This window comes from Ensifer sp. 22460 (assembly GCF_052044935.1).
Lineage (GTDB): Bacteria > Pseudomonadota > Alphaproteobacteria > Rhizobiales > Rhizobiaceae > Ensifer.
Genome location: NZ_JBQENZ010000028.1, coordinates 1 through 57,671, shown reverse-complemented (window position 1 = coordinate 57,671; position 57,671 = coordinate 1). Strand labels below are relative to the sequence as shown.

The 57,671-nt window shown below is 61.7% G+C and carries 51 protein-coding genes (1 of these 51 running past the window's edge); 32 read left to right on the top strand and 19 right to left on the bottom strand.

Features of this window, described 5'->3' with window-relative positions:
- The 5 genes from ACTJKM_RS28325 to ACTJKM_RS28305 all read left to right on the top strand — a co-directional run.
- Positions 1-234 carry the 3' portion of an ABC transporter permease gene (locus ACTJKM_RS28325; protein ID WP_440638460.1) on the top strand. Its footprint begins 804 nt before the window's first position, so only the last 234 of its 1,038 coding nucleotides appear in the window; its start codon lies off the left edge, out of view; its stop codon occupies positions 232-234.
- Positions 231-1,103: an ABC transporter permease gene (locus ACTJKM_RS28320; RefSeq protein ID WP_058327195.1), complete on the top strand. Its 873-nt coding sequence runs from the start codon at positions 231-233 to the stop codon at positions 1,101-1,103. The genes ACTJKM_RS28325 and ACTJKM_RS28320 overlap by 4 nt, the downstream gene beginning before the upstream one ends.
- 54 nt (positions 1,104-1,157) lie before the next feature.
- Complete coding sequence (locus tag ACTJKM_RS28315) at positions 1,158-2,834, top strand: serine hydrolase domain-containing protein (protein WP_440661433.1); 1,677 nt, start codon at positions 1,158-1,160, stop codon at positions 2,832-2,834.
- Positions 2,831-3,937: an aminotransferase class I/II-fold pyridoxal phosphate-dependent enzyme gene (locus ACTJKM_RS28310; RefSeq protein WP_440661432.1), complete on the top strand. Its 1,107-nt coding sequence runs from the start codon at positions 2,831-2,833 to the stop codon at positions 3,935-3,937. Before ACTJKM_RS28315 ends, ACTJKM_RS28310 begins: the two co-directional genes overlap by 4 nt.
- Positions 3,938-4,262: 325 nt before the next feature.
- Positions 4,263-4,967 carry a gamma-glutamyl-gamma-aminobutyrate hydrolase family protein gene (locus ACTJKM_RS28305; RefSeq protein ID WP_113133036.1) on the top strand — a complete coding sequence of 235 codons (705 nt, stop codon included), beginning with the start codon at positions 4,263-4,265 and terminating at the stop codon, positions 4,965-4,967.
- Positions 4,968-5,015: 48 nt separating this feature from the next.
- Here ACTJKM_RS28305 and ACTJKM_RS28300 read toward each other — a convergent pair whose 3' ends face one another.
- Positions 5,016-6,323, bottom strand: a complete 1,308-nt coding sequence (locus tag ACTJKM_RS28300) for an MFS transporter (RefSeq protein WP_113133037.1) — start codon at positions 6,321-6,323, stop codon at positions 5,016-5,018.
- A gap of 513 nt (positions 6,324-6,836) precedes the next feature.
- Here ACTJKM_RS28300 and ACTJKM_RS28295 point away from each other — a divergent pair.
- Positions 6,837-7,694 carry a LysR family transcriptional regulator gene (locus tag ACTJKM_RS28295; protein WP_440638454.1) on the top strand — a complete coding sequence of 286 codons (858 nt, stop codon included), beginning with the start codon at positions 6,837-6,839 and terminating at the stop codon, positions 7,692-7,694.
- Between the two features lie 165 nt (positions 7,695-7,859).
- Positions 7,860-9,257 carry an amidohydrolase family protein gene (locus ACTJKM_RS28290; RefSeq protein ID WP_440638452.1) on the top strand — a complete coding sequence of 466 codons (1,398 nt, stop codon included), beginning with the start codon at positions 7,860-7,862 and terminating at the stop codon, positions 9,255-9,257.
- A 163-nt stretch (positions 9,258-9,420) separates the two neighbouring features.
- Here ACTJKM_RS28290 and ACTJKM_RS28285 read toward each other — a convergent pair whose 3' ends face one another.
- From ACTJKM_RS28285 to ACTJKM_RS28260, 6 genes are all read right to left on the bottom strand, one after another.
- Positions 9,421-10,125, bottom strand: a complete 705-nt coding sequence (locus ACTJKM_RS28285) for a GntR family transcriptional regulator (RefSeq protein ID WP_058327190.1) — start codon at positions 10,123-10,125, stop codon at positions 9,421-9,423.
- 225 nt (positions 10,126-10,350) lie between these two features.
- Complete coding sequence (locus tag ACTJKM_RS28280) at positions 10,351-11,547, bottom strand: cyanate transporter (protein WP_058327189.1); 1,197 nt, start codon at positions 11,545-11,547, stop codon at positions 10,351-10,353.
- Positions 11,548-11,755: 208 nt separating this feature from the next.
- A complete protein-coding gene (locus ACTJKM_RS28275) occupies positions 11,756-13,468 on the bottom strand; it encodes a dipeptide ABC transporter ATP-binding protein (protein WP_440638449.1) in 1,713 nt (570 codons plus the stop codon).
- Position 13,469: 1 nt separating this feature from the next.
- Positions 13,470-14,366 carry an ABC transporter permease gene (locus ACTJKM_RS28270; RefSeq protein WP_058327187.1) on the bottom strand — a complete coding sequence of 299 codons (897 nt, stop codon included), beginning with the start codon at positions 14,364-14,366 and terminating at the stop codon, positions 13,470-13,472.
- Positions 14,366-15,331 carry an ABC transporter permease gene (locus tag ACTJKM_RS28265; RefSeq protein WP_058327237.1) on the bottom strand — a complete coding sequence of 322 codons (966 nt, stop codon included), beginning with the start codon at positions 15,329-15,331 and terminating at the stop codon, positions 14,366-14,368. The genes ACTJKM_RS28270 and ACTJKM_RS28265 overlap by 1 nt, the downstream gene beginning before the upstream one ends.
- 163 nt (positions 15,332-15,494) lie before the next feature.
- Positions 15,495-17,069 (bottom strand): ABC transporter substrate-binding protein, encoded by a 1,575-nt coding sequence (locus ACTJKM_RS28260; protein ID WP_058327186.1) that lies wholly within the window; start codon positions 17,067-17,069, stop codon positions 15,495-15,497.
- Between the two features lie 165 nt (positions 17,070-17,234).
- Here ACTJKM_RS28260 and ACTJKM_RS28255 point away from each other — a divergent pair, with 165 nt between their 5' ends.
- From ACTJKM_RS28255 to ACTJKM_RS28235, 5 genes are all read left to right on the top strand, one after another.
- Positions 17,235-18,611: an amidohydrolase family protein gene (locus tag ACTJKM_RS28255; RefSeq protein ID WP_113511247.1), complete on the top strand. Its 1,377-nt coding sequence runs from the start codon at positions 17,235-17,237 to the stop codon at positions 18,609-18,611.
- A gap of 26 nt (positions 18,612-18,637) precedes the next feature.
- Complete coding sequence (locus tag ACTJKM_RS28250; RefSeq protein WP_058327184.1) at positions 18,638-19,834, top strand: amidohydrolase; 1,197 nt, start codon at positions 18,638-18,640, stop codon at positions 19,832-19,834.
- Positions 19,835-19,989: 155 nt separating this feature from the next.
- Complete coding sequence (locus ACTJKM_RS28245; protein ID WP_058327236.1) at positions 19,990-20,706, top strand: GntR family transcriptional regulator; 717 nt, start codon at positions 19,990-19,992, stop codon at positions 20,704-20,706.
- Positions 20,707-21,334: 628 nt separating this feature from the next.
- Positions 21,335-21,991, top strand: coding sequence for a flavin reductase family protein (locus tag ACTJKM_RS28240; RefSeq protein WP_058321904.1), 657 nt, complete (start codon positions 21,335-21,337; stop codon positions 21,989-21,991).
- Positions 21,991-22,713, top strand: a complete 723-nt coding sequence (locus ACTJKM_RS28235) for an aspartate/glutamate racemase family protein (protein WP_058327235.1) — start codon at positions 21,991-21,993, stop codon at positions 22,711-22,713. Before ACTJKM_RS28240 ends, ACTJKM_RS28235 begins: the two co-directional genes overlap by 1 nt.
- Positions 22,714-23,069: 356 nt before the next feature.
- Here ACTJKM_RS28235 and ACTJKM_RS28230 read toward each other — a convergent pair whose 3' ends face one another.
- The 5 genes from ACTJKM_RS28230 to ACTJKM_RS28210 form a co-directional block, all read right to left on the bottom strand.
- The gene (locus ACTJKM_RS28230) at positions 23,070-23,984 is read right to left on the bottom strand and encodes a sugar phosphate isomerase/epimerase family protein (RefSeq protein ID WP_113511244.1); all 915 of its coding nucleotides are present in this window, start codon (positions 23,982-23,984) and stop codon (positions 23,070-23,072) included.
- 28 nt (positions 23,985-24,012) lie between these two features.
- On the bottom strand, positions 24,013-25,140 hold the full coding sequence (locus tag ACTJKM_RS28225; RefSeq protein ID WP_058327182.1) for a sn-glycerol-3-phosphate import ATP-binding protein UgpC: 1,128 nt from the start codon (positions 25,138-25,140) through the stop codon (positions 24,013-24,015).
- A 42-nt stretch (positions 25,141-25,182) separates the two neighbouring features.
- Positions 25,183-26,070: an ABC transporter permease subunit gene (locus tag ACTJKM_RS28220; RefSeq protein ID WP_058327181.1), complete on the bottom strand. Its 888-nt coding sequence runs from the start codon at positions 26,068-26,070 to the stop codon at positions 25,183-25,185.
- Between the two features lie 7 nt (positions 26,071-26,077).
- Complete coding sequence (locus tag ACTJKM_RS28215) at positions 26,078-26,968, bottom strand: carbohydrate ABC transporter permease (protein WP_058327180.1); 891 nt, start codon at positions 26,966-26,968, stop codon at positions 26,078-26,080.
- A gap of 75 nt (positions 26,969-27,043) precedes the next feature.
- On the bottom strand, positions 27,044-28,387 hold the full coding sequence (locus ACTJKM_RS28210) for an extracellular solute-binding protein (RefSeq protein WP_113511243.1): 1,344 nt from the start codon (positions 28,385-28,387) through the stop codon (positions 27,044-27,046).
- Positions 28,388-28,716: 329 nt separating this feature from the next.
- Between ACTJKM_RS28210 and ACTJKM_RS28205 the strand changes: the two genes are divergently transcribed.
- From ACTJKM_RS28205 to ACTJKM_RS28195, 3 genes are all read left to right on the top strand, one after another.
- Positions 28,717-29,091: a hypothetical protein gene (locus ACTJKM_RS28205; protein ID WP_156436856.1), complete on the top strand. Its 375-nt coding sequence runs from the start codon at positions 28,717-28,719 to the stop codon at positions 29,089-29,091.
- A 296-nt stretch (positions 29,092-29,387) separates the two neighbouring features.
- Positions 29,388-29,918 (top strand): YcnI family copper-binding membrane protein, encoded by a 531-nt coding sequence (locus ACTJKM_RS28200; protein ID WP_440661431.1) that lies wholly within the window; start codon positions 29,388-29,390, stop codon positions 29,916-29,918.
- 44 nt (positions 29,919-29,962) lie between these two features.
- Positions 29,963-31,570 carry a copper resistance CopC/CopD family protein gene (locus ACTJKM_RS28195; protein ID WP_440661429.1) on the top strand — a complete coding sequence of 536 codons (1,608 nt, stop codon included), beginning with the start codon at positions 29,963-29,965 and terminating at the stop codon, positions 31,568-31,570.
- Between the two features lie 692 nt (positions 31,571-32,262).
- On the opposite strand, the gene ACTJKM_RS28190 is transcribed toward ACTJKM_RS28195, so the two are convergent.
- Positions 32,263-32,463, bottom strand: coding sequence for a hypothetical protein (locus ACTJKM_RS28190; protein WP_245296086.1), 201 nt, complete (start codon positions 32,461-32,463; stop codon positions 32,263-32,265).
- A gap of 252 nt (positions 32,464-32,715) precedes the next feature.
- Here ACTJKM_RS28190 and ACTJKM_RS28185 point away from each other — a divergent pair, with 252 nt between their 5' ends.
- Entirely contained in the window at positions 32,716-33,999 is a 1,284-nt protein-coding gene (locus ACTJKM_RS28185; RefSeq protein ID WP_057249763.1) for a DUF763 domain-containing protein, read from the top strand.
- Positions 34,000-34,158: 159 nt separating this feature from the next.
- Entirely contained in the window at positions 34,159-34,353 is a 195-nt protein-coding gene (locus ACTJKM_RS28180; protein WP_057249919.1) for a hypothetical protein, read from the top strand.
- A 67-nt stretch (positions 34,354-34,420) separates the two neighbouring features.
- On the opposite strand, the gene ACTJKM_RS28175 is transcribed toward ACTJKM_RS28180, so the two are convergent.
- The 4 genes from ACTJKM_RS28175 to pdxR form a co-directional block, all read right to left on the bottom strand.
- Positions 34,421-34,891 carry an NUDIX hydrolase gene (locus ACTJKM_RS28175; protein WP_093235081.1) on the bottom strand — a complete coding sequence of 157 codons (471 nt, stop codon included), beginning with the start codon at positions 34,889-34,891 and terminating at the stop codon, positions 34,421-34,423.
- Positions 34,892-35,030: 139 nt separating this feature from the next.
- Complete coding sequence (locus ACTJKM_RS28170) at positions 35,031-36,071, bottom strand: glutathione synthetase (protein ID WP_058321895.1); 1,041 nt, start codon at positions 36,069-36,071, stop codon at positions 35,031-35,033.
- A 102-nt stretch (positions 36,072-36,173) separates the two neighbouring features.
- Complete coding sequence (locus tag ACTJKM_RS28165; RefSeq protein WP_058327173.1) at positions 36,174-38,003, bottom strand: ABC transporter ATP-binding protein/permease; 1,830 nt, start codon at positions 38,001-38,003, stop codon at positions 36,174-36,176.
- A 579-nt stretch (positions 38,004-38,582) separates the two neighbouring features.
- The gene (gene pdxR / locus ACTJKM_RS28160) at positions 38,583-40,067 is read right to left on the bottom strand and encodes a MocR-like pyridoxine biosynthesis transcription factor PdxR (RefSeq protein ID WP_058327172.1); all 1,485 of its coding nucleotides are present in this window, start codon (positions 40,065-40,067) and stop codon (positions 38,583-38,585) included.
- Between the two features lie 225 nt (positions 40,068-40,292).
- On the opposite strand from pdxR, the gene ACTJKM_RS28155 reads away from it, so the two are divergent.
- From ACTJKM_RS28155 to ACTJKM_RS28130, 6 genes are all read left to right on the top strand, one after another.
- Entirely contained in the window at positions 40,293-41,411 is a 1,119-nt protein-coding gene (locus tag ACTJKM_RS28155; protein WP_058327171.1) for an ABC transporter substrate-binding protein, read from the top strand.
- Between the two features lie 80 nt (positions 41,412-41,491).
- Positions 41,492-42,376 carry an ABC transporter permease gene (locus tag ACTJKM_RS28150; RefSeq protein ID WP_058321892.1) on the top strand — a complete coding sequence of 295 codons (885 nt, stop codon included), beginning with the start codon at positions 41,492-41,494 and terminating at the stop codon, positions 42,374-42,376.
- Positions 42,373-43,161: an ABC transporter permease gene (locus ACTJKM_RS28145; protein WP_440661428.1), complete on the top strand. Its 789-nt coding sequence runs from the start codon at positions 42,373-42,375 to the stop codon at positions 43,159-43,161. The genes ACTJKM_RS28150 and ACTJKM_RS28145 overlap by 4 nt, the downstream gene beginning before the upstream one ends.
- Positions 43,162-43,163: 2 nt before the next feature.
- Positions 43,164-44,222, top strand: a complete 1,059-nt coding sequence (locus tag ACTJKM_RS28140; protein ID WP_058327170.1) for an ABC transporter ATP-binding protein — start codon at positions 43,164-43,166, stop codon at positions 44,220-44,222.
- On the top strand, positions 44,104-45,279 hold the full coding sequence (locus ACTJKM_RS28135) for a sugar phosphate isomerase/epimerase family protein (RefSeq protein WP_440661437.1): 1,176 nt from the start codon (positions 44,104-44,106) through the stop codon (positions 45,277-45,279). Before ACTJKM_RS28140 ends, ACTJKM_RS28135 begins: the two co-directional genes overlap by 119 nt.
- Positions 45,276-46,085: an inositol monophosphatase family protein gene (locus tag ACTJKM_RS28130; RefSeq protein WP_440661426.1), complete on the top strand. Its 810-nt coding sequence runs from the start codon at positions 45,276-45,278 to the stop codon at positions 46,083-46,085. Before ACTJKM_RS28135 ends, ACTJKM_RS28130 begins: the two co-directional genes overlap by 4 nt.
- 17 nt (positions 46,086-46,102) lie before the next feature.
- Here ACTJKM_RS28130 and ACTJKM_RS28125 read toward each other — a convergent pair whose 3' ends face one another.
- Positions 46,103-47,032 (bottom strand): LysR family transcriptional regulator, encoded by a 930-nt coding sequence (locus ACTJKM_RS28125; protein ID WP_058327167.1) that lies wholly within the window; start codon positions 47,030-47,032, stop codon positions 46,103-46,105.
- A 236-nt stretch (positions 47,033-47,268) separates the two neighbouring features.
- Between ACTJKM_RS28125 and ACTJKM_RS28120 the strand changes: the two genes are divergently transcribed.
- Both ACTJKM_RS28120 and ACTJKM_RS28115 read left to right on the top strand, forming a co-directional pair.
- The gene (locus ACTJKM_RS28120) at positions 47,269-47,913 is read left to right on the top strand and encodes a glutathione S-transferase family protein (RefSeq protein WP_058327166.1); all 645 of its coding nucleotides are present in this window, start codon (positions 47,269-47,271) and stop codon (positions 47,911-47,913) included.
- A gap of 51 nt (positions 47,914-47,964) precedes the next feature.
- On the top strand, positions 47,965-48,888 hold the full coding sequence (locus ACTJKM_RS28115; RefSeq protein ID WP_058327165.1) for a DMT family transporter: 924 nt from the start codon (positions 47,965-47,967) through the stop codon (positions 48,886-48,888).
- A gap of 56 nt (positions 48,889-48,944) precedes the next feature.
- On the opposite strand, the gene ACTJKM_RS28110 is transcribed toward ACTJKM_RS28115, so the two are convergent.
- Positions 48,945-49,874, bottom strand: a complete 930-nt coding sequence (locus ACTJKM_RS28110) for a LysR substrate-binding domain-containing protein (protein ID WP_440661424.1) — start codon at positions 49,872-49,874, stop codon at positions 48,945-48,947.
- Between the two features lie 304 nt (positions 49,875-50,178).
- Here ACTJKM_RS28110 and ACTJKM_RS28105 point away from each other — a divergent pair, with 304 nt between their 5' ends.
- From ACTJKM_RS28105 to tdh, 7 genes are all read left to right on the top strand, one after another.
- Positions 50,179-51,285, top strand: coding sequence for an extracellular solute-binding protein (locus ACTJKM_RS28105; protein ID WP_093235071.1), 1,107 nt, complete (start codon positions 50,179-50,181; stop codon positions 51,283-51,285).
- A gap of 105 nt (positions 51,286-51,390) precedes the next feature.
- Entirely contained in the window at positions 51,391-52,377 is a 987-nt protein-coding gene (locus ACTJKM_RS28100) for an ABC transporter permease (protein ID WP_440661423.1), read from the top strand.
- Positions 52,377-53,171, top strand: coding sequence for an ABC transporter permease (locus ACTJKM_RS28095; protein WP_058327161.1), 795 nt, complete (start codon positions 52,377-52,379; stop codon positions 53,169-53,171). The genes ACTJKM_RS28100 and ACTJKM_RS28095 overlap by 1 nt, the downstream gene beginning before the upstream one ends.
- Positions 53,171-54,256 (top strand): ABC transporter ATP-binding protein, encoded by a 1,086-nt coding sequence (locus ACTJKM_RS28090; RefSeq protein ID WP_112994837.1) that lies wholly within the window; start codon positions 53,171-53,173, stop codon positions 54,254-54,256. The genes ACTJKM_RS28095 and ACTJKM_RS28090 overlap by 1 nt, the downstream gene beginning before the upstream one ends.
- Before the next feature lie 68 nt (positions 54,257-54,324).
- Complete coding sequence (locus ACTJKM_RS28085) at positions 54,325-55,434, top strand: NAD/NADP octopine/nopaline dehydrogenase family protein (protein ID WP_440661422.1); 1,110 nt, start codon at positions 54,325-54,327, stop codon at positions 55,432-55,434.
- Entirely contained in the window at positions 55,435-56,622 is a 1,188-nt protein-coding gene (locus tag ACTJKM_RS28080; protein WP_440661421.1) for a glycine C-acetyltransferase, read from the top strand. It begins immediately after the preceding gene.
- An 11-nt stretch (positions 56,623-56,633) separates the two neighbouring features.
- The gene (tdh, locus tag ACTJKM_RS28075; protein WP_440660734.1) at positions 56,634-57,668 is read left to right on the top strand and encodes an L-threonine 3-dehydrogenase; all 1,035 of its coding nucleotides are present in this window, start codon (positions 56,634-56,636) and stop codon (positions 57,666-57,668) included.
- Positions 57,669-57,671: the final 3 nt, after the last annotated feature.

Genomic DNA, 57,671 nt, shown 5'->3' with positions numbered 1-57,671 from the left:
CCGCTTGCGACCATCGCCGGCATGGAACTGGCCGTAATGATGGGTGGCGTCGTCATCACCGAGACCATCTTCGATTATGCCGGACTCGGCCAGTTCGCCGCCAAGACCGCCGCCAATCTCGATTTTCCTGCCGTTCTCGGCTTCGGCCTCTATTTTGCGGTTGTCCTGGTGCTGATGAACCTGATCGTCGACCTCATCTATCCGTTGCTCGATCCGAGGGTGAAGACGCAATGAAGTTTCTTCGTTACCTCGCACGAAATCCGGTGTCCCTGTTCGGCGTCGTGATCCTCACCGCCTTCGTGCTGATCGCCGTTTTCGCGCCGGTCCTGGCGCCGCCGCAAAGCTTCCAGCTTTCCCCCTACGACACGCCGCGCGCCGGCTTCCTGGCAACGCCGCAGCCACCGTCGCCGGAGGCCGTTTTCGGCACCACGCAGGGCCAGTACGACATCTTCTACGGTGTCGTCTGGGGCACGCGCACGGCATTCAAGATCGGGCTCGGGGTCGTCGCGATCTCGGTGCTGATCGGCACGGTCGTCGGTGCAGTCGCCGCCTATTACGGCGGGGTCGTCGAGGAAGTGCTGATGCGCATCGTCGACGTGTTCATGGCAGTGCCCTTCCTGATCGCGGCGATGGTGCTGACGGCGCTGCTCGGCAAGGGCATCGTGCCGATCACGATCGCGCTGACGACATTCGGCTGGATGAGTTATGCCCGTATCGTCAGAAGCGAGATCCTGAGGATCCGTGAGATGGATTACATCCACGCGGCGAGGAGCTACGGCGCCAGCGACCTCAGGCTGATCGTGCTGCATATCCTGCCGAATGCCATGTTCCCGGTGCTGGTTCTGGCGACGATGGCGACCGGCTCCATGGTGCTGTCGGCCTCGGCGCTCAGCTTCCTCGGTGTCGGTACCGAAGAAGGCTACGCCGACTGGGGGCAGTTCATCGCCTATTCGCGCAACTGGATCGTCGGCCAACCCGGCAACCCCTTCCAGTTCTGGTACACGCTGGCCTTCCCCGGCGCTGCCGTCTTCCTTTTCGTGCTGTCGTGGAACCTGGTCGGCGATGCGCTGCGCGACATGCTCGACCCCCGTCACGCCCATTGAGACCCAATGCCTTTAAGGTCCCCCAATCTCTTTAAGATCAAAGGAGCATTTTCCATGTCCTCTCTGTCTGCTGCTGCCATCGAGCTTTTCGAGGATCTGATCCGATACGAGGTCGAGGACAAGGCGATCCCGTCGATCTCCTACGCCCTCGTTGATCGAGATGGCGTGCTCGCCGAGGGCCATGTCCAGCGCCATGACCGCCATTTCGACATGGGCAAGGACACCTGCTTCCGCATCGGCTCGATCACCAAGACCTTCACCTCGCTGGCAATCATGCAGTTGGTTGAAAAGGGCGTGGTCGATATCGATGTCGACGTCTCGACCTATCTGCCGGGGTTCAAGCCGATAAATCCGTTCGCCGGCGCTGAAGGCGGGCCACACGGTTCGGTCATCAGCCTGCGCAAGCTGATGACCCATACGGCCGGTCTCGTGCGCGAGCCGAAGAGCGGCCACTATCTCGACGCCACCCGGCCGCCGCTCGAAGATACCGTTAACGAGCTCGCGAGCTCGATCCTGAAGCAAGATCCGAGCCTTGGGGTGATGCACTATTCCAATGCCGGCATCGCGGTCGTCGGCCGGGTGATCGAGACGGTGACCGGCCAGAGCTATTCCGACTATGTCGCCGCCAATATCCTGAAGCCGCTCGGCATGGACAACTCCTCCTGCGGCATGGCGCCCGGCATTCGCGAGCGGCTCGCGCCTGCCGACATGTGGACGCTCGACGGCGACACTCCGGCCCCGGTCTTCAGCCTCGGCGGATCTCCGGCCGGCAACATCTTCTCCACCACCGGTGACATGGCGCGTTACGCGCAGTGCCTGCTGCGTGGCGGCTTCGACGCAGAGGGCAATTCCATCATCTCGCCAGCCTCGCTGCGCGAGATGTGGACGCCGTTCGGCAAGCGTCCGGCCGGCCACGACAGGACGCTCAACGGCTATGGCCTGTGCTTTGGTTCCGGCGACGTCGATGGCTGGACCTCCGTCGGCCACGGTGGTGCCGTCTACGGCTACGCCTCACAGATGATGCTTCTGCCTGCCGCCGGCGTCGGGGTGCTGATCTTCGCTACCCTTGATTTCGCCAACCAGATCGCCTCGCGGCTTGGGGTGGACGGCGTGCGCATCGTCCTTGCAGAGCGCAAGATGGGCAAGATGCCGGAGCGCGTGCAGCGTCCTCCGGAGATCTCCGAAGCGCAGTTCAAGACCCTGCCAGGCTATTATCGCGACGACGCCACGCAGGAGATCGTCGAGGTCAAATCCAAGGACGGCAAGATCTATCTGATGGGCGAGGGCGTGCCGCACCAGATCCGCCCGATCGCCGGCAACGATTTCGTCATCGACGGCCGTATCTACGGCCGCGGCGCGGACTACGCCCACATGAACCTCTCCTTCCCCGAAGCCGGCAAGCTCATCTGGAAGGATGCGAGTTGGACACGCATCGAGGCACCTGATGATGAGACCGTTCCCGACGGGATCGCGCCGCATCTCGGCGAATACGGACCGGATTTCAACATCACCTACCTGACCTACAGCCATGGCGGGCTGAAGTGCCTGATTGAATATTTCTGCACCCACACTTGCGAGCCGGTCGAGGAAGGCCGCTTCCGCATGCATGGACGGCTTTACGAAGACGAGATCCTCGAGCTCGACGCCGTCGACGACAACGGCAAGCGCGGCATCCGCGTCGGGCCGATGTTCCTGGAGCGGCGCAGCCCATCCCAGGCGGAAGCGGCGTGACCCGGACCATGGCCGCTCCGATCAAGATGGAGTCACCCTTGGGTGCCCGCATGTTCATCGGCGGGCGCGAGGTCGACTACTATTGCGGCACGTCCTACTTCTGCCAGCACGGCCACCCGGAGGTGATCGAGGCGGCCTGCGATGCGACCAGACAGTACGGCATGGGGCCTGGAACGCTCGCCCATATGCAGGTCTATGCCGACCTGCAGGAGCGGCTGCGTGACTGGTTCGGCACGGAAGAGGTCGTCTACATGATCTCCGGCTACACCAGCCCGATGGTGCTGCTGCAGGGCTTGCGCGACGATTTCGACGTGATCCTGATGGATTCGGCGACGCACTACAGCACCCGCGACGCAATCCCGACGCTCGGCAAGCGGATCCATGAATTTCGCCATGCCGACCCGGACGATCTGGCCGCGCAATTGTCGCAGCATGTGAAACCGGGCGAGCGGCCGGCGGTGCTGACGGATGGCGTTTTTCCGTCCTCGGGCAAGTTGGCGCCGCTTGCAGATTTCCGGCAAGCGATGGCCTCCTATGATGGCGCATTGCTCTGCATCGACGATTCCCACGGCGTTGGCGTCCTTGGCGAGACCGGCCGCGGATCGCTGCAACATGCGGGGCTCGAAGGCGAGGGCAACTATCTTGCCGGTACGATGAGCAAGGCATTCGGTGCGCTTGGCGGCATCGTCCCTGGGGATGCGGGTCTTGCCGCGAAGATCGCGGGCAATGCCATGATCATGCGTGGTGCCTCGCCGGCGCCTCCGGGTCTTGCGGCCGCCGCCGCCGCATCGTTGCGGGTTCTGCAAACGACGCCGGAAAAGCGTGCCAATCTCATCCGCAACGTCAAGCATATGCGCAGCGGGCTGCGGGCACTGGGTTTCGAAGTCGTTGACACGCCAGTGCCGATCGTCACCATCAAGGGCGTCACCGACCTCGAGCAATTGCGCGATCGTCTTGCGGAGCGCGACATCATCGTCAGGGTGCAGCAGCCCGGCGGCTATTCCGATGCGTCAGACGTCTCGACCATGCGGCTTGCGGTGTTTTCCGAGCACACGCCTCACCAGATCGACCGGCTCCTACAGTCGATGGCCGAGCTTCTTTAAACCTGAGAGGCAGCGCCGCGGCCGATGATGGGTTCGGCGAGAGCTCGGCCGTCTACCGACCGGGCGTCGACGGAGCGCGGACGTCTGTACGTGAGGGGTGAATACATAAGTAATTGAAATATTAGGCGGGGCGCTATCCGCATGAGTTCTCCGGCGGCCAGCGCCAGCGCATCGGCATCGCCCGCGCGCTGATCCTCGAGCCTAGCCGGTGGAGCGGCCAGGGGGTCTTGTTCGAAAATAGACGTGGTGTCGATATGAAAACGACTGCCCGCGCGATCCGGACGGGATAAATAGACGTAGAATTTCTGGAAACTGGGATGAACCAATGGACCGCATGCCGAAGATCGCCGTGATCATGGATGAGAACACCAGTTCAGGTGGCGGACGCTATGATACCTCGAAGAATTACTTCTCTGCGATCCGCCGCGCCGGCGCTTTTGCCTTCGGCATCCCGTACATTCCTGATCTGGTTGACCAGGTCGTCGAGGAGTTTGACGGGTTCCTGAGCGTCGGTGGCCGTATCAACTTTCCGAAAGACTGGTACGTCGATGGAGACCAATCCCAGTATCCGCCATCTGATCGTCTTGCCGTCGATATGGCGTTGATGGAAGGGTTCCTCGCGCGCGAAAAACCTGTGCTTGGCATCTGCAATGGCATGCAAATGCTTGGGTGTCTCAACGGCTGCCGGATGGTCTCGGATGTCCATTCGTCGTGGCCGGAAGCCCTCAATCATGACCAGGCAAATGTGTCGCATGACGTTCGCGTCGTCGCCGGCACCAGAATGGCTGAAATCTTCGGCGCCGACACATTCGCTGTGAACACGTTTCATCGAGAGGCGATTGTGGAGGTATCCGGCGCCGTGACCGTCACGGCCCGAGCATCCGATGGAGTCGTCGAAGCGATCGAGATCGGCTCGCAGTCTTTTGCCATGGGGCTGCAATGGCACCCGGAATTGCTGGACGCCGAAAGCCATCCGGGCGCTCGCGTATTTGACGCGTTTGTGGAAGCTGCAAGCCGCTCATCCCGTTAAGAGGGCAAAACGACACTGCATCGCGAGGGTAGGCTTCTATTGGCGCGCTCAGTTATTGTGGCCGCTGTAGCGTAGCAGTTCCGGAACACGCAGAGCCAAGATCGCAAGTGAAATGGCCAACAGCGTCCCGCTGATCAGCGCCACATTGGCAATGCCGATGATTTCTGCCGCCGAGCCGAGCAGCAGGCTCGAAACCGGCATCACGCCGATGGTCAATTCCTGGATGCCCATCACGCGTCCCTGCACGTGCGGTTCGGTCATCATGAGCATGAGCGTGGTCTGCAGGATGCCGAACGGTGACGCCGACAGTCCGATGAGCCCCATGAGAACAAACGATAGGGGCACCGAGGACGACAAGGCGAAGGTCGCCCATAGGGCTCCCCAGATCGCCGTGCCAATCAGGAAAAGGCCGCCCTTGTAGCGGAAGTCTCCGAGACTGGCGATGACAAGAGCCCCAGCCAGGCTGCCGGTACCGGCGCATGTTAGTAACAGGCCGAGCCCCTGAGGCGTCAGGCCCAGATGTTCCTTGGCGATTACCGGCATGAAGCCCTGGTAGATCGGCCACAACAGAATATTGGCCAGGAACGTGACGGCCAGGACAGACCGGAGGAGGACGTTCCCGGAGATGGTGCGAAAGCCTGCCGCGACAAGGCTCGCGAAGCTTTCTTCTCGATCTGGTTGCCGGCTGCTCTTCAGGTTCCTCATCGGCCAGAGCGCAACGAACGAAATGAGATACCAGCAGGCGGAGATGGCGAGCGCCGATGCAGCGCCGAATGCTAGGATCATCGTTCCTCCGAGCGCCGGCCCGATCATCTGCGTCAAGCTCAGGACAAGCGAGTTCAGAGCATTCGCGTTGCTGAGCTTCTCGCGATCGACGAGATCGGCGACCAGCGCGAAACGTGCCGGCTGGGATGGGGATTGCGCCAGGCCAATGCAGAAGCCCCCAAAGACCAGGCCCCAGAAGGATATTTTGTCCAGTGCTACGAGAAGCGCAATCACGCTGAGGACGGCAAAGGCCCAGCCGGACGCAGCCAAAAGCAGCCGGGGCCGGTCGAAGCGGTCCGAGATCACGCCCGCGAGGGGACCAAGCATCATCGGTCCCAGCCTTGCCGCGGTGAAGAGGGCGACGGAAAACTCCGAGCGGGTGGTCTCAAACACCAGCCAGCCGAGCACGAGCGTCTGCGTCCAGAGGCCCCCGAAAAAGAAAAGGTTGGATATCCAGAGCCTTCGATACCCTGGATAAAGGAGAAGAGATGACGCGATCCTGGCCAGGAAACCGACGCGAAGCGCGCATGTGGAGGCGCGCTCGCCTGGGATCGTGTCGGAACGGGCTGCGCTGTCCAGTTCTTGCGTCATCACATTGCACCTTTCCAGGCGGCTGTTCGCCCTCGGGCTCGCCGCCTTTCGAGAGGCAGCTGCTCGTTGCTGCGTCTGGGGTGCCAATGCGATGTTCGCCGCTGCCGCATTGGGCAATTCGCGACCGGAGCGCGCGACATGGCCTCGCCTATAGGGATGTATTCGGCTGTTCGGAAATTAAGAAAACCGATGGAAACCATTGCGTTAGCGAATGGACCGGGGTGCGAGATGCAGGAACCGATTTTCCGTTCCAAACGCGACGATCCTTCATGAACTCGTCGGGCGCATACCTGGCGCGCTCCAGGGCTTCTAGGGTAGGTTCGGATGGAGGCTGGCCATCGTTCCGCAGCGAAGCCTGTACTTTTCCCTTTGCATGCAGATTGTATACAAGATAATAAATGCAACGCATTCAATCTTGGTTTGACGCGTGATCTGGACCGCCTGGTGATCGCATGGTGCGGCGATCCGCCGTCATCCTCGCCGCAATCGGCTCCAGCACATTTTGGGGGACGAATGAACCGCTATCCCATGTTCAATCCCCAGCTGTTGCTGAGCTTTGTGGCCATTTGCGAAAGCAACAGCTTCACCCGCGCAGCCGAGCGGGTGAACCTTTCCCAATCGACAGTCAGCCAGCAAATTCGCCGACTGGAGGAAATGCTCGGGAAGGCGCTTTTCGAACGCTCGTCACATCAGGTGCAACTGACGGAGGAAGGGGTCAAGTTGCTGAGCTATGCGCGTCGCATCATCGCGCTGAACGAAGAGGCGCATGACGCCTTGGCGGGCCCATGGCGCGACGGCGTGCTGCGCTTGGGAATGCCCGAGGATTTCATGGTGCCGACGGCCGATCTGCTGGCGGCTTTCAATAGCCAGCATCCGCACCTGCGGCTGGACGTGACGAGCGGTCTCAGCGCCGATCTGCAATTCGCCTATCGGGACGGGGAGCTCGACCTTATTCTCGTCAAGCAGCGCCGCAAGCAACAGCCGCGCGCGGCAAGGCCGGAACCGTTGCTGTGGCTGGACAGCCTCGTGCGCCCGGCGATCGAACAGGTGCCGGTGCCTTTGGCTGTGTTCCCGCTGAACGGCCTCTACCGCGACGAATTATGTCAGGCGCTCGATACTCTCGGCATCCGCTGGCGTATCAGCTACAGCAGCGCCAGTCTCGCAGCGCTTGCCGCCGCCTCGGCTGCCGGGCTTGGTGTCAGTCTCTTGCCTGCGAGCTGCCGTCTGCCTTCCCACCGCGTGCTGGGCGCTGCCGAGCGTCTGCCATCCGTCGATGACTTTGAACTGGCGCTGTTTTACCGCGACGATGCTAGCCCCGCAGCACTGGCGCTGGCGGAACGCCTCATCGAGTACTGTGACCTGCGGAGGTAGCGACAGAGGGGAGGCGTCCACCCCTTTGTTATTCACGATCGCTGCGTGGTCGCCCGCTTGCATTGGCAAATCGAATAGCCAGCATTGGTAAATGTCGCTGCCATGCGGTGGCGCCGTTCGGTAGATTGGCGGCCCTAACCCAATCCATGATGAGGCAACGCAACAATGTTGGAACAGATGCTACGGCAAAGCCGCAGAACCTTTCTCAGCCGGAGCGGGGCGCTGACCACGGCGTGCGCTGTCGCCGGGTTGTCTGGCGGAGCGGTTCGCGAGGCATCGGCCAGCGCGGGTGAGAGCGCTGGCGAGACGAACACCAAGACGCTCGCGGATCGCCACTACATCCTGACCGGCGTGCGATTGGAGGAGGGGTTCGAGTATGACGGCGATGTCGTCGTCGCCACACGGACTGCGCTCTACGCGTTGGAGATCAAGGACGGCGCGATCGTCGCCTTGCACGCGGAAAATGCGAACCTGCCCGAAGGTGTGCTGCGCTATCAGGCGCACGGCCAACTGTTGCTGCCGTCGATGCGCGATATGCACATCCATCTCGATAAGACGTTTTATGGTGGCCCATGGCAGGCGCCGCGCCCGCGTCAGGGCAAAACCATCATGGATATGATCGCGCTCGAGGAGAAGCTGCTTCCTCAGTTGCTGCCGACCTCGCGCGAGCGCGCCGAGGGCCTGATCGCGCTGCTGCAGTCCAAGGGAAGCACGGTCGCACGCAGCCATTGCAACATCGACCCGGTCAGCGGTCTCAAAAGCCTGGAGCACCTGCAGCAGGCGTTGGAAAACCATCGTGATGATTTCGTGTGCGAAATCGTCGCCTTCCCCCAGCACGGCCTGCTTCACTCCAAGGTTGATGGCCTGATGCGTGAAGCCATGCAGATGGGCGTTCAGTATGTCGGCGGCCTGGATCCGACGAATGTCGACGGCGCCATGGAAAAGTCACTCGACGCCATGTTCCAGATCGCGCTGGATACCGGCAAGGGTGTGGACATTCATCTGCATGAAACGAGCCCCGCCGGCGTGGCGGCGGTCAACTACATGATCGATACGGTGGAGAAGAATCCCGCTCTGCGCGGCAAAGTCACGATCAGCCACGCCTTCGCACTGACGACACTTGCTCCGGAGGTGCTGGAGGAGACGGCGTCGCGCCTGGCGGAACAGAAGATCTCGATTGCCTCGACGGTGCCGATCGGTGGACTGATGATGCCCTTGCCGCAGCTCGCCCAGAAGGGGGTCTTCGTCATGACCGGAACCGACAGCGTCATCGACCACTGGTCGCCATTCGGCAGCGGAGACATGCTGGAAAAGGCATATCTCTACGCGCAGCTTTATCGTGGTTCGGACGAATTCCGTCTGTCCCGGTCCATGTCTATCGCCACCGGTGGCATTCTGCCCCTCGACGACAAGGGCAAACGCGCTTGGCCAAATGCCGGCGATGAGGCCTCGTTCACGCTCGTCGGAGCGAGCTGCTCGGCAGAGGCGGTGGCCCGGATGCCCGCCAGGACTGCGACCTTCCACAAGGGGCGTCTCGTGTCGGGTGGGGTCGGCGAAGCCTGATAGAGCTTGAACTGCACCGACGTTCGTCATCACGAGCCGGCAGTCTGCCTCGTGCCGAACGTCGAAGTGTTACAAGGTTGGTAGCGCGGGTGTCCATGAAATGGCTCCCGCCCCGACTGTCGCACTAGGCTCCCGGTTACCTTCCGGGAGTGCCGCGTTTCGCCTAGGCAAGGCCTTCCGCGACAGCGTAGGCGGACAGCACTTCCTTGATGTTTCTGTCTCCGTCGGTCGGAAGCAAAGCCCGGGTCGTCACCGAATCGAGGTGATGCGCCATGAGGGCTGCCGCCTCGTCGGTTTTGCCGGCGATCAATTTGTCCAGAAGCTCCTGGTGCTCCGATACGGCGCATTCCGAAGAATGCGGTCGGCCATAGAGCGCAAGGATAAGGGAACTGCGGGCGACCAGTTCGTTCACGTAGCGGATGAGGCTGGCGTTGTTCGTCATCTGTGCCAGCAGCGTATGGAATTCGCCCGCCAGACGGATCGACGGAGCGCGCTCCTTCTTTGCCGCTTCCTCGGCAGCGATATGAGACGAGAGAATGCCGATTTGCTCGTTCGTCAATTTTCCAGAAAGCGTCTCGACCACCAGCCGTTCCAGCGCCATTCGGGTCAGGAACAGATTGCGCCCTTCCTCAAGGGTTGGTCGCGCGACCACGGCGCCCCTGTTCGGCCGCAACTCCACTAGCCCTTCCTCGCTGAGGCGAACCAGCGCCTCGCGCACCAGGGTCCGGCTGACACCCAACCTTTCGCCGATCGAATCTTCCGGCAGCTTCGATCCTGGAGACAGCGCCTGATCAAGGATTGCGCGTTTCAGGACGCGATGAACGGCCTGAGCGCGGCCGCCGCCGCCTTCGCTCTCTTTCTTTGCCATACTGGTCACTCCAAGCCGTAGCAATTGTCTCCTCGAATTGCATACAAAACGGCGAGATGTCTAGTGAATTGGCATCGACCCTCGGCAACAACGGTGGGCGCAAAACGAAAAGGCTTGTTGCCAGGTGACCCCTCTCGTGTTCTGGCCGAGTTCGTTCGCAAGATGCCGGTCAGTCCACACGAGGAGGGCCAAGGGTCGAAACCCATCGAGAGAGCAATATTTCGCTCAGATCGGTGAATGCATGGCTTGTGCGTAGCGTGACGGGTTGAAGCGCGTATAGAGGAAGAAAACGCCGACGACGCAGACGAGATGCAGCGTCCACCCAGGGGCGAAGCTGCCGCTGATGTCGTGCAGAAATGCCGTGGCGAAGGGGCCGAGTGACGCGATCAGGAAGCCGCCGCCCTGCATCAATGCTACCAGCACACCGGCTTCTTCCGGCCGCGGCAGATGATCGAGGGCCGTAACGATTGCCAGCGAGAAGCTGCTGCCGAGGCCGGCACCGCACAGGCCAACCCAGATCGCGGGCGCCGCTTGGGGCAGGAACGCAAGACCGGCGAAACCGATCGCCTGCATCGCCAGCGTCAAGCGCAGGAACGCACGGCGATCGATGCTACGGCGGGCCAAGACCGGAAGGGCGAGGGCGGCAGCCGCCTGACAGATGGCCATCAGCGCTACGAGATTGCCGCTATCTCCGTTGCTCCAGCCGAGAGACTGGTAATAGGAGGCGAGCCAGGCGACGGCCGAAGAGTAGCCGGCGTTGACCAGGCCGAAGGCGAGAATGAGCGTCCAGGTCCGGGGCCGGCGGAGCAGCCGGCCGGTGAGCGCCTTGTCCGGGCGATCGCTGCGCGAATCCGACAGGATCAGCCACGCGGCACTGAGAGCAACAAGCGCCGGTGCCGCGAGCCAGGCAAGAGCCGGGCGCCAGCCGTAGCCGGCACTGACGAGGAATGGCGTCAGCCGCGCGCCCAAAGCCCCGCCGCCCATCAGGATGGCGGAATAGAGGCCGGTGACCACGGGTATGCTGCGCGGAAACTCCGCCTTGATGATCCCCGGGAAAGCCGCCTGGATAAAGGCGACGCCTGCGCCGCAAAGGGCGGCCGTCATCACCAACGCTATGCCGCCCGGCGCGACGAGCCGAAGCAGGGAACCGGCAGCCAGCACAACGAGAGCGATGAGAATGCCGCGCCGCGTGCCGATCAAGGCCTGCAGCGACGGGGATACGAAGGCACCCACACCCATCAGCATCATCGGCAACAATGTCAGCAGGGCCAGGCTGCCATATCCCATGCCGGTATCGGCGACGATCTCGGACAGCACAGGCCCGGGAGCGGTAAGAAATGGCCGCAGATTGACGGCGACCAGCACGACGAGAATGAGCAGCATCCATTGGCGGCCCGTCGTGGGCTGGGTTGATTTGGGCATGATCGGGTATTTCCTTTACGTCTTCTTTTTGTTTGTGGCCCGAAGGGCACTTGCGCGGGGGCGCGTCAGTCATTCGCGATGGGAGGCCCCCCAAGGTCACCAGCGAAGCCGGGGTAGCGGCGGGCTAAAAAGGATGTCGGCGACAGGTTCCCAATGCCGTTGGGGTTTGGCCGGCGCGGAAAGGCGGCAAAGGCCTTGTCATCCACGCTTACGCCGAAGCCAGTTCCCGCCCCATGATGCGCTCGACCGAGGGGGCAAGGCGGAGAAGCTCGCGGGTATATTCGTGTTTCGGCGCGGTGAAGAGGGTTTCGGTATCGGCGAGCTCGACGATCTCTCCAGCCTTCATCACGGCGACCCGGTCGCACATCTGGCGGATCACCGCGAGGTCGTGGCTGATGAACAGCATGGAGAGCCCGGCGAGATCACGCAGATCCTTCAGGAGGTTGAGGAGCTGTGCCTGCACCGAGACGTCCAGCGCTGAGGTCGGCTCGTCGCAAATGAGCAGCGACGGGCGCGGACCCAGAGCGCGGGCAATGGCGATGCGCTGGCGCTGGCCGCCGGAGAAGGCGTGCGCGAAGCGTGCGCCGGCATCGGCGGGAAGGCCGACCGCTTCGAGCAATGTCTTTGCGTCCTGCCTGGCTTCATCCGCATTCGAGGCCAGCTTGTAGAACAGGATCGGTTCCGCAATGGCGGCGTTGATCCTCAGGCGCGGATTGAGCGCCGAATAGGGGTCCTGGAACACCATCTGCAGGGACTGGCGGATCGATTTTTCACGTCGGCCGCCAAGCGCCGTGCCCTCGAAATCGATGGAGCCTGCGCTCTGGGTGACAAGACCAGCGATGGTGTTGGCAACGGTGGTCTTGCCGCAGCCGGATTCGCCGACGAGGCCGAAAATCTCGCCGCGCCGGACATCGAAGGACACGCCCTTGACGGCCTTGAAGACCGATGTCTTGCGAAGCAATCCGCGGCCGCCGTATTCCACGGCAAGGTCGCGCACGGAGAGCACCACCTCGTCGCGACTGCCGGTCTCGCTCTTCGCACTCTTGCGGCGCACCGTGGCGCGCGCGTCAAGCGTTACCTTCGTTTCTTCGCTCGGCACGGGCAGACGCTCGAGCCGCGTATCGATGGGCGGCACGGCCGCGATCAGTGTGCGGGCATAGGGCGCTTTGGGTGCTGTCAACACGTCGCGCGTCGGGCCGCTTTCCACGATCGCACCGTTCTGCATGATGGTGACGCGGTCGGCGATCTCGGCGACGACGCCCATATTGTGGGTGACAAGCAGCACGCCGACGCCCCGCTGGTCGGCAAGATCCCGGATGAGCTTGAGGATCTGCGCCTGCACCGAGACGTCGAGTGCTGTCGTCGGCTCGTCGGCCACGATAAGCTGCGGATTGCAGGCGAGTGCTGTGGCGATGACCACCCGCTGGCGCTGTCCGCCGGAAAGCTGGTGCGGGTAGCTGCCAAGCCGACGCTCGGGCTCCGGGATGCCGACGGCCTTCATCAACTCCAGCGCGCGGGCCTTCGCCTCCCTTGAGGAGAGCTTCAGATGCGTGAGCATGCCTTCGCACAGCTGGCTTTCCACCGTGAAGAGCGGGTTGAGGCTCGTCATCGGATCCTGGAAGATCGCACCGACGTCACGCCCGGGCACGATGCCTTCGGTACGGCCGGTGCGCAGGTTGATCTCCTTACCGGCGATGACGATCGAGCCGGCGGCGATCTTGCCGGGGGCCTGCAAGAGACCCATCAGCGCGTTACCGACGGTGGTTTTGCCGGCGCCGGATTCGCCGACGAGAGCGTGGATTTCTCCCGGCCGGATCGAAAGATCGATGTCCTTGACGGCCACAAGCGTGTCGCCGTTGGCCAGAGGATACTCGACGCGGAGGTTGCGAATATCGAGAACGGGGCGCGTTGTTTCGGTCATCTCATCGGGCCATCAGTTTCGGGTTGAAATGGTCGCGCAGATAGTCGCCAATCACGTTGACGGCCAGCACGAGGATGACCAGCACTGTCGCCGGCATCACTGCGATCCACCAGAGGCCGGAGAACAGGAACTGGTTGCCGATGCGGATCAGTGTGCCGAGCGAAGGATAGGTCGGCGGCATGCCGGCGCCGAGGAAGGAGAGCGTCGCCTCCGTCAGGATCGCGCCGGCGAGGTTGATCGTGGCGATGACCATTACCGAACTCATGATGTTCGGCAGGATGTGGCGGCCCATGATGCGGGTGGATGGCAGGCCGATGACCTTGGCGGCGCGCACATAGTCTCGCGCGATCTCCACCATGGTCGAGGCGCGTACGGTTCGCGCGTATTGCACCCATTCGTTGATGGCGATGGAGAAGATCAGCACCAGCGGCGCCCAGGCGAGCATCGTCTCGGCGCTGAGCTGCGCGCGGGCAATGCCGCTGATGAGCAGTGCGACGAGAATGGTGGGGAAGCTGACAAAGATATCGGCGATGCGCATCACGATGCCATCGACCACGCCGCCGAAGAAGCCGGCAACCAGGCCGAGCACGACGCCGAGCACGGCTGCAAAGACCACTGCGCCGAGGCCGATGACGACGGAGATCCTCAAGCCGAACAGGATGACCGAGACAAGGTCGCGGCCCTGGTTGTCGGTGCCGAGCAGGAAGCGGGAATCGCCGCCCTCCATGAAGGCTGGCGGAATTTCCATGTCCATCAGCGAATAGGAGGCGACGTCGCGCGGGTCCATCGGCGCGATCATCGGGGCGAAGATGACGAGGACCAGCATGATGACGAGCACCAGGCTGGCGATGACGACGGAAACCGGCGGAAGTCGGCGCATCAGGGATTGCGTAGCCATTATCGTGTCCTCAGGCGCGGATCGATGAAGGTGTAGAGAATGTCGACGATCATGTTGATCATGACGAACAGGAAGCCCACGAAGAGAAGGTAGGCGGCCAGCACCGGCACGTCGGGATAGCCGACGGCGTTCGTGAATAGCAGGCCCATGCCCGGCCATTGGAACACCGTCTCGGTGACGATCGCGAATGCGATGAGTTGCCCGATCTGCAGGCCTGTGACGGTGACGACCGGCATCAATGCGTTGCGCAGCGCGAGCCGACCATAGATGTAAGTCCGCGGCAGGCCGCGCGCGAAGGCGAAGCGGATGTAGTCCGACGACAAGACGTCGATCATTTCCGAGCGCACCAGCCGCATGATCAGCGTGAGCTGGAACAATGCCAGCGTGATCGAGGGCAGGATCAGCGACTTCAGGCCTGAGAGCGAGAGAAAGCCGGTCTGCCAGAACCCGATATCGACGAGATCTCCGCGTCCGGAGGACGGCAACCATCGCAGGTTTACTGCGAAAACCAGGATCAGCAGCAGGCCTGTGACGAAGGTGGGCATGGAAATGCCGACAAGTGTCGCTGACTGGGTCAGCCGCGAGAAAAAGGCATGCGGCTTCAGCGCGCAGAGCACCCCGAGCGGTATGCCGAGCGACAATGCCAGCACGGTGGCAACGATCACCAGCTCCAGCGTTGCGGGAAGGCGGCTGAGCAACAGGGTCGTCACGGGCTGCTGGTAGCGATAGCTTGTGCCGAGGTCGCCGGTCAGAACCTGACCCACAAATTTGACGAACTGAGCCAGGACCGGCTTGTCGAGGCCGAGTGCGACGCGCACTGCGTCCTTTTCGGCCTGGGTCGCCCCCTCGCGCACCATGGAGGCGACCGGATCGCCGACGAAGCGGAACATGACGAAGGCAATGGCCGTCACCGCGACCATCACGAGGATGGCCTGAATCAGCCTGACTGAAAGAAGTCTGATCATCGGATAGTCCTTACGGGGAGCGATGTTGCCCAAAGGGCGGCCACCGGGTTTATGCGCTCCCGCATCCTCCGTTCCGTCGCCGGTCCTGGAGGGGTTGACCCGGTTTGCGGTCCAGTCCCGGCTTGATTTCTCCTGCCAGGACTGCGCCTTGGGAAAATCCCGATTACTTCTTGATCTGCGCGAACCACGGACGGACATATTCGTCCGGGAACTGCGGCATGTCGACCTTGCTGCTCATCGCCCATGCGACCGGCTGCTGATGCAGCGGCAGGTAGAGGACCTGGTCATGGGTGATGCGGAACGCCTGCTTCAGATCCTCGACGCGCTTGGTTTCGTCGAGTTCCGTCGACGCAGCATAGGCGAGCTTGTCGATCTCGGGATTGGAGAGCCCATCGGCGTTGCTCCCGCCGAAGGTGCCGTCATTGGTGGCGAGCAGCGCCTGCAGCGGGCTGAAGCCGTCCATCGGCGGCAACGAGGCCCAACCGAGAAGATAGACGTCGAACTCGCCCTTGTCTGTCCGTGGGAAATAGGTCGTCTTGCTCTCGACGCTTACATTGGCCTGGACGCCGATCTGCGCCCACATGGAGGCAACGGCAAGGCAGATCTGTTCGTCAGCGATATAGCGGTCGTTGGGGCAGGCGAGCCCTGTCTTGAAGCCATCCGGATAGCCGGCTTCGGCCAGCAGCGCCTTGGCCTTGGCGACGTCGTAGGGCAGCGGCACATCAATGTCTTCATCGTAGCCGGTCACCGCCGGTGCGACGAGCATGCCGGCCGTACGGGACTTGCCGCGCATCAGGCGCTTCTGGATCGTGTTGGTGTCGATCGCGTGCCAAAGTGCCTGGCGAACGCGCACATCGCGCAGCGGATTGGGCTGGCCCGGTGTTGCATGCAGTTCCGGCCGGTAGCTGAAGACGAAGAAGATGGTGCGCAGCGACGGGTTTTCGACGACCTTCAGACCCTCGGTGGCCGCAATGCGTTCGACGTCCTGCAGTGGAACCGGTGCAATCATGTCGACTTCACCCGACAGCAGGGCTGCGACGCGCGTCGCGTCGGAGGCGATCGGGCGGAATTCTACCTCGTCCAGATTATGCTGCGGCTTGTCCCACCACTCCTTGTTCACTTCGAATACCGAGCGTGAGTCCGGCTCGTAGGCCTTCAGCTTGAAGGCACCCGTGCCGTTGGCATGGTTGCTGGCATAGGTGACGACGCCGGTCGAAGCATTGCCCGGCTTCAGTGCGTCGTGCTCTTCCATCCAGGGCTTGCTCATGATGTAGATGGCGGCAAGATCGTTGAGGAGCAGCGGGTAAGGTGCGCGCAGGATAAGGTCGACGGTATACTCGTCCACCTTCTCGACACCGACAACCGTGGAGAGGTTTTCGCGGTTGCGCGCGCCGGGATCGATCTGGCGCTGGATCGTTGCCACCACGTCGTCGGCGTTGAAGGGCTGGCCCTCATGAAACTTCACGCCCTGGCGCAGCTTGAAGCGCCAGCGCGTGGGCTCGACGACTTCCCAGGACGTGGCAAGCGCCGGCTCCAGCTTCAGATCCTTGTTGCGGCGCACCAGAGGATCGAAAACCATGTGGTGAACGCTCTGGGTGAAACTGTCGACCTGAGCGTTCGGGTCGTAGGAAATGACATCGCCGGATGAGGCCCACCGCAGCGTTTCGGCAAATGCGGGCGCAGACAGCGGCGCCAGAAGGGCGAGTCCCGCCAGAAGGGTCTTTATAGAGGTTTTCACTGGTTTCTCCCGTTTAACGTATACATATTGTCTTTGCTATTGGATACGAATGTTCCCAAAAATAGTGTACATCTGATGCAAACAATATCAAGATGGCGAAAGTCGATTTGGCAGCGCTTTGTCAAAAAAGAACGCCAAACCCGGCAGCCGGAGAGGGAGCCGTCCATGACGAATGCACTACTGATTGAAAATGCCACGATCATCACGATGGATCCGGGGCGGCGGGTGCTCGATTGCGGCCATGTCCTGGTCGAAAATGGGCGCATCGCCGCCATCGGTAACGGAAGCCTTGCTCGAGAAACACACGCCGAGCGCATCGACGCCGCCGGCATGGTGGCCATGCCCGGATTGATCGACACGCACGCTCATGCCGGACATATGCTGACCAAGGGGCTGGGCAGTGAAGCCGAGGACTGGATGTCCGTGACGGGGCGGATCTACGCGACTGCGACAGATCCCGAATTCTGGGCCGCGGAAGCGGCACTGTCGGCCGCCGAGAGGATCAAATGCGGCACGACGACCGCGGCGCTACTGTTTGGCGGCGGCCCGGATATCATGCGCAGCGAGGCCCCGGAGGCGGCCGAAGCGCACCTCGCCGCGATTGCCGCCATGGGCGTGCGGGAGGTTCTGGCAGTGGGGCCGAACCGCCCAGGACAGCATCATGTGTATCGCCAGTATACGCCGACGGCCCACAGCGACATCGTCGTCGACCCGGACCGGCAAATCGACGTGGCCACGGAGTTGGTCGATGCTTGGGCGGGACGTGATGAGCGGCTACAGGTCGTCTTTTCCCTGCCGGTATTCGATGAGCAGGAACTGCGCGATGAAACGGTATACAGAATTGCATGCAAGGTCCGCGATCGCGTGCGTGAGAGAAGAGGCCTCCTAGTCCAGGACGGTCATCGCGATGGGTCCATCGCCGCCAATGACGTGCGCCTCGGCCTGTTTGACGAGCGATCGCTGCTTGCCCATTGCATAGACCTGACCGAGGCCGACCGCGCAGTCCTGAAACGAACTGGTGCCAAGGTTGCTCACAATCCCAGTGCATTGATGTCCGTATACGGTCGCTGCCCGGCACCGGAACTGATGGCGGACGGCGTCACGGTTTCCCTCGGCACCGATGCTGCGGCACCCGATAGGCCCTTCGACATGTTTCGCAACCTGTTCCAGGCGCACCGTTACCACGCGCGCCATTTCGCGGACGATGCCGTGTTGCCGCCGCTGCAGCTGCTTGAGATGGCAACGATCGAGGGCGCGCGCGCACTGATGATGGAGCATGAGCTCGGCTCGCTCGAGGCCGGCAAGCGCGCCGATATACTCCTCGTAAACATGCGTCAGCCCCATCTCTGGCCGCCGCACGATCCGGTGCAGCGCATCGCGCGCTTCGCCAACGGGGCGGACGTGGATACGACCATCGTCGGTGGACGGGTGCTGATGCGCGGGAGGCGCCTTGTTGGTCAGGACGAAGACGCGATCCTGGATCGCGCCTTGCGCGCCTTTGATCTCGCGATGGCTCGTGCCGGACTGAGCGAGCGTCGTTAAGCACTGGGACAAAAGAGGATATCAAGGTGACTGCAGACCTACTCATCCGCAATGCCCGTCCCTTCGGCGGCCCCCTCGAAGACCTATGCATCCGTGACGGCTGGTTCGTTACGGCCGATCGCGCCCGAACCGCCGTCGAGATCGATGCGGCCGGACATGTCGCCCTGCCGGGGTTTGTCGAGGCTCATACCCATCTCGACAAGACACTCATCGGCATGGACTGGTTCGAAAACCGGGTTGGCCCGACCCGCAATGACCGGATCCTGGCCGACCGCAACGCCAAGCGCGAACTTGGCATCAATGCGCGCCGGCAGTCGGCCCGTCAGATCATGCAGACGCTTGCCTACGGCGTTTTGAGCATTCGCAGCCACGTCGACGTCGATACCGAGATCGGCATTGCCAATATCGAAGGTGTCCTCGAAACGCGCGAGGCAATGCGTGATCTGGTCGATGTGCAGATCGTGGCTTTCCCGCAGAGTGGTATGCTGCCGCGCGCGGGCACGCTCGAGTTGATGGACGCGGCTCTCAGCGCCGGCGCCGACATCGTCGGCGGTATCGACCCTGCTTCCATCGAGCGCGATCCGGTGCGTCACCTCGATGCGATCTTCGCCCTTGCGGATCGTCACGCAAAACCGATCGACATCCATCTGCACGAACCGGGCGACCTCGGTGCATTTTGCCTTGAACTCATCATCGAACGCACACGCGCCTTGTCTCTACAGGGGCGGGTCATGGTAAGCCATGCCTACTGCCTGGGGATGCTCGATGCCTCACGACAGGCTGGGCTGATCGAACGGCTGGCAGCCGAGCGTATCGCGGTTATGACTGTGGGAAGTCCATCGGCGCCCGCATTGCCATTAAGATTGATGCGCGCGAGCGGTCTCACCGTCGCCTCCGGTTCCGACGGTATTCAAGGCACCTGGGAGCCTTATGGAAATGGCGACATGCTGGAGCGGGCGAAGTATCTGGCGCAGCGCAACGGCATGGCCAATGATGTCGATCTCGAATATGCGGCCCGCGTCTGCACGTTCGGTGGTGCAGAAGGCATCGGGCTCGGCGATTATGGTCTCTCCGAAGGTTGTTTCGGCGATCTGGTGCTGGTGCCGGCGCGCACGTTGGCGGAAGCGGTCGCGCTAACCCCGCGCAAGCGCACCGTTATCCGGCGCGGCCGCGTCGTCGTGGACGGCGGCGAACTGGCAGGTGACCTGCCGGCCATCGAGTGACGCTTTGTAGACGTCGACAGACAATCGCAGGAACGGTCGGCCGAAGGGGTCGGCCGCGCCTTTGCCGTTCCGATTGGGGGATGATAGTTGTTTGCGGTCCATCTCTCGGCAGACTCTTTCGACCGCACGCCCCGCCACTTTTCAGGTTCTTCATGATGACGCCCAAACCCAGCGCCAGCAATGCAAAATCCTCGGTTCCAAAGTCGGACGTGGTCTATCGTATCCTGAAGCGCGCGATCCTAGACCAGGCCTTCGCTGCGGGAACCAAGCTGCCGGAGGATTCGATCGGCGAGCGGCTCGGTGTTAGCCGCACGATCGTGCGCCAGGCGCTGGCCCGGCTGAACGGCGAGGGACTGATCGAATTGCGCCCGAACAAGGGTGCCTGTGTCAGCCATCCCAGCCTCGAGGATGGACACGATATCTTTGCCGTGCGGCAAGCCCTGGAGACATTGGTGGTCGATAGCCTGATCGGCAAGCTGACTGCGCAGAAGATCAAGGAGCTTGAAGCGCATGTCGATGCCGAGGACAAGGCAAGGGTCAGCAATCCATCGACCTCGATTCAACTCGCCGGTGAGTTTCACGTCCTGCTTGCAAGACTGACTGAGAACACGATCCTATTGCGGTATGTTACGGAACTCGTTTCGCGCTCGTCGATGATCCTGTCGCTCTATGGGCGCCCCCATTCTTCCGATTGCGCCGTATCCGAGCACCGCGCCCTGATCGCGGCCCTTGCGCGGGACGATCGCGAAAGGGCATGCGAGCTAATGGGCCATCACATCGGCGCCATCACGGCCCGAGCCTTGCTGAAAAGCAACGTTGAGGACGGCTTGCCGGATCTCCTTGCTGCCTACGCCAAGGAAGAGGGTCTTTAAGCCGCGGGCGCCTTCTGGCACTCGGCTTGACCTATGGGAAGCTCACGTTCGGGAATGCGTACTCGCGCGTTTTGTATGCAATTGATCCGAGCGCACAATCAAGGAAAGCTCGTCCACATCTGCCGCGCGCGGGAGTGGCGTGGTTCCGCCTCTACGCGCTTCATCTGCCACTTGATCTCCCGCAAGATCATGATTTCTTTTCCATATATGCCTGCCAGCTTTCCGCGGCGAGTTACTTGCCTTGCTGGAGAAGGGTCCATCTCTCTAATATTTCTCATTATTGTATGCAATTAAGGTGTACGATATTGACGTTATAATGGATGCAATATAGCTTGATCTTCGGGATTGGCACTGTCGGGGAGGGCAGCATGCGCATCGTACCCGTTGCCGACCGGCGGGCCGGCGATGCTTTCCTGAGAATCTATAGTTCCCACCGAAGGATGTATGTCGGTGTCGGCCGTGTCTGCGCGCTCGAGCGATCAGTGCTTTTGGCCGCCCTTTGCCGTTCACCGACGCCATTCCCCAATGTAGTCAACGGCGGGCGTGAGCGCTGCCGCCCCGATTGTCGTCGTGCCGGGCGTCGGGGTTCTTTGCTGAATTTATCAACAGGCAAGCAGGAGATCCGGACTTGAACATAGATTTCACCACGCTACCGCCTCCGGATCGCTATCGACTGCTGACCAACTTCATCGGTCCGCGCCCCATCGCGCTCGTTGGCACGCGATCGCCAGCCGGACACAACAACGCAGCGCCCATGAGCTTCTTCAACGTGTTCTCCCATGAACCGCCGTTGGTGGTGCTCGGGATCCAGAACCGTGGCAATGGCGACGAGAAGGACACGGTCACGAACATCCGCCGAACCGGCGAGTTCGTCGTCAACATGGTCGACATGGCGCTCGCCGATGCGATGATCGTCTGTGGCGTCAATTTCGCCTCGGAGGTCGATGAACTCGATTTCGCGGGCCTGACGCCGATACCGTGCAACCAGATCGACGCCGCCCGTATTGGCGAAAGTCCCTGCAGCTTTGAATGCAGGGTCGAGCAGATCCTCGACTATCACAAGCGCGTGCTGGTCATCGGCAGGGTCGTGCACATGCATATCCAGGACCGGTGCCTCGATCCTGCGGGGCGTTATGCGAACCCCGAGACCTATCAGCCGATCGCGCGGCTGCATGCCGACAATTACATCACCTCAGATCGGCAATTCGAACTTAAAAAGCCGGAGGAACTGCTGCCTCTGGAGCTCGCGCAAGTGAACCCAAGGCCGGAGAGGGCCGCCCGATGATCCGCATACATGTCATCAATCCGAACTCGACCGCATCAATGACCGATCAGATCGCACGGGCCGCCGAAGCTGTGCGATCGGAAGGCTCTGTGATCGATGCGGAGACCGCAATCGGTACGCCCGTCTCGATCGAAGGCTACGCGGACGAGGCGATGGCCGTCCCGGCGATGCTGGCGGCGATCCGTGCTGCGGAGAAGCGGGGTGCGTCGGCACATGTGATCGCCTGTTTCGATGATCCCGGCCTTGCGGCTGCGCGCGAAGTGGCAACTGGCCCGGTCATCGGTATCTGCCAGGCGGCGGTACAGGTGGCAATGACGGTGGCAACCCGCTTTGCGGTGATCACCACCTTGCCGAGGTCGGTGCCGGTGATCGAGGATCTCGTCAAGCAATATGGTGCTGCCGCGCGCTGCCGGCGCGTGCGCTCGGTCGACCTGCCTGTTCTAGCTCTGGAAGCCGACCCGGAAAGTGCGCGTACCAAACTCCTCGGCGAAGCGCGCGCGGCGATACGCGAGGATGGCGTAGACGCCATCGTCCTTGGCTGTGCCGGCATGGCGCAGCTGTGCGATTGGCTCTCCCGCGAAGCTGGAGTACCCGTCATCGATGGCGTGGTGGCGGCCGTCAAGCTCGCCGAAGCATTGGCGAGTGGCGGCTTTCGGACCTCAAAGGCAGGTGCCTACGCCTATCCCCTCGACAAGTCGGGTGATGTCGCGGCCGCCCGCTGAGCCATTCGGCCGCATTAGAAAAACGCGCGGCCGATGGATTGGCGTCGGCACTGACCGCGCGAACAGGGATACGTGCGCCGAGATCAGGGATGTCGAAGGTCGGATTTTTGCGGTGATACGGCAACGCGCTGTGGGAGGCCGGTTTCATGCAGAGTGCACGAAGCTCAACCATCCTGCGGCTCAAGTCTCAGGTGCTGCCTCTGCGCGGGCGCACCCGCGAATCTCGTCGAGTGAGCGCACGCCGAGGCGTTCCATAAGCGCATAGAGATCATCGAGGAGGCGAGCGGCCGGAATGTGCGCTTTGAGCGGGTGCAATCCGGTTGCCCCCCACACATGCGGCGGGGCAACCGGAAACATTACGCAGCGGATCGAAGTCCGACCGCTGCGGCGAGACCCCTTGCCCGTTCCAGGCACGCAGGTTGCTGATCGGCAAACCGCTCGGCGCCGATTTCCATGATCAGCGTCGTATCCGGAAGGAAGGTCAGTTCGGAGAAGATGTCATCCCAGGCAATGTCGCCCCAGCCGATCGGCAGATGCAGATCGCCGATGCCGAGCGCGGTCGCTTCGGCCGGATGATAGAAGCGGTTCATGGAATAGGGCAGGCCGAAACTGTCGTGAACATGGAGGTGGCCCGTCACCGGCGCCATTGCCCTCAGCTCGTCACGGAAATCAAGCCCGCGATGCGTGGCCTCGATATAGGCATGCGAGAAATCGATGAGCGCGACGACGTTGTTCGAGCCGATCGCTCGCACGGTTTCGGCGACCTGGCTCGGTGTCTGTCGATACTGGCCGCTTTCCGTCGTGAAAATGTTTTCGAGTGCGATGCGGACCCCGTATCCTTTTGCGATCTGCGCCATCTCCGCGAGTGCGTCGCGTTCCATCCTGTCGAGATCAGCGGCATTCTCTCCGGGGGCAAGCTGTGCTGCGCCGGAGTGATGGACGAGGATCCCCGCACCAAGCCGGTCGCACAGCTCGAGCATCGCCCTCACGACCTTCTTTTGCAGATGGTGGTGCTGGCGGTCCATGAAGTTGGAAACGATCTGGCCGTGCAGCGATAGCTTCTTGAAGGTGTACTTCTTCGTCATCTCGGCGACGCGCTGGACACGGTCTTCGATGATGCGGCCGCCACTGACGATCTCTTCGCCATAGATTCCGATCTCGCAGGCGTCGGCTCCGGTCTCGGCAATTTCGCGCAAGGAGGCGTCAAGGCTCGAAAGATCGCCCTTGCCCGTTCGATTGCAGAATCCCACGGCGGATATGATGTCGTTCATCACGGTTTCTCCTGATTTGTTGAAGTGATCAGACTGCTTGGAGCGTCGGATGGCTGGCGGCGCTACTGACGGCGCGGGGCTCCAGATCGACGTGGATTCGCCGGCCGGTCTCCTGGTCGAAGAGATGCAAATGCGCCAGAGGCAGCTCCAGGGTGATCCGATCGCCCGGCCGGGCGCGCGTATGCTCGTCGACACTGGCGGCGAAGGGATGGCCATTCAGTTCCGAGTGGATGACGCGGCCGGAGCCGAGCTCCTCGACGAAATCCACCTTGATCGAGACGCCTTTTGCTTCAGGCGCAACGACACATTGTTCCGGGCGAATACCGACCGTGATCTGCCTTGCGCCCAGTCGCCCAGCAAGCGCCCTGTCTATCGGCATCTTTGTGCCGCCGAACGCCAGGCAGGCGTTGTCAACGTCGACAGCGGCATCGAACAGGTTCATCGCCGGCGAGCCGATGAAGGATGCGACGAAGATGCTTGCCGGCCGGTGGTAGATGTCGAGCGGCTGGCCGACCTGTTCGACCACGCCCTTGTTCATCACGACCAGCTTGTCCGCCAGCGTCATCGCTTCCACCTGATCGTGGGTGACGAAGATGGACGTTGCCTGGAGACGCTGATGCAGCTTGCGGATCTCCGCCCGCATGGTGACGCGCAGCTTGGCGTCCAGGTTCGACAGCGGCTCGTCGAAAAGAAACACGTTCGGTTCGCGAATGATCGCGCGCGCCATGGCGACGCGCTGGCGCTGGCCGCCGGAAAGTGCCGCCGGCTTGCGATCGAGATAATCGGAGAGTCCGACGATCTTCGCCGTTTCCTCGATCCGGCGCAAACGCTCCGCCTTCGGGACACCGGCCACCTTCAGGGCATAGCCGATATTTCCCGCGACCGTCATGTGCGGATAGAGGGCGTAGTTCTGGAACACCATGGCGCAACCGCGTTCACGTGGCTCGAGCCTGTTTACGACGTGGCCGTTGATGGCGATTTCGCCGGCGGTGATGTCCTCGAGCCCCGCGATCATCCTCAAAAGCGTTGATTTGCCGCAGCCGGACGGGCCGAGGATCACGACGAATTCTCCCGACGCAAAGGCGAGGTCGATGCCATGCAGGGTGGGGTTCTTTCCGTAGGATTTACGCACGGCGCGAATTGCGATGTCAGCCATGGGCGCGGACCTCTCTGTCTGTTCTGTTTGGGGAAAGCGGGGTCATTTTTCCGTGGCCACGAGGCCGCGAACGAACCACCGCTGAAGGACGGCAACGACGATGAGCGGAGGCAGCATGATGATCAGCGATCCGGCGAGCGTCACGTTCCAGTCCGGCGTGCCGTTGTCGGACGGCAGGAGTGCGACCAGCGACATCATCGTGGTCTTGTATTGGGGGTCCGTCACCATCAGGAGGGGCCAGAGATACTGGTTCCACCCATAGACGAACATGATGGTCGTCAGTGCGAGCATGTTGGTGCGCGAGAGCGGCAGCAGCATGTCGATGAAAAAGCGGATCGCGCCTGACCCGTCCATGCGTGCGGCCTCCGCCAGCTCGTCGGGCAGGGTCAGGTAGAATTGGCGATAGAGGAACGTTCCGGTCGCGGTTGCGATCAACGGCAGCGTGAGGCCGGCATAGGAATTGAGAAGGTTCCAATCGACGGAAACTTCGAAACCGGTGACGGCGGAAATCAGCAGTCGAACCGGCTGAAACAGGTCGGCAGCGACCGCATAGGTGGGCACCACGCGCACCTCGAGCGGCAGCATCAGGGTGATGAACACCATCCAGAAGAAGAAGCCCTTGAGCGGCGTTCTGAAGAACACGATGGCAAAGGCCGTCAGCGCCGATAGCGCCACCTTGCCGACCGTGACGAGGCTGGCCATGACGAAGCTGTTCAGCATCGCTGTTCCGAGGTTGGCGCGCGACCAGGCGGCGCTCATGTTCTCGAAGAGGCGGTCCTGCGGCACGAAGCTGAAGGGTATGGCGTTGACCTGCTGGAATGTCTGGCTGGCGCCCGACACGATGACGATGAAGGGGCCGATCAGCAGCAGGAAGCCGAAGATCATCACGCCATAGGTCAGCGCGTTGGCGAAAGGTGTCCGCTGGATCATGGGAGCCTCACTTGTAATGGACTTGGCGCTCGATGAAGCGGAACTGGATAAAGGTGAAGATCATGATGAGGCCTATGAGCACGAGGCTCTGGGCCGAAGCGCCGGAGTAGTTCAAGCCGCGGAACGCCTCTTCGACGATGCGGTAGACCATCACGTCGGTGCCGTGGTTCGGGCCGCCATCCGTGGTTCGGGCGACGATGCCGTATGTGTCGGCACCGACGAAACCTTCGGTCATCATGATGACCAGCAGGAAGAAGAGTGTTGGCGCCAGCAGCGGGATCTGGATGTCGACTGCGCGGCGGATCGGGCCGCATCCGTCCATCGCGGCCGCCTCGATCAGCGATCGAGGGACCGACTGCAGACCAGCAAGAAGGAAGATGAAGGTGTAGCCCGCCCATTTCCAGGCGAAAACGACAATGACGAGAATAAGGGCATGGCTGCCGTACTTGGCTGGGTTCCAGAAATCCGGAAACGTGGCGTTGACCGATGCCATCAGCCCGCGCTCAGGCGACAGGATGAAACGGAAAGCCATGCCGGCGGCCGGCCCCGCAATCGCGTAAGGCAGAATGTAGAGGAACCGGAACGGTGCGGAGCCCGGCAACTGCCGGTCGACAGCAAGGGCAAGAACAAGGCCAATGAAAATGGTGGCAAGCGTGCCGCAAAGGGCGAATGCCAGGCTGACGCCAACCGAGTTCCAGTAGAGCGGGTCGGCGAATACTTCCTGGAAGTTGGCAAAACCGACGAACTCAGCGGCGCCGCCGAATGGCGGCTCCAGCGTGAAGGCCCATCGCAACACGGCGACCGCCGGCCAATAGAAAAAGAGCAGGATCAAAATGATCTGTGGAAGGGCGAATAGGCTGGGCAGCCACCAGCTGCGAAAGGCCGCACGCTTGTCCATGTGTTGTATTTCCGATGCGCAAGAATAGAAATCGGAGCCTGCCGATGTTGCGGCAGGCTCCGGGCGGATCAGATGTTAGTTCAGGGTCTGTCCAGCGTAGGTCTTCTCGAAGCGACGCAGAACGGCGTTGCCGCGTTCAACCGTCTTGTCGAGCTCGGCCTGGACGTCTGCGTTCTGCATGAAGATCGCTTCGAGGGCGGTCGCGAACTCCTTGCGGATCTGCGTGAAGCCGCCGAGGCGGATGCCGCGGGTGTTTTCAGAGGTCGGGGTGAAGGACAGGCTCTGGATGGCGAGTTCACGCCCCTTGTAGGGTGCCTTGTCGTAGAACCCGTTGGCCTTCATGGCGTCGAAACCGGTCTTGGTCACCGGGATATAACCCGTCACCGTTGACCACCACTCGGCCATTTCCGGCGTCGCAAGGTAGTTGAGGAAGGCGGCCGCGCCCTTGTATTCCGCTTCCGGACGACCGGCGAGCACCCAGAGCGATGCGCCGCCGACGAGCGAGTTCTGCCGCTCCGTGCCCTTCCATACGGGCAACATGGCGACTTCCCACTTCACACCTTCGGGAAGGGTCTTGCCGATCGTGCCGTGGTCGGCGATCGAGGTCTGTATCATCTGGCAGGTCTGGGACGTGAAGGCGGGGACGATGTCCATGCCGAGTTGCTTGGTCTTGACCACGAAGAGCTTCTCGTCGGCCATCTTCTTGAAGAACTTCACGTGATCGACGAACTTGGTCTTGTTGACGACAAGCTCGGCGTCCAACCCGTTGTAACCGTTGGCCTTGGTGGCGAGCGGCTGGTTGTGGATGGCCGAGAACTGCTCCATCAGCGGCCAGGTGTCGAAATTGAAGGCGAGCGGGCATTCGTGACCGGCGGCCTTCAGCTTGCGGGCAGCTTCCTCGACCTGTTCCCAGGTGTCCGGCTTGAAGTCGATGCCGGCCTTCTGGAAGGCGTCGACGTTGTAATAGAACATGGCCGTCGAGGAGTTGAACGGGAAGGAATTCAGCTCGCCTTTTGCCGTGGCGTAATAGTTGGCGATGCCGCCGAAATAGTTGTTCCAGTCGATGGTGTAGCCGTTGTCGGCCATCAGCTTCTTGGCGGGCACGAATGCGCCCGACAGCATCATGTCCAGGGTGCCGGCATCATAGATCTGGGTGATTGCCGGCTGCTTCTTGGCGCGGTAGGCGGCAATCGTGTTCTGCAGGGTCGTGTCGTATCCATTTTGAGAGGTGCAGACGATCTCGAACTCGGACTGGCTGTCGTTGAACTTCTTGCAGGCATCCTGGACACGTTCGCCAAGATCACCCGAAAGGCCGTACCAGAATTCGAACTTCGTCTTTTCGGCTGCGGCCGCCGACGCGCCAAACGCGACGCTTGCCATCAGGCCGATGAATACGGACGTAGTGACGGAGACTCTCATTGCAAAACGCTCCTTGCAGATTGGCGGACACCAGGATCGGTGGCACGAATGAAGCCGGGCGCTTGCTAACAGTTGAGTGTGACAGTCCTTGCCAATCTGCATGATGGAAAAATGAAAGTTTGATTACGCTTGTCAGGCGGCGGCGCGCTCCCTGGTTGCGGCAGGTCTGTTCTTGCCGGGGAGCCCGAAGAATAGCGGCGCTCGACTGTCCGGTACGTTGGACTTCACGCGGATGCTTGCTGTGGAGCAAGGAAGGGGGCGGGCGTACCGGCTAGCTATGCGGTGGCTCCGGACATTTTCGGAGACAGCGTAGAAGGAGCTTGATTGTGGTGAGGCGACGCAACGGTTGGGGACTGGCGTTCATCGCTGCCTGCCTGTTCGTGCTGCAATCGGTCGCCGGCGCATTTGCCTTCAGCTCGATGCCTGCCTTCTCGCAACTCGACGCTTTCGGCAATGCACTGTGCATCAGCGCGGATCACGCCAGCAACGGCAATCACGACGGCGGCCATGGCAAGGCTGCCGATTGCTGCCTTCTTGGATGTTGCGTGTCCTCGCAGGTCTTGGCGGCGACTCCGCAGCCTGGCGACGATCTTAACCACCAAGTCGCGTCGGCGGTGCACACGTTTTGGTCCGCGGCAGAGCCGTTGCCGGCGGGCGAGCATCGCCTCGGTTATCCTCGCGCGCCCCCTCGGCTGCTCGCCTGATCGGTTGCGTTCGCTCCAGCCTATGTCGGGGGGAGGGATATCCTCCCCTGGCGTCCGCCGGTCCATCGCGACGATCTTCGACGCCTCCCGACGTCCCTGTCGTGTGCTCCAAGCCTGACTGCAGGCCGGTCTTGAGCCAACGGGGACCCGTGCACTGACCGTCTTGTGCGATCGCTGCCCGCCACCGACCAAGAATGTCGGCAACCTTTTCCGGATCACTGCATCCAATCCCTGACAGCCGCGGGGGGATTTCCCGCGACCCAACACAAGCCCAATAATCTCAAAGGAATAGCCATATGTTGTCGAAACTCATCACCACCGCTGCCTTCATCGCGATAGGCACCACGGCAGCTTTTGCCCACTCCACGCTCGAAACAACGGAGGCGCATGTCGGCGCGTCCTACAAGGCCGTCATCCGCGTCCCGCATGGATGCGAGGGCAAGCCGACGATCGCTCTGCGCGTTCAGATCCCGGAAGGCATGATCGCCGCAAAGCCGATGCCGAAGCCGGGCTGGACGCTGGAGAAGGTCAAGGGAGCCTACGAAAATTCCTATGACTACTTCGGCACGCCGATGAAGGAGGGCGTGAACGAGGTCGTCTGGAAGGGCGGCAGCCTGGCCGACGACGAATATGAGGAGTTTGTCTTCCGCGCGTTTCTGACTGAGGGCCTGCCAGTCGGCAAGACACTCTACGTGCCGCTGGTGCAGGAGTGCCCTGATGGCGCGACCGAGCGTTGGATCGAGGTCCCGGCAGAAGGCAAGTCGAGTGACGATCTCGAATATCCGGCGCCCGGCATCAAGCTGCTTGAAAAGAAAAGCGGGCACTGAGCAGCGCAACGTGGGGGCGAGGGCCAAGTGACCGGAGATCACGCATGATGCTGGTATCATCGAGCTTCACTCGTCTTGCGAGGCTGGTGGTGATCGCGCTCTGCGGGATCCTCATGCATGCCGCCGCGACCTTCGCCCACGCATCGCTCAACACAAGTGAACCGCAGGATGGCGCGGTCGTCGGCACCGCGCCATCGGTCTACGTGCTGACCTTCAGCGAGCCGGTTTCGCCGTTGTCCTTAAAGCTCGTCAGACCGGATGGAACAGCGATCCCGCTCGAGCGGTTCGACCTGAAGGATCGAGTGGTCGTGATCGCGGCGCCATCCGATCTTGGGCACGGCACACATGTGCTCAGCTGGCGCGTGACCTCTACCGACGGGCATCCGATCGGTGGATCGGTCGTCTTTTCTGTCGGCGCGGCCAGCACCGCTCCGTTCATGAACGAAGACGAGATCGACTGGGCCGTGCGCGCCGGTCTCCTCCTATCGAAGCTCGCGCTTTACGTGGGGCTGTTCATCGGCGTCGGCGGTGTGTTTTCGCGCCACTGGCTGCTCTTTGGCTCGCGATCAGGGTGCAAAGTCGTTGCAGCAGCGCTCGGTATAGGGCTTCTCGGCGCACTTGCCGCTGTGGGTTTTCAGGGGCTCGATGCACTGGGCGTTTCCGTGACGCAAATTGTCGAGCCGGTCGTTTGGTCCACGGCGATGGCAACCAGCTTCGGCGGTACGGCCATTGCCGCCTTCGCTGCCTTTTGTGTGGCCGCCATCGCTCTGCCGGCGAAGGGTCGGTCTGCTCGACTGTCATCTCTCGTCGCGCTGATCGCGTCATCCGTCGCCTTGTCGCTGAGCGGCCATGCATCGACAGCCGAGCCGCAATGGCTGATGCGTCCGGCGGTCTTCCTGCACGTCGCCACGATAAGTCTCTGGGTTGGAGCGCTCGCTCCCCTGGGCCTCGCGTTGCGGCGCGAAGACCCGATGGCTCTTCAGGCGCTCGGCCGGTTCTCGGCGTTCGTCCCTTACGTGCTCGTTGTTCTTATCGTGGCGGGTTTCATCTTGGCCTTTGTGCAGGTGGAGAAGCCGCAAGCGCTGCTGGAAACTGCCTATGGCCAGGTGCTCATGGTCAAGATGGCGTTGCTGTTCGGACTGTTTCTGTTGGCGCTTGCAAATCGCTGGCGCCTGACGAAACCGGTAATGGCTGGCGAGCGGGCTTCGGCGAAGCGGCTGGTCCGCTCGATCGCCGCGGAAACACTGATCGTCGTCCTGATCTTCGGCGCCGTTTCTTGCTGGCGCTTCACGCCGCCGTCGCGCGTGCTCTTAGCTCTGGCGGTTCGGCCTGCAAGCGTTCACATCCACACGGACAAGGCGATGGTCCTCGTTGAGGTCTTGCCCGGACGGGTGGGCGAGGTCGACGTATCGATCAACCTCGCCACGGGCGAAGTCGAACCGCTTGCCGCCAAGGAGGTGACGCTCGTCCTATCCAAGCCTGATTCCGGCATCGAGCCGTTCAAACGTGCGGCAGCGCGGAGCGGCGACGCAGATTGGCGGATCGAGCGCGTGAACATACCGCTGGCGGGCACCTGGCAGGTACGTGCCGATGTTCTGATCAATGACTTCGAGAAGGTAACGCTGAGCGATCAAATCATCATTGGGCCGTGAGCGCGGAGGCCGCCGCACAATCTCGCGCGCACGCCAGCGGATCGCCTGTGGGCGTTCAATCGCTACTGCCGTGGAGGTGTTCCGTCTAGCCCTGGCTGGTTATCCAATAGACCGTTTAGGTTCATTGCCTTCGGATGAAGCCTCTGTCAGCCTTTTCCGATTGCGGTTGCGCCGACGTCGCAGTCCCCGCTGCAGCGGCCAATCGCAAGCCTGACTCTGGCCTCTGCTTGGCTAGTGGAGGCTCTTTTTTTGGACGCGGGCGTGGGCGGTAGCCGACCGGAGGCGGTCCGCTCGACATAAATCGCGGATCACGTCCCGCATTAATAATTTAGAAATATCGAATGTTCATTCTGCTCCGCCATGCGCGGTTTCCTGCTGATGGCGATTTACGCGGGCGGATTGTGGGTGGTCGACACGACGATGTGTGAAGGCCGCTACACCCAGGAGTTTGGGCATGAGGTTCAATCCGCGACCAGACAGGCCCGGTATTGGCTGAACGTCCAATTGAACTTCCTGGCCGCCCGCTTCTAGCTGACCATTGCTACGCGGTGCCGGAGAAGCGGGAAGCCGACCGGGAGGGGCGGAGTTTAGGCGGAAGTCCTTTCACGGAAGCCGCTGTCGAGAGCATTGTGCGCTGCCTGCGTGACGTCGATGTCGTGAATGTGGCTTAATCTCCATCATCAGATCGCCGATTACCAAATACGTCTCGGCGCGTCGCTTTCCTTTTTCGCGATGGCGGTCTCAAGCTGCTCGTGCGATCCCCCCAAGGCAACAACATAGAGTTCCAGCGCAGTCGTCAGAACGTTCGTGCGACGTACGGAGATATCGCTGGTCGAAGCATCGCCTAAGGAGGCAACCATCAATCGAACAGCTCTGTTTTGGAACTCACTCATTCTGCAACCTGTTCAAATGCCATTTGGTGCGGAGCATATCGCCGATTGCTGAACCCTATCTTAAGCGCAAAGGTAGTGTAGGTCGTGGCGCTGAGGTTTTACTCAAGCTGGCGAAGTCGAACCTTCATGGGGGCAAGGTCTCGTCATGACCATTCGGCTTGCGACCGTGGTCTCGCCGACTGCCGGCGCAAATGAGAACGTTTAGAGAACTTTCCTGTGTGACTGCACCATCTGCCGGTGTATAAGAGCCGGATGGTCCAGAGAGCAGGCAGTGCAGATCTTCCGCTTCACGGTGGCCGGGTTCCCCGGTGGCTTGGCGAGCGCATGACGAAACTTGGTGCGATCATCACCCAGGCGATCGTCATCGAATATGGTCGAGACGAGTTTCTTCGGCGGTTGGCACATCCGTTCTGGTTTCAGTCTTTCGGATGCGTCATGGGCATGGACTGGCACTCTTCCGGCATCACCACCAGCGTCATCGGCGCCCTGAAGCGTGGTTTGTCGCCTCTGTCAGGCGAACTCGGTATTCATGTCTGTGGCGGTCGAGGGCGGAATTCCCGGGAGACCCCCGGCGAGCTGATTGCAATTGGCGAGCGCGTGGGCCTCGATGGAAGTGGCCTGGCGACAACCAGCCGCCTCGTCGCAAAGGTCGACAGTGCAGCAGTTCAAGACGGCTTCGACCTTTACCTGCACGGTTTTATCGTCACCGACGACGGCAAATGGGTCATCGTGCAACAGGGCATGAACGGCGAAAAGCGGCAGGCCCGGCGCTACCATTGGCTTTCGGAGGGGATCACCAGCTTCGTGGATTCGCCCCACACGGCGATCGAAGGCGCGCGGCAGGGCGAGATCGTCAACCTTGCCGACCGCCGCGCCGCGGCCTCGCGCAATAGCCAGCTCGATCTTCTGGCTTCGCTGGGGCCGGATCGGATCGTCCGGGAGGTCGCAGCCATCGAGCCAAGGCGGGTGACCAAGCAAAGCGCGCAGCCAATGCTGCCGCATCTGATTATGCCTGAACATCACGACGTGCGCGAAGAAGACGTCAATATGAAACGCCTGCATGCCACGCTCGCTGCGGCCGCCGACCGTGGCCCAGAGGATTTCGAGCATCTCCTGCTGGTGCCGGGCGTTGGGGCGCGGACCGTCAAGGCGCTGGCGATGGTGGCCGAAGTGGTGCACGGTGCGCCATGCCGGTTCGCCGATCCGGCGCGCTTCTCGCTCGCCCACGGCGGCAAGGATCGCCACCCGTTCCCGGTTCCACTGAAAGTCTACGACGAGACGATCCGGGTGATGAAGTCCGCCGTGTCGAAAGCGAAGCTCGGTCGTGACGAAGAGATGCAGGTTCTCAAGCGCCTCGACGATCAGGCTCGCCAGTTCGAGAGATACGTGACCGGCCCGGATCTCAAGGAGATCGTGGCCGGCGAGTTTCGACAATCGCAAGAGTTCGGCGGTCGCAGCGTCTTTGGCTGGGAAGGGCCGGAAGAACCGTCGAGAGATGCAGGGCGGTCACGCCGTCAAGGCAACCGCGACCGGTAGGCGGCTCAATGCGACCGCAAGGCGTTGCAGCGAATCTCTTTCTTTGATCTCTTCGAGGAGTTCTCGCCGGAACTCAAACCTCCTCCCAAGGGTTGGAAGGTCGTGCGAACAAGCTTGCGAGGGCGAACCAGCAGAATCCACGTCAAGAGGAGTCTCGCGATGGAAGAACTGCAGAGCATCACGGTATCTGAGGAACGGCTCGAGGATTGCCGGGACGTCGTTGAACTTGACCTCCAGCTTTTGATCCGCGAGACGATCGACTCCGGGTTTTCGGTGGAGGAGGTGTTGATCGCGATCAGTGAGCTGGTGGCGGAGGATTTCGCCCACGCCGTCAAGGTCGCCAGCGTCCACTAGAGCATCCCGCATTCAAGTGGAATCACTTGAAGCGGAAAGATGCTCTGGAAACCAAACGCGCGGGGCTCTAGGGAACGCGTTGCTGTCCGAAACGGAGTATCCGGTCGCGCAGCGAAGGCTCAGCGACACGCTTCGCCGCTTCCCGATAGTCGAACCAGGCGAGCTTTCGCTCTCCCTTCTCGGGGAATTTCCCGCGCATGCGCGTGACTTCCAGGGGGTGGAGTTGAACCCTGCAGGAGATCTTGAGCCCATGGTCCAGCCTCTTCTTGTAGAAGTAGTGGCCGAAAGGAAACCTCTGGCAGGTGCCCTTCACGCCAGCCTCTTCAAAGGCTTCTCTCGCAGCCACCTCATGCGCGCGCTTTCCTTTCATCGGCCAGCCCTTGGGAATGACCCAGCGTCCGGTGTCCCGGCTGGTAATGAGAAGGATCTCCAGTGTGTTGTCTTTGCGAAAGCGATAACACAAGGCCGCGTACTGCATGCGCGGCGGCCGGCGAAGCATCAACTGCACGTCAGAGACAATCTGGTGTAGAAAATTCACAGAAACGCTATCTCCTTTGTCGCCCTATGCGGCAAACGGGCTCTGCCTGCCACTCGCGGACAGTAACATCCGGATCGGCGGTTCTGTTCCGTCAACACATTGCGCGAAAGTGGAGCGCGCGACGGATTGGGCCGCCAATTCAAAGCGTCGACAGGATCCGATTGCTGAGTGATCCCCGATAGGTCTTTTTGATGTCCACCTTGTTTTCCAGCGAGTCCAGGATCTCATCGCAGAAATCGATGTCGTGGAGTTCGCGAATGGTCTGGAGGCCGCCAGGCGTGAATACGTTGATCTCGAGAAGCTTGTCGCCGACGATATCAAGGCCGACCAGGAACATGCCGTCTTCAACGAGCTTCGGCCGTAGCGTCTCGGCGATCGCCAGCATCTCCTTCGTAACGTTGGCCGGCTTTGGAGTGCCGCTTGCGTGGATGTTGGAGCGGACGTCTCCCTTGGGCGGCACGCGTCTGAACGCAGCATAGACGTCGCCCCTGTGCAGCGGTCGTCCGTTCATCAGGAACAACCGCGTATCGCCGTCCGACGCCTTCGGAAGGTAGCTCTGCACGATAAGATAGCCGACGACGCCGACAGCCTCGACAATTTGGGTAAGATTGCCCTCCGTGCTGGTACCCACCCGGAAGACGTTTCGACCGCCAGAACCCTGCAACGGTTTGATGATCACCCCCTCGGAGTGGCTGTCAATGAACGTACGGATTTCATCGATGTCCTTGGAGATCAAGGTTGTCGGGCGAACGGTCACCGGGAAATCCTGGAAGTAGAGCTTGTCCTGGGCCAATGCCAAGCCGCAGGGATCGTTGACAACGATCGTACCGCGCTCCGCGGCGAGACGGCCGAAATTCGCCCCGGCGTGAGATGCCCAGGGTCGGTTTTCGGCGTCCTCCGACGGATCGTTGCGAAGCAGCAGAACGTCCACTTCTTCGACGTTGACGATGGTTTTGTCGGCGTCCGTAAGTGCTCGCAAGAGCGTCTCGGGCTTCTTCGGTCGCGTGCCGACGAAACCGGCCGCCCGTATCATCAGTGTATCGTCAGGGCGCAGGATAAAATCACCAGGCGTGACGTAAAGAACCTCGTGTCCGCGAGAGAGCGCGGCAAGCGCCAATGCGGTCGTCGTATAGGCCGGCGCTTCGGTTTCGAGTGCGTTGACAAGGAGGGCAATACGCATTGGGGCTCCTAGCTTCGGGGGAATTTGATCGCTGTTCACGCCGCGTCACAAAATGAATGCGCGGCACATGACCCAAGAAATAGGGCGGGCCGCCGGTGGCAGCTACTCCTGCGTATCGCGCCAGTCGGTAATTGGCGTTTTCGTCGCGATGCCGTTGTCGATGGTGAGCACGCTATCGAAGAAATCGACCCCGCTTTCTGACTGGATCGACGAGGTGTCGTGCATAACGGCGATCACCGTCGCCTCCGGGCAATGGCCCTTGATCGATTGATGGAACGCCCGAACCGCGTCGCTATCAAGGGCGCTTGTCGCCTCGTCGAGGAAGAGCAGGCCTGGCCTTAATAGCAGGATTCTCGCAAGGACCAGTTTCTGCTTCTCGCCTCCCGACAGAAGCTTGTCCCAGTTCTGCCCATCGCGACCATCGCTCGAAAGCCCTTCCGTAATTTCTTCGAGCCCGGCTTCCTCCAACGCCGATACGACAGAGGCGACGTCATGGGCGTCAGCCTCATCCGGCAGGCAGACGAGATCCTTCAGGCAAACACCCTGGAGCTTGACGTCCTGGGCAGCGTAGAGGCTTCGCACGTTCTCCGGCGTCGTGATCGTGCCGCGTCCGTGTGCCCACAGACCGTTGATTGCCTTCAGAAGCGAAGTCTTGCCGCTTCCAGATTCACCGACCACCAAGGTCCACTCTCCGGGAAGGAAATTCAGTTCGTCAGCGGTCAGGAAAGCCTGGTCATCGCCGGCATGCATGAGCTCGACCGCTTGGATCGTAAGTCCGCGCGCGGTGTCCTGGGTCTTGTACTCGAACACCGAGGGGCCGCTGCGAGCATAGTAATCCTGCGGCTGCTGCACCGCTTCTATTGCTTGGGCAAGCTCGGTGATCCGGTGTGCATTCGCCCTGAGCGTCGCGATGTCGGGCATCGCATGGATGAACCACGAGCATTCGTTGATCAGAGCCGTCGCCAGCTCGGCGCCGGTGACATAGTCCTGCAGGCTGATCGTTTTGTCGACGTAGGGGAGTAGCCCTGGCGCATAGGCAACGATGCGTGAGCCGAGGAAATTATGCACCAGCTCGAAGCCCATGTAGCCGGCGGTCACGCGGTTGAGCCTCGTCCAGGTGTGGTCGATCTCGCGATATCGGCGCCCGTTGATGGCCTTCTGCGCCGGTTCGCCCTTGATGACCGCAACATGAAAACTACGGTGCAACAATTGGTTCAATTCGCTGCGATAGCTGCCCTCGGCCGATTGAATGCGTGTGGACAGGCCCTGCAGGACACTGCCGAGTTTGGCTGCGATGAACGTATTGAGCGGCACGTAGATCGCGATCGCCAGAAACATCAGGCAGGCGCTGCCGTAGCTGCCGAGCAGATCAAGCCCCCTGACGGGGCTCGATGTTTCGATCAGTTTGCTCCCGACGAAGCCAAGCGACAGCACGACGCCGGCGATGCCCACGCCAAGACCGATGGCACCTCCTGTCATGCCCTTTATGGCTTCCTGTACCCTCTGGTCGATGTTGTCGGGCGACGAGCTCTCGCCTTCGGTCGCGGCGCCAAATCCGTTCTGCTGAAGGTGGAAATGGGTATGGTTGGAATCGAGCAGCGCCTGGTTGAAGCGTTCATCCAGCCACTGGCGCCATTTCCGGTGGAGTGTGGTCGAGAAGAAATGGCGGACCGCAGTGAACCCGGCATCCCTGATGATCGCGATCGCCGCGAGCGTTGCCGCGGTGATCAGGAGCGACGAAGGCGTGGTGGGCACGGTGGGGTGGTGAAAGTTGGCGATCCGATTGACGAGCTCGCCGGACGTCAGGGCGAAGTAGACGCTTGCTTGCGCCGACAATCCGGTGAGCAGCAGGATGAGAAAGGTTAAGCCCCATGCCTCGCGCCAACGTTCGGAGAGCCAGTAGGCCAGCAACAGGCCCCAGAAGCTGCGCATGGAGGAAACAGGGCTGCTCCGGCGCGGTCGTTCCCGGCCGAGGGTCCATTTGACCAGTGCTGCTGTTCGTTGTGCGTTGCTGCGCACGACCTCACTTAAAGCCATCTCCATGAACTGGGGCGAGGATCGGGCTTGTCAAATCCGAAGAATGCAGCGGCAGAGGGATCAGGGTCCTTGCCAGTTGCCGATGCCCTTTTGTCTCCGAGGCTTAAGCGTCGGAGATTGAAATGCCGTCGCGGTCAATTTTGCGGGTTCACGCTCATCGGTTCCGATCGCCTGGAGGGCTGCTGCGTGCAATCCGTCGCGGAGAGCGACGCTTCGCCGTCGCCTGGTGAGCCGCCACTTCCCTTTGTCGGGCCTCTGGCGGCCTCGAAGCATTGCGCCTCAAACGAAATTGAACTCCAGGTGGTGAGCGATGTGGAACATGTCCGCGAAGGTCATGCGCTCCGGGGCGCGCAGCCGAAGCCGGCCACTGTGCACCCATTCGTCCGCGTAGCGACTGGACAGGAAGTCGTATAGGCACCTGACAGAAGCAGTTTGGCGGTCGAGAGGCTCCTCGCCTCCGCTCCCGATGTTGGCTTACGTTCGGGCGATCGCTTCGGCCAGCCGAAGAAGAAGAGGTCTCATCCGATCCGCCGGAACACCGGCATAGCCGAGAATGAGCGCAGCCGGCTGAGGCGTCGCGATCGTGTAGTCCGACAGCGGATAGCATTGCAGTCCCGCATCGAGCACGGCGCGGTGCGAGGCCTGGTCTTCACGACCGTCTTGCAGCCAAGCGAGTGCGTTGAGCCCGCTTTCGGAACAGTCAACGCGGGCAAGTCCTGCAAGGACGTCCCGCCCGGCTTGCATGAACGCCTCGCGGCGCTCGGCATAAAGGCCACGCATGCGGCGCAGATGACTGGCAAAATGTCCGCCGCCGATGAACTCGGCGAGCGCGAGCTGGGTTTCGACCGGCACGCTGCGATGGATCAGTGCCGACAGGTTGCGGAAAGCACCGATCAGTTGCGGTGGCAAGACGAGATAGCCGATACGCAGACCCGGATAGAGCGCTTTGCTGAAGCTGCCGGCATAGATCACGCGTCCGTTGCTGTCGATGGAGCGCATGGAGGGAAGCGGCGCGCCGTCATAACGGAATTCGCTGTCGTAATCGTCCTCGATGATCCAGGTATCGTTTGCTCGCGCCCATTCGAGGAGGGCAAGCCGGCGCGGCAGCGACAGTGTGACACCGAGCGGGTGGTGGCGCGATGGCATGACGAAGGCGAGCCGCGCATCGGGATAACGAGCCATGGCGCCTTCGACATCCAAACCGTCTGCGTCGACATTCGTTGGGCACAGCCGCAGCTCGAGCGTGCGGAACAGGTTGCTGGTGGTGACGGGCCCCGGGTTTTCGAACCATATCCCGTCGCCAGGATCGGCGAGCGCCAGGACTGCGAGCGTGAAGGCGGCATGCCCGCCCGGCGTGATGACGATCTGCTCGGGATCGCAGGGATCGCGCCGATGCAGGGCCAGATATTCGGCAATCCTCTGCCGCAGAACCAGCTCGCCCGCAACGTCGCCATAGCCCATGGCCACGGCCTTGCCGCCGCGCGTCACCGAATTCCAGCATTTCCGCCAGACGGCAAAGGGAAACCGGTCGAGCGCCGGACGGTTGGGGAGGAAAGGCCTGTCTTCCATCTGGCCGATATCGGCTGACATCCGGCGTGACAGCTCGCCAATACGCGACAGGCGCGGCGGTGCAGTCTCTGCGGCATCCCGCGGAGTTGGGGTGAACCGGTGTTTCGCGGATTGGCGGGGCAAGGCCGCCGACACGAAGGTGCCGGCTCCCTGTCGGGCTTCCAGATAGCCCTCTGCTTTCAGGTTATCGAGCACTCGCACCAAGGTCTGGCGCGACAGGCCCAACTCCCCGGCAAGGATGCGGCTCGCAGGCAGGCGTGTTCCGGCACGCAGGTGTCCCTTGAGGATCGCCATGCGCAACTGATCCTGCACCTGGCGGAATTTCGGCAGGGCGATCGCGGCATCGAGGCGAAGGAAAGGCAGGATCGGGCCTTCAAGCTGTTTGACCACCGATGCATCTCCAAAATTGGTACAGTCAATTTCACCATAATGGACGTTTATTCGTTGTCCAATTGTTACATCCTGTCCCTACACGAAAACGCACCGATGCAGCCGTCCGCAGGACGCAGACAAGGTGCGGGGGAACCGGAACTGACGGCGGTGCCGACGACCGGATGCAAGGACAGAAGTAGCCATCGCCCACGATCCGTCGCAGACGGTCAACAGGAGGAAACCATGAAGAGACTTCTATCGCGCGCAACGAGCCGCGCCTTCATCTCCACCCTTGCCCTGGCCGCGGCGCTGCCGGGTATCGCCCGCGCCGAGGCTTCGCAAGAACTCGTGGCAGCCGCCACCAAGGAAGGCACGCTGACAGTCATCGCGCTGCCCCATGACTGGTGCAACTACGGAGAGGTTATCGCCGACTTCAAGGCGAAATATCCGGGCATCGAGGTCAACGAGCTGAACCCCGATGCCGGCACGGCCGATGAGCTGGAAGCGATCCGGGCGAACAAGGGCAATACGGGCTCGCAGGCACCAGACGTCGTCGATCTCGGCCTGGCCTTTGCGCCGGCCGCCGCGCAGGAGGGCCTGCTTCAACCATACAAGGTGGCGACCTGGGACGAAATCCCTGACAACATCAAGGACGAGAAGGGCTATTGGTACGGCGACTACTACGGCGTCATGGCATTCGGTGTGAACAAGGACCTGCTTGAGTCCGCACCGGCCGACTGGTCGGATCTGTCGAAGTCCGAATACTCCGGGGCCGTGGCGCTGACCGGCGACCCGCGGTCCTCGGCGCAGGCGATCCTGGCGCTGATGTCGGCAGGCATCGCGCGAGGCGCCAAGCCTGGAGCGGAATCCGGCGGCAAGGGCCTTGAGCTTTTTGCCGAACTGAACAAGTCCGGCAACTTCGTGCCAGTGCTCGGCAAGGCCGGCACGATCGCACAGGGGCAAACGCCGATTGTCGCTGCCTGGGACTACAATCTGCTGGCCTGGCGCGACGCGCTGAACGGCAATCCGCCGATGGACGTGGTCGTGCCGGCAAGCGGAGTCGTCGCCGGCGTCTATGTGCAGGCGATCTCGGCCTATGCGCCGCACCCGAACGCCGCCAAGCTCTGGATGGAATATCTCTATTCTGACGAGGGTCAGACCGCCTGGCTGAAGGGCTACTGCCACCCCGCGCGTTTCAACGCCATGCTGAAGGCCGGCAAGTTCCCGCAGGAGCTGCTCGACAAGCTGCCGCCGGCCGAAGCCTATGAAAAGGCAATCTTCCCGACAGTCGATGAACTTTCCGCCAACAAGACCGCGGTGGTCGAGGGCTGGGACAAGGTGGTCGGCGCCAACGTGAAATAACTCTCCCGGTCGGCCGGAGGCTTACCTGTCAGGAGGCCTCTCGCCAGCCTTTGGCGCAATTTATTCCAGGGACAAATCCGATGACGACAAGCGTCGCATCCCTGCCGGCGGCCTTCAAGCCGCGGCAGGTCCTCAGCTGGCTCGGGGTTGCCCCTTTCTTCCTCTTTGCCACGCTCTTCCTCATCCTACCCACTCTCAACATCGTGCTTGGCGCGTTCCGCAACGCTGAGGGACAGGTGACGCTTGAGAACCTTGGCAAGCTTCTGGCGCCCTCGATACGGTCGGCCTTCTGGATTTCGATCGAGCTCAGCCTGCTGACCGCAGTACTTGGATGTCTTTTCGGTTTCCTGATCGCTGCCGCCATAACCCTCGGTGGCCTTCCGCGCCCGTTGCGCAATGCCATCCTCACTTTCTCGGGCGTCGCCTCGAATTTTGCCGGTGTGCCACTCGCCTTCGCCTTTATCGCAACACTCGGCCGCCTCGGTTTCGTGACCATGCTGTTGCGCCATTGGTTCGGCATCAATCTTTACGGGGCCGGCTTCAACATCGTCTCGTTTCTCGGGCTGGCACTTACCTATCTCTATTTCCAGATTCCGCTGATGGTGCTGATCATCACGCCAGCACTGGAGGGGCTGCGGCGCGAATGGCGGGAGGCGGCGGAAAGCCTTGGCGCCAGCGGTTTTCAATACTGGCGACTGGTGGCGTTGCCGGTGCTGTGGCCCTCGCTTCTCGGCACGCTCGCTCTGCTTTTTGCCAATGCCTTTGGTGCTGTTGCGACCGCAATCGCACTGACCGGCTCATCACTCTCGATCGCGCCGATCGTACTGTTTGCGCAGATCCGCGGCGACGTGCTCAACGATCCGCATCTGGGCTACGCCATCGCCTTTGCCATGATCCTGCTGACCGCCATTGCCAACGCGATCTACATCCTCCTGCGCATGCGTGCGGAAAGGTGGGTCAAATGACGGAGAGACGCCTCTGGTCCTGGCTCGCCGTCGCCTTGGGCGGGCTCTACTTCCTGCTGCCGCTCGTCGGCATGTTCGATTTTTCCATGCGCATGCAGCGCGATGGCTACAACTTCGAAGCCTATCGTGTCGTGCTGGCCGATCCGCAATTCCAGCAGACCTTTGGCTATTCGGTGGTGTTGGCACTGCTGACGATTGCACTCGGCATCCTGATCGTGGTCCCGACCGCCTATTTCGTGCGGCTGCGTTTTCCCGGGTTGCGCCCGATCGTCGAGTTCCTGACGCTGCTGCCGCTGGTCATTCCGCCGATCGTCATCGTCTTCGGCTATATCCGCATCTACAACACGTCCTCGGCCCTGCCGCTGACGGGAAGCTGGTGGGGCACCAACCTCCTGCTTCTGTTCGGCTATGCGACGTTGTCGCTACCTTACATGTATCGCTCGGTGGACACGGGCCTTCGCACCATCGATATCGGCAGCCTGACGGAGGCGGCACAGAGCCTTGGGGCCGGTTGGGCGCGCATTCTCGCCGTCGTCATCCTGCCGAACGTCTTCGTCTCGGTACTCTCAGGGGCTTTTCTGACCTTCGCGATCGTCATCGGTGAATATGTTTTCGCCGCGTTGCTCAACGTCGGGTCCTTCGGTCCGTACATGGTCTGGATGGGCGGCAACCGCGCCTACGAGCCGTCGGCGCTCGCGGTGGTGGCCTTTGCCATTACCTGGGCCTGCATGGGGCTGATCCAGCTTTTCACCCGCTTTTCCAAATTCTCTTCCGTGAGGCGTTGACCATGGCCTTTCTCGACATCCTTCATCTGGAAAAGTCCTTTGGTGCGCAGCGCGTCGTCAAGGATTTCAATCTCAATATCGAGAAGGGCGAATTCATCTCCTTCCTCGGGCCCTCCGGCTGCGGCAAGACCACGGTCCTGCGTATGGTCGCCGGCTTCGAGACGCCGACGTCCGGCGCGATTTGCATCGACGGGCGCGATGTAAGCGGCTTGGCTGCCAACCGTCGCAACATTGGGATGGTGTTCCAGGCCTATGCACTTTTTCCCAATCTTACGGTTGAGCAGAACATCGGGTTCGGCCTGCGAATAAAGGGCGAGGGAAAGGCAGCGATCAGCGCGCGTGTTGGTGAAATGTTGGAGCTGGTCGGCCTGCCGAAACTCGGCGAGCGCTACCCGTTCCAGCTTTCCGGCGGCCAGCAGCAGCGGGTGGCCTTGGCGCGTGCGCTCGCAATCCGGCCGCAGGTTCTGCTGCTTGATGAACCTCTATCGGCCCTTGACGCGAAGATACGCACGAGCCTGCGGGAGGAGATCCGCCGTATCCAGCGTGAGCTCGGCATCACCACAATCTTCGTGACGCACGATCAGGAAGAGGCGCTGTCGATGTCGGACCGCGTAGTGGTCATGCATCAAGGCATAGCCGATCAGGTCGGCACGCCATTTGAAATCTACAATCGGCCGGCGACGCGTTTCGTGGCGCAGTTCGTTGGGACACTCAATCTTCTCGACGCCCGCCTCCTCGACGCAGCCGCGGGGCGGGTAGGGCTGGGGGATATCCCGGTGGCGCTGAACCGGGAACTGCCCGGCCGGGCTGGTGACCGGTTGAGCCTGGCGCTCCGGCCGGAAACAGTGGTGCTGGGGCGAAAAGACGAGGGCAGCGTCGTTCTCTCCGGCCATATTGCGGAGGTGCATTTCCTGGGGTCTGTGATCCGCATCCGTGTCGCGGTTGCCGGTCAGTTCGTCTCGCTCGACACCTTCAACCAACCCGACACGCCGCCGCCTTCGGTCGGCACCCCGGTCGAGGTCAGTATTTCTGATCGTGACCTGCTCGTTCTTGCCGCCTGACGAAGCTCGTGAATTAACCGGGATGGTGACCGATATGCCATGGGAAATGACGCATCGTCCGAACTGGAGGCAGAGGATAGAGGGGCTGTCGGCCGAAAGTCGCGCGCGGCTCGCTGCGCGGGCACGACGCGCGCCGCTGTTTGCCCATGCCTATGCCTTTCACCTGAACTTCCGCTTTGGCGGCATGAAACCCTTGGATCTAGTTGAATTCGCGAGAGAGCAGCGTCTCGCGGGCCTCAAGATTCATGTCGAGGACGGCGAGCAGGCAAGTCTCGCCAGAATGCCGGACGAGGCGTTGAGCGCCTTTGGCGCGGCGGTGAGCGGGTTCAATCTGGAGCTGCATGTCGAGACCAGCACGACGGAACTTGCCGGGCTCTCGGATGCGGTGCGCATCGCGCTCTTGACCGGAGCCACCTCGCTTCGCTGCTACCCGCGTTACGAAGGGCGGGTTTCTGAGATCGTTGCGTGGACGATCGCAGATCTCAGGCGGCTTGAGGTACTCGATCCTGAAGGCAGGCTCCGGTTCACGCTTGAACAGCATGAGGATCTAAAATCAGCAGAGTTGATCCAAATCATCGAGGCGGTCGCTAACCCGCGCCTCAGCCTCCTGTTCGATTTCGGCAACATGATCAATGCGTTCGAAGCGCCGATGTCGGCCCTGGCAGCGCAGGCGCCATACATCACCGAGGTACATGTCAAGGACTGCCTCGTGCGGGCGGACCGCGGGGGTTGGGCGCATCTCGCCTGCCTGTCTGGAAACGGCGATTTGCCGATGCTCTCGATGTTGGTGGAACTCTTGCTGCTTGGCGGCGACAGGCCCCAGGTCCTGGCCTTCGGGCTGGAAGAGGAGGAGGGCTACTTCGCGCCTGCACTCCGCTTTGCTTCCGAGGCCGGGGACCCGTTCATTCCCGCCCGCTCGCCAAGCTTCACGACGATCGGAACGGGCAATCAGGAGACGCGGCTGCGCCAGGAGATAGCGGCCGCCCACAGGCAGGTCGAAACCGTCCGAAGCCTGTTGCAGAAAATCATAACCCAAGCTGAGAAGGTCCAAGAATGACGGCCGAACACGTCTGCCCGCCGGCGTTTCTGGCATTCGCCCACGAACTGGCCGATGCCGCCGCCACCGTTATACGCCCCTATTTCCGCCAACGGCTGGAGATCTCAGCCAAAGCGGACAGCAGTCCCGTTACTGAAGCCGATCGCCTTGCCGAAATGTCGATGCGACAGATGATCGAGATGCGCTTTCCTGACCACGGCGTTCGTGGCGAGGAGTTTGGCGTTTCCAACGCGGATGCGGAATGGGCTTGGGTGCTCGATCCGATTGACGGCACGAAGTCTTTTGCTTCCGGCTCGCTGGCTTTCGGTACCCAAATCGCTCTCCTGCATCAGGGCACGCCGCTCCTTGGCATCATCGATCAGCCGGTAACAAACGAACGCTGGGTTGGCCAGCGCGGATGCCCGACCCTCTTCAACGGTGTACCGGTCCAAACGAGCGATACGGCCCGCCTCAAGGAGGCGATCGTCTATACGTCGGCCCTTGAGCAGTTCGATCTCGATGCCAGAGAGCGCTTCTCGCGCCTGGCCGCCGGCGCGCGTTTCACGCGCATGTCGCATGATTGCTACGCTGCCGGCCTGCTCGCGCTTGGTAGCGTTGACCTCCTGGTCGAGAGCAACGTGTTCGATTACGACATCCTTCCGCAGATACCCATCATCGAAGGGGCGGGCGGTATCGTTACGGACTGGGAGGGCCACCCACTGGCTGACACACACAGGTACGAGACAGTCCTCATGGCAGCAAACGAGACGCTCCATGCCGAAGCGCTCGGTCGGTTAAAGCGCGGGAAGTACCCGGCAGTGGACTAGTGGGCCAGTCGCATTTTCTAACGAGAGGGGTCGGAGGGATGATGCCCTTCGAATAGCGGGCGATGTTTCGTGAGCGCCTGACTTGCAAACTCGGTAAAGGCGCTGACACGGGCCGTGCGGCGCAGATCCTCGTGGGTGAGAAGCCAGAGTTCCCTCGTCATTTCAGCAACCGGCGGGCCGATGCGCATCAGGCCGGACGTCGTATCGCCGAGATAGCAAGGGAGAGCGGTAAGCCCGATGCCGGCTGCTGCCGCTTCGCGCGCGGTAACCAGCGAGTCACAGCGCAGCACCGCTGGCACCGGCAGCGTCGCGCGCATCCATCGTGCGACGCTTGTGGAAGCAAGCGCATCGCCGAGCCCAACCCAGCGTTCCCTCGCGAAGTCGATCTCGTCGACTGATGCCAAGCCGCGTTCGTGCAGGTAGGAAGGTGCCGCATAAACGGCGAAGGCAACACTCGCGATCCGGCGGCCAACGAGAGCGTCGGGGGAATCGACGGCTGGGCGAATGGCGACGTCCGCGTCGCGGTGGGAGAGATTTGCCAGGGCATTCGACGTGCTCACCTCAAGTAGGACGCCGGGGTGGCGCTGCTGGAAGGCAGCCAGTATCGACGGCAAAATCGAAGCCATGAGGGTATCGGTGGTGGTGATCCGCAGGCTGCCTTCCAGACGCAGATCTTGTCCCGTCAGGCGCCGTTCGAGTTCAGTGACCGTTTCGGCCATCTGCCGCGCCACCGCGAGCAGTTCCTCGCCCCCGGCAGTCAGCGTGTAGCCGGACGGGAGGCGATCAAACAGCCGAACACCCAATTTCTGTTCGAACGATCCGACGCGGCGGAGCACGGTGGTGTGATTGACGCCGAGCGCGCGGGCGGCAGCGGCAAGAGAATTCGCCTCCGCGACCGCCAGGACAAAGCGGAGATCTTCCCAGTCGATTTGGTGGTGGCTGTGCATGATTGCGCAAACTTACAACAGGGAAGCGGACCGGGCGAGCGAAGTTGCAGTGCTGTCCCCGTCATTCTCGGTCGGGAAAGCCGATCTCGATCAGGCGTCTTGGTGTTTGGTCGGCGCGTTGTGGTGGATGTGCAAATATGCAGTGTTAAGCGGCAAAGACACAGATCGCACTGCGAGAAAGCACGGTCTAACTAAATAACCACGATCGGGCGGGCCGGTCGATGGAGACACGCAGGATGACCCCCATCCAACTTTACACCTACCAGACGCCGAATGGTCACAAGGTCTCGATCATGCTGGAGGAGACCGGACTGCCCTATGATGTTCACGTCATCGACATCGAGGCCGGCGAGCAGAGGACACCGGAGTTCCTGGCCCTCAATCCCAACAACAAGATACCGGTTATCGTCGATCCGGATCAGGATCGCACCGTCTTCGAGTCGGGCGCGATTCTGCCCTATCTCGCCGCGCGATCCGGTGTGCTCTTGCCCGGCTCCGATGCCGAGCGCATCCAGGCGCAAAGCTGGACTTTGTTCCAGGCAGCCCATGTCGGCCCGACATTGGGTCAGCTTTGGAACTACAAGGTCTTTGCACCGGAGAAGATCCCCTATGTCATCGGCCGCTTCGAGGCGGAAGCAAACCGTGTCTACCGGGTGCTCGAAGGGCAACTGGCGCGCTACTCCCACATCGCGGGTGAGGCATACGGCATTGCCGATGTGATGACCTGGCCATGGATCCATGCCGGTCTTACCAAGCTCGGCCTCACGCTCGACGCAACGCCCCAACTCGCCCGGTGGTACATGGCGGTCGGTGCCCGCCCGGCTGTGCTGCGCGGACTTGTCGTCCCGCGGCTGCCGGTCCGCGAGAGCATCAGCGCCTGATCCTTTCTCCCTATCCACGCTCAACGTCATTCTCATCAAGGAGGTCCCGTCATGGAGACCCTGTTCGTCCCAATGGCTCTGGTTGCGGGCGGTCTGCTCGCGGTTCAGGCCGGCGCCAATGCGCAGCTTTCGAAAGCGGTCGGATCACCATTCGCGGCGACCACGCTCCAGCTCGCGATTGGCACCGGTTTGCTGTTTCTCGTCGCCCTGTTCACCGGGACCCTCGCCGTGCTTGGCGCGGTTCCGCGGGCTGAGTGGTGGCATCTCATCGGAGGCACTGCCTCGGCCGTCTACGTCGTCTCGACGATCGTTCTATTTCCCCGCCTCGGCGCAGTGGTATCGGTCGGCCTCTTTATCGCCGGGCAGATGCTCGCTTCTCTCGCACTCGATAGCTTTGGCCTGCTTGGTGTGGCGCAAACCGGGCTTCGGGCCGGAGCCGCGGCTGGCACGCTTGTCGTGCTCATCGGTGTCGGCATGGTCGTGTTCGGCCAAGGCGCAAAGGAGAACCTTAAAGCCGACAAACTTGGATGGATCGCCTTGGCACTCGTGGCCGGCGCGGTCCTCCCGGTCCAGGGGGCCGTCAATGCACTGCTGCGCCAGGAGCTTGGCGGTGCGCCGTTTGCGGTGGGCGCGATCTCGTTCTTCGTCGCCACGCTCGCCATGGCAGCGGTGATGCTGGTGGCGCTCGCCAGGCAGAAGACACCTCGCCCCAACATCGGCGGCGTGCAGACCATGCCCTGGTGGGGTTGGCTCGGCGGTTTCGCCGGAGCGACTTATGTCACCACGGTGTTTACTGCGATCCCGGTGATCGGCGCTGCCGCAGCCGTTGGTTTCACTGTCGCAGGTCAGCAGGTCGCAAGCGTATTCGTCGATCGCTACGGCTGGTTCCGCCTCCCGCAAAGGTCGGTGTCGGGCTTGCGTCTTGCCGGTGTGGTGCTGCTGCTTGCGGGTGTCGCTCTCATCAAACTCGTCTGAAGCAAGACGCACCTTATCGCAGTCGGCGATCCGCCGACTGCCCGAGAACTTCCATGTCACTCAGTCGCTTGGCTGGTCACACCCATTCCGAGCTGAATTTCCTGTACGGTGGCGCGCGTCGCCTCAACATAGGCATCAACGAGATGGCGATTCTTTGTATCGCGAAGCCAGCAGAGGCTGAGGTCAGATACAATGTTGGGGCGGAAGGGCCTGATCGTGAGGTGATCGCGCTGGCCGTAGGCGAACACCGGGTCGACAATGGCAATCCCGAGCCCGTTGGCGACCATTTCACACACCGCCGGCGCAAGGGTCGCGTCCATGATGTAATTCAGGCGGGTGCCGTAGCCATCAAGTGTGCTTTCGATCTTCTGCCGGATGCGGTTGTCGGCGGCAAAGCCGATATAGGGCTCGCCGTCGATGTCGGCCGGCTCGACCTCTTGTTTCGCCGCGAAGCGATGGCCCGCCGGCGCTATGCAGACAAGGTCGCCGCCGCGTAGGGGAACACACTCGATATAGGGGTTGTCCGTATTGCGATTGATCAGGCCGATGTCGACCTGTTTGGAGAGCAGCCATTCAACGATGAATTGCGAACTGCGGATCACCACGGAAATATAGGCATCGCCATACCTGGCAAGAAAGCGCTTGTTGGTGTGGCTGATGAAGGGACCGGACAGGGCCGGCATCACGCCAACGGAAATTTGCCCAAGCTCCTCGCGCCGGATCAGGTCGACGGCGCGCTCGATCTGCTTGATACCGGCAAAGACACGATCAATCTCCTTGTAGAGCCGCATCCCGTGTTCCGAAGGGATGAGCCGGCCCTTGACGCGATCGAACAGCGCAAGTTCCGTATCCTCTTCCAAATGCGCTAATAGCTTGCTCACCGCAGGTTGCGAGATATGCAATATCTCGGCTGCACGGCTGACGGTTCCACATTCGATCACGGCCTTGAGGGCCTCGATTTGTCGCAGGTTCGGTGCGCGCTTCATTCCATAACTTCTCAAAAGGGGGCGGCCTGCAATCACCCTAGCGCCGTCACCGGATGTTGACAATGTGACCGCTCGCTATGCTGGAAAACACTGGCGACCGGCGCCGCGACGCGAATTGCGATCCTATAACCTTTTGGAATAGAGGCAGACTCAAAAACAATTAGACGGGTCAAAATTGCTGCGCCTATCTATGTGCAGGCTGCAGTCGGATCTATCCGGTTGCGCGATTGGCGATCGGCCCGGCATTGCGCCACGCACGGACCGACGCTCATCAAGTCACGCTGGGAGGCGCGAGGAGGAACAAATGATTATCGGGCAGAAGATCAATCGCAGGAACGCACTCAAGCTGCTGGGAGCTGGCAGCGCGACGCTGCTCGCAGCACCGTACATCATCCGGCCGGCCAGCGCGCAGAGCTCGGTTCTCAACATCACCACATACGACAAGTTCCTGCCGCAGGACTTCATCGAGCAGTTCCAGAAGGAAAGCGGCATTGAGGTGCGCATCCGTCTGACGGACGACCAGGGCAAGCAGTACAATCTGCTCACGGCAGAAGGGGCAAATCCGACCACCGACATCGTCACCGTTGCGGGCCATCGCTATGGCCAGTTCATCGGCTCGAAGCTGGTACAGGCACTGGACACAGCCAGGCTGCGCAATTGGTCGAACCTCAACCCGGCCTATCAGGACGCGTCCTGGGCGCGTTACGAGGGCAACCTGTGGGGGTTGCCGATCCTGGCCGGCTACGAAGGCCTGGTCCGCAATACGGACTACGTGCCGGAGGCCGACAGCTGGGGCATCATGTTCGACGAGAAATACGAGGGTCTGACCGCGTACCTGGCGGGCGACTTCATGTCGATCACCATGAAATATCTCGGCCACGATGGCGACTTCGTCACCTATACCGACAAGGCCGAAGAGGCCCGCAAGGCCGCAAACGAGGCGCGTGACTTCCTGATCAAGCACAAGCATATGGTTCGCAAATACTACGACGCAGCCAGCGAAGTGCAGCAGATGTTCATCAACGAGGATATCCACCTGGCGCAAGCCTGGTCTGGCCCGGCCGCCAAGTTGATCATGGACGGCGTGCCAGTGAAACTGTCCGTTCCGAAAGAAGGCACCTACGGGTTCTGCTACACGCTGAACATCGTCAACAATGCGCCTAACGCCGAGAACGCCTACAAACTGTTCGATGCTATCCTGGCCAATCCTGAGGTCGGAGCGGCGATGACGCGCACGTCCGGCTTCAGCTCGACGATCTCGGGCGTCGACAAGCTGCTCAACGACAAGGAGCGGCTGGCTTCGACGTTGCCGCAGGACGAACTTGAGCGCGTCACCTTCTTCAGCTCGACAAACCGTTCGCTGAAAAACGAAATCATTGATCGCGCCGTCGCCGAACTGAAGGCGGCTTAAGCAACCACAGAGCGGCGACTGGCCCTGACCCCGTTTTAGCGACGGGGTCAGTACGACGACGCACGTCCGGTCGCCGCCCAACGGGTCAAGGTTTGGGACAATTCAATGGCCGTGGGAACAAGTACAGCGGATGGGGGTATCCCCGCCTATGCCGCTCAAATGAAGTACTCGACAGGCATTGCCCGGGTGATCCACTCGCCGGCCTATCGATATACGTTGGGCGCCGTTACCGACTGGCGATACGGACGCATCCTGCTGTTGGCCGGCGTGCCGGTTGTCTGGATGCTGATGATGCATATCGGCCCCATCTACGAGATGCTGCGCATCAGTTTTCTGTCCAGCTACCCGCCGCAGCCTGGTTTGGAAGCCAATTTCACGCTCGACAACTACGCGCTGTTCTTCAGCGAGAAACTCTACTGGATGCCGCTGCTGCGTAGCTTCGTCTACGCCTCGATTGCAACTGCCGTAACCCTGATCGTGGTCTATCCGGTGGCCTATTATGTGGCAAAAGTGGTCTCGCCCGGGGGCAGGTCGCGAGCGCTACTCTTGCTCTTGGCACCGTTCTGGGCCGGCGAAATCATCCGCATCTTCTCGGTCATCATGCTTCTGGCCAATCGTGGTGCAGTCAACGTGCTTCTGCGGGAGATCGGGCTCACCGACCGTCCCATCCAGATGCTCTACACTTCCTTTTCGATCAGCTTCGGCCTGGTCTACATGGTCTGCCTGTACATGTTGTTGCCGCTCTATTCGGCGATCGAGAAGATCCCGAAATCCCTGCTTGATGCGTCAGCCGACCTCGGGGCAGGGCCGTTCACGCGCTTTCGCCGCATCGTGCTGCCGCTTTCGCGTGATGGCATCGTCTCGGGTTGTTCGCTGGTCTTCCTCACCTGCATGGGCGTCTTCGCTGCCCCCATCCTGCTTGGCGGGCCGACCACGAGCATGTTCTCCGAAACGATCAGCAGCTTCTTCCACGGTGCTAGCAGCCGCTGGCCGGCGGGTGCGGCCTTCGCAATGATCATGCTGGCTGCATCCCTCGTGACCGTGGGTCTGTTCATGCGGGTCGTCGGCGGCTCGAAACAAAGGACATTCTGATGCGCGCCATGTTTCTCGATTGGCCGGGACTGGCTCTCAAGTCCTTCTACTGGCTGTTTGTCCTCTATCTGTTTCTGCCGCTGTCGCTGATGGTCGCTGTCAGCTTCAAGGATGCGAGCTTCATCTCGTTTCCGCTCGGAAACCTGACGATCGACTGGTACGCCAAGGTCATTCAGGACAAGCAGTTCCTGGACGCCTGCCTTTACACCATCATGATCGCCGCGGCGACGACAGCCATCGCAACGGTGATCGGGGTCTGGATCGCGATGTTGATCGGATCGCTGCGCGGTGCCGCTCAATACGTGGCCTTCGCCGTGGCCTGTCTGCCAGCCGTGGTGCCGGGCATGATTTCGGCGATCTCGCTGCGCATTTTCATCACGACCATAGATCTTCCGACTGGCACGGCGGCCATCATTCTCGGCCACGTCGTTCATGCCGTTCCTTTTGTGGTGGTTATGGTGCTGACGCGACTGCGTTCCATGCCGGGCAATCTGGTCGATGCCGCGCGCGATCTCGGTGCGGACAGCATCGTCACCTTTTTCCGCGTCACCCTTCCTTACCTGGGACCGGCGATATTCGGCGGCATGATCTTCTGCCTGCTGCTGTCGAGCGATGACTTCGTCCGCACCTTCTTCCTCGGCGGCTATCGCCCGACGCTGCCGATGCTCATCTTCGCCCGCGTACAGTCCGGCATGTCGCCGGAGATCAACGTCATGGCCACGCTCGTCCTGGTCGTGACGGCCGTGGTCGGGCTTTACGCAGAATATCTCACACGTCGTTCGAGGATCCGCTGATGGAACCGGTTGTTCAGTTCGAAAATGTCAGGAAGAGCTTCGGCAGCTTTGTCGCGGTCGATAATCTCAATCTCAATATCGAGCGCGGCAAGTTCGTCACGCTGCTCGGCCCTTCCGGCTGCGGCAAGTCGACGACGCTGCGCATGCTCGGCGGGTTCGAAACACCCACGAGCGGCCGCATCCTGCTCTCCGGCCGCGACGTGACCCAGGTTCCGCCGAACCGGCGCAACGTGAACATCGTGTTTCAGGATTATGCGCTGTTTCCGCACATGACCGTCGCGAAGAACATCGCCTTCGGCCTGGAGTTGAAGGGGCGCGACAACCGGCAGATCCAGAAGCGGGTATCGGAGCTTCTGGAACTCGTACAGTTGCAGGAACTCGCAAGCCGCCTTCCGTCCGAGCTGTCGGGCGGTCAGCGCCAGCGTGTCGCTTTGATGCGAGCGCTGGCGCCCGATCCTGACGTTCTCCTGCTCGACGAGCCGCTTTCTGCACTCGACGCGAAGCTTCGCCAGACCATGCAGGTCGAGCTCAAGGCGATCCAGGAGCAGACCGGCAAGACGTTCATGTTCGTCACCCACGATCAGGAAGAGGCACTGACCATGTCGGATACGATCGTGGTCATGAACAATGGCCGGATCGAGCAGATGGGCGATCCGGCGACCCTGTACAATCGGCCGGGCTCCGCTTTCGTGGCGACCTTCCTCGGCGAAACCAATCTGTTGCGTTCCGATGTCGTCGGCACCGAGGCCGGCGAGGCTGCGGTGCGCTGGAACGGTGTGACGATCAAGACCTCCGCCGGCGCGCTTTCTCCGAAGCCGGGCGATGCGATCTATGTCGTGTTGCGCCCGGAAGCGATCCAATGTTCGGCCCGCGAACCAAGCGTGCCGAACCGGGTGCAGGGGCGGATCCGCCAGCGCGTCTTCAAGGGCAACCACACATCGCTCAAGGTTGAGATCGGTGACGGGCATATGCTCAACGCGCTCGTCCATCCGAGTGAAGTGGAAGGCCTCAGCCGCGACGACATCTGGGTGGGCTGGCCGTCCGAAGCGACCACAATGATCCCCTCCCGAAACGCGGCGTCATAGCCGCAGCGTCTTAACGACGGGCGCCTGGCGGCGCCCGTTACCCGATATCAGTTAAAATGGAAAACGATATGCGAGTAGGCATCGCGGGTGCGGGCTCTATTGCCTTTGGCACCGCCGCACTTCTTGAAAAACTGGGACACAAGGCAACGCTCTGGTCGCCATCCGGCACAGGGACCTTGGCGCTCACCGCGGGAGAAAGCCTGACGGCCGAGGGTGCCGTCGAAGGCGTGTTCGATCCGGCGGTCGCTCAGAGCGCAGCAGATCTGGTCAGCGGCGCGGATGCGGTCGTCATCGCGTTGCCGGCCTACGGTCACAGGTTCGTCCTGGACGCAATCGCGCCCCATCTCACGGCTGGACAGGTGGTGATTTTCAGTTCGCACACCTCGTTTGGAGCGCTCTATCTTTCCTCGCTTCTGGCTCAGCGCAGCATAACCGTGCCGATCGTTGCCTGGGGGACGACGATCGTCAGCGGCAGGAAGCTCGGCCCGGCGTTGGTCCAGGTGAACACCATCCGCAAGCAGGTCGACCTGGCGACCGTTCCGACGTCGGAGAGTGCCCGGGGATACGCAGTCTGCACGGCGCTCTTCGGCGAACATTTTGTCGATCGCGGCAGCCTGCTGGCAATCGCCCTGTCGAACCTGAATCCGCAAAACCACCTGGGGATCGCGCTTGGCAACATGTCGCGCATGGAACGCGGCGAGAGCTGGGTTCAGGCCCAGAACGTCACCCCCAATATAGGCCGTCTTCTGGAGACGCTCGATCGCGAGCGCCTGGCCATAGCCGAGAAGTTGGACCTGAAAGTGCGCGACATTTTCCAACATTTCCACCTGTCGTTCCATGTTCCCGTCAGCACCATCTCGCAAATGAACCAGGAGATGCACCAGGCCGGCCACTGCGGCACCGGTCCCGCCACGGCGGACAGCCGTTACGTGACGGAAGATGTCCCCTTTGGCTTGGTCGTCACGGCTCAACTCGCGCGCCTGGCCGGATGCCCGGCGGTCCTGCATGAGTCGGGTATCCGCATTTTCTCGGCGATGTACGGTCGGGACTTCGAAGGCGAGAACGACATCCTTCCGGAACTGGGGCTTGAGCGACTGGATCTCGAAGGTCTCGATGCGCTGTGCCGCACCGGCTTCCCGCCTGTCGTCGCTGTCGATCGAGCCGAGGGACGCGTCTGAATGAGCGATCGCTTCCTCACCCATCTTAGTTCTGAACTCGAGGGCCTGAAGACGGCCGGTTTGTACAAGTCGGAGCGTGTCATCACCTCGAAGCAGGCGGGCGCGATCGAGGTCGCCTCGGGCGACCGCGTGCTCAACTTCTGCGCCAACAACTATCTCGGCCTTGCCGACAACGCGGAACTCGCCGAGGCCGGCAAACAGGCGCTCGACCGTTACGGCTACGGCATGGCCTCGGTGCGCTTCATCTGCGGCACGCAGGAGGAGCATAAGCAACTCGAGGCCCGCATCTCGTCGTTCCTCGGCCTGGAAGACACCATCCTCTATTCCTCCTGCTTCGATGCCAATGGCGGCCTGTTCGAAACGCTGCTTGGCGAAGAGGACGCGATCATCTCCGACGCGCTCAACCACGCCTCGATCATCGACGGCGTGCGGCTCTCCAAGGCCAAGCGCTTCCGCTACGCCAACAACGACATGGCAGCACTGGAGGAGGAGCTGAAGAAGGCGGAGGGCAGTCGCTTCAAGCTGATCGCCACCGACGGCGTGTTCTCGATGGACGGCATCATCGCCAACCTGCAAGGCGTCTGCGACCTCGCCGACAAATACGGCGCCATGGTCATGGTCGACGACAGCCATGCGGTCGGCTTCGTCGGCAAAAATGGCCGCGGCTCGGCCGAACATTGCGGCGTCGAGGGCCGCATCGACATCATCACCGGCACGCTCGGCAAGGCGCTCGGCGGCGCCTCCGGCGGTTACACCTCGGCCAAGGCCGAGGTCGTCGAGTGGCTGCGCCAGCGCTCGCGGCCCTATCTGTTTTCCAACACGCTGGCGCCGGTCATTGCCGCCGCCTCGCTCACGGTCTTCGACCTGATCGAGAACGGCGATGCACTGCGGCAGCGGCTCTATGCCAATGCCACCCTGTTCCGCACCGAGATGTCGAAGCTCGGCTTCACGCTTGCCGGCGAAGGGCACCCGATCATCCCGGTCATGCTCGGCGATGCGGCGCTCGCCCAGGAGATGGCGGCGCGCATGCTGCAAAAGGGCGTCTATGTCATCGGCTTCTCGTTCCCGGTGGTGCCGAAGGGACAGGCGCGCATCCGCACGCAGATGTCGGCGGCCCACAGCGAGAACGACGTACGCCGGGCGATCGCCGCCTTCGAAGCGGTCGGCCGCGAGCTTGGCGTGATCTGAGGGAGAGACTGATGACGAACATGATGAAGGCGCTGGTGAAATCGAAGCCGGAAGAAGGCCTCTGGATGGAGCGGGTGCCGGTGCCGGAGATCGGCCCGAACGACGTGCTGATCAAGGTGAAGAAATCGGCGATCTGCGGCACCGACGTGCATATCTGGAACTGGGACCAGTGGGCGCAGAAGACCATCCCGGTGCCGATGGTCGTCGGCCACGAGTTCATGGGCGAGATCGCCGAGGTCGGCTCGGCCGTCACCAAGTACCATGTCGGCGAGCGGGTGTCGGGCGAGGGCCATATCGTCTGCGGCAAATGCCGCAACTGCCGCGCCGGCCGCGGCCATCTGTGCCGCAACACGCTCGGCGTCGGCGTCAACCGCCCGGGTTCCTTCGGCGAGTTCGTCTGCCTGCCGGAATATAACGTCGTGCCGATCCCGCACGACGTGCCCGACGAGGTCGCGGCGATCTTCGACCCGTTCGGCAATGCCGTGCACACCGCCCTTTCCTTCGATCTCGTCGGCGAGGACGTGCTCGTCACCGGCGCCGGGCCGATCGGCATCATGGGGGCACTGGTTGCCAAGCGCTCGGGTGCGCGCAAGGTGGTGATCACCGACATCAACCCGACGCGGCTGGCGCTCGCCAAGAGCGTCGGCATCGATTACGTCGTCGACGCCTCGAAGCAAAACCTCGCCGACGTGATGAAGGCGATCGGCATGACCGAGGGCTTTGATGTCGGTCTCGAAATGTCGGGGGCGGCGCCGGCCTTCCGCGACATGATCGACAAGATGAACAATGGCGGCAAGATCGCCATCCTCGGCATCGCGCCGGCCGGATTCGAGATCGACTGGAACAAGGTGATCTTCAAGATGCTCAACCTCAAGGGCATCTACGGTCGCGAGATGTTCGAGACCTGGTACAAGATGATCGCCTTCGTGCAGGGCGGCCTCGACCTTTCTCCCGTCATCACCCACCGCATCAGGATCGACGAATTCCGCGACGGCTTCGAGGCCATGCGCTCCGGCAATTCCGGCAAGGTGGTGATGGACTGGTAAGGC

Coding starts and splice junctions, on each gene's coding strand:
- ACTJKM_RS28320 (WP_058327195.1), top strand. CDS start 231: ATGAAGTTTCTTCGTTACCTCGCACGAAATCCGGTGTCCCTGTTCGGC.
- ACTJKM_RS28315 (WP_440661433.1), top strand. CDS start 1,158: ATGTCCTCTCTGTCTGCTGCTGCCATCGAGCTTTTCGAGGATCTGATC.
- ACTJKM_RS28305 (WP_113133036.1), top strand. CDS start 4,263: ATGGACCGCATGCCGAAGATCGCCGTGATCATGGATGAGAACACCAGT.
- ACTJKM_RS28300 (WP_113133037.1), bottom strand. CDS start 6,323: ATGACGCAAGAACTGGACAGCGCAGCCCGTTCCGACACGATCCCAGGC.
- ACTJKM_RS28295 (WP_440638454.1), top strand. CDS start 6,837: ATGAACCGCTATCCCATGTTCAATCCCCAGCTGTTGCTGAGCTTTGTG.
- ACTJKM_RS28290 (WP_440638452.1), top strand. CDS start 7,860: ATGTTGGAACAGATGCTACGGCAAAGCCGCAGAACCTTTCTCAGCCGG.
- ACTJKM_RS28285 (WP_058327190.1), bottom strand. CDS start 10,125: ATGGCAAAGAAAGAGAGCGAAGGCGGCGGCGGCCGCGCTCAGGCCGTT.
- ACTJKM_RS28280 (WP_058327189.1), bottom strand. CDS start 11,547: ATGCCCAAATCAACCCAGCCCACGACGGGCCGCCAATGGATGCTGCTC.
- ACTJKM_RS28275 (WP_440638449.1), bottom strand. CDS start 13,468: ATGACCGAAACAACGCGCCCCGTTCTCGATATTCGCAACCTCCGCGTC.
- ACTJKM_RS28270 (WP_058327187.1), bottom strand. CDS start 14,366: ATGGCTACGCAATCCCTGATGCGCCGACTTCCGCCGGTTTCCGTCGTC.
- ACTJKM_RS28265 (WP_058327237.1), bottom strand. CDS start 15,331: ATGATCAGACTTCTTTCAGTCAGGCTGATTCAGGCCATCCTCGTGATG.
- ACTJKM_RS28255 (WP_113511247.1), top strand. CDS start 17,235: ATGACGAATGCACTACTGATTGAAAATGCCACGATCATCACGATGGAT.
- ACTJKM_RS28245 (WP_058327236.1), top strand. CDS start 19,990: ATGACGCCCAAACCCAGCGCCAGCAATGCAAAATCCTCGGTTCCAAAG.
- ACTJKM_RS28230 (WP_113511244.1), bottom strand. CDS start 23,984: ATGAACGACATCATATCCGCCGTGGGATTCTGCAATCGAACGGGCAAG.
- ACTJKM_RS28225 (WP_058327182.1), bottom strand. CDS start 25,140: ATGGCTGACATCGCAATTCGCGCCGTGCGTAAATCCTACGGAAAGAAC.
- ACTJKM_RS28220 (WP_058327181.1), bottom strand. CDS start 26,070: ATGATCCAGCGGACACCTTTCGCCAACGCGCTGACCTATGGCGTGATG.
- ACTJKM_RS28215 (WP_058327180.1), bottom strand. CDS start 26,968: ATGGACAAGCGTGCGGCCTTTCGCAGCTGGTGGCTGCCCAGCCTATTC.
- ACTJKM_RS28210 (WP_113511243.1), bottom strand. CDS start 28,387: ATGAGAGTCTCCGTCACTACGTCCGTATTCATCGGCCTGATGGCAAGC.
- ACTJKM_RS28200 (WP_440661431.1), top strand. CDS start 29,388: ATGTTGTCGAAACTCATCACCACCGCTGCCTTCATCGCGATAGGCACC.
- ACTJKM_RS28195 (WP_440661429.1), top strand. CDS start 29,963: ATGATGCTGGTATCATCGAGCTTCACTCGTCTTGCGAGGCTGGTGGTG.
- ACTJKM_RS28190 (WP_245296086.1), bottom strand. CDS start 32,463: ATGAGTGAGTTCCAAAACAGAGCTGTTCGATTGATGGTTGCCTCCTTA.
- ACTJKM_RS28185 (WP_057249763.1), top strand. CDS start 32,716: ATGGTCCAGAGAGCAGGCAGTGCAGATCTTCCGCTTCACGGTGGCCGG.
- ACTJKM_RS28180 (WP_057249919.1), top strand. CDS start 34,159: ATGGAAGAACTGCAGAGCATCACGGTATCTGAGGAACGGCTCGAGGAT.
- ACTJKM_RS28170 (WP_058321895.1), bottom strand. CDS start 36,071: ATGCGTATTGCCCTCCTTGTCAACGCACTCGAAACCGAAGCGCCGGCC.
- ACTJKM_RS28165 (WP_058327173.1), bottom strand. CDS start 38,003: ATGCGCAGCTTCTGGGGCCTGTTGCTGGCCTACTGGCTCTCCGAACGT.
- ACTJKM_RS28155 (WP_058327171.1), top strand. CDS start 40,293: ATGAAGAGACTTCTATCGCGCGCAACGAGCCGCGCCTTCATCTCCACC.
- ACTJKM_RS28150 (WP_058321892.1), top strand. CDS start 41,492: ATGACGACAAGCGTCGCATCCCTGCCGGCGGCCTTCAAGCCGCGGCAG.
- ACTJKM_RS28145 (WP_440661428.1), top strand. CDS start 42,373: ATGACGGAGAGACGCCTCTGGTCCTGGCTCGCCGTCGCCTTGGGCGGG.
- ACTJKM_RS28140 (WP_058327170.1), top strand. CDS start 43,164: ATGGCCTTTCTCGACATCCTTCATCTGGAAAAGTCCTTTGGTGCGCAG.
- ACTJKM_RS28130 (WP_440661426.1), top strand. CDS start 45,276: ATGACGGCCGAACACGTCTGCCCGCCGGCGTTTCTGGCATTCGCCCAC.
- ACTJKM_RS28125 (WP_058327167.1), bottom strand. CDS start 47,032: ATGCACAGCCACCACCAAATCGACTGGGAAGATCTCCGCTTTGTCCTG.
- ACTJKM_RS28120 (WP_058327166.1), top strand. CDS start 47,269: ATGACCCCCATCCAACTTTACACCTACCAGACGCCGAATGGTCACAAG.
- ACTJKM_RS28115 (WP_058327165.1), top strand. CDS start 47,965: ATGGAGACCCTGTTCGTCCCAATGGCTCTGGTTGCGGGCGGTCTGCTC.
- ACTJKM_RS28110 (WP_440661424.1), bottom strand. CDS start 49,874: ATGAAGCGCGCACCGAACCTGCGACAAATCGAGGCCCTCAAGGCCGTG.
- ACTJKM_RS28105 (WP_093235071.1), top strand. CDS start 50,179: ATGATTATCGGGCAGAAGATCAATCGCAGGAACGCACTCAAGCTGCTG.
- ACTJKM_RS28100 (WP_440661423.1), top strand. CDS start 51,391: ATGGCCGTGGGAACAAGTACAGCGGATGGGGGTATCCCCGCCTATGCC.
- ACTJKM_RS28095 (WP_058327161.1), top strand. CDS start 52,377: ATGCGCGCCATGTTTCTCGATTGGCCGGGACTGGCTCTCAAGTCCTTC.
- ACTJKM_RS28090 (WP_112994837.1), top strand. CDS start 53,171: ATGGAACCGGTTGTTCAGTTCGAAAATGTCAGGAAGAGCTTCGGCAGC.
- ACTJKM_RS28085 (WP_440661422.1), top strand. CDS start 54,325: ATGCGAGTAGGCATCGCGGGTGCGGGCTCTATTGCCTTTGGCACCGCC.
- ACTJKM_RS28080 (WP_440661421.1), top strand. CDS start 55,435: ATGAGCGATCGCTTCCTCACCCATCTTAGTTCTGAACTCGAGGGCCTG.
- tdh (WP_440660734.1), top strand. CDS start 56,634: ATGACGAACATGATGAAGGCGCTGGTGAAATCGAAGCCGGAAGAAGGC.